Annotated in this window: 49 protein-coding genes (1 of these 49 running past the window's edge); 25 read left to right on the top strand and 24 right to left on the bottom strand. The window is 37.5% G+C overall.

Annotation, left to right across the window (positions count from 1 at the left end):
* The 4 genes from N0B48_RS15585 to N0B48_RS15570 form a co-directional block, all read left to right on the top strand.
* Positions 1-452, top strand: the 3' portion of a protein-coding gene (locus N0B48_RS15585) for a 50S ribosomal protein L25/general stress protein Ctc (protein ID WP_259839712.1). It extends 202 nt beyond the left edge of the window; the window shows 452 of its 654 coding nt (coding positions 203-654); its start codon lies off the left edge, out of view; its stop codon occupies positions 450-452.
* A 233-nt stretch (positions 453-685) separates the two neighbouring features.
* Positions 686-1,906, top strand: a complete 1,221-nt coding sequence (locus N0B48_RS15580) for a cysteine desulfurase (RefSeq protein ID WP_259839710.1) — start codon at positions 686-688, stop codon at positions 1,904-1,906.
* A gap of 132 nt (positions 1,907-2,038) precedes the next feature.
* Entirely contained in the window at positions 2,039-2,857 is an 819-nt protein-coding gene (locus N0B48_RS15575; RefSeq protein WP_259839709.1) for a T9SS-dependent choice-of-anchor J family protein, read from the top strand.
* Between the two features lie 162 nt (positions 2,858-3,019).
* The gene (locus N0B48_RS15570; RefSeq protein WP_259839708.1) at positions 3,020-3,652 is read left to right on the top strand and encodes an NAD(P)H-dependent oxidoreductase; all 633 of its coding nucleotides are present in this window, start codon (positions 3,020-3,022) and stop codon (positions 3,650-3,652) included.
* 137 nt (positions 3,653-3,789) lie between these two features.
* Here N0B48_RS15570 and hemE read toward each other — a convergent pair whose 3' ends face one another.
* The 6 genes from hemE to hemA form a co-directional block, all read right to left on the bottom strand.
* Complete coding sequence (hemE, locus tag N0B48_RS15565; protein WP_034724166.1) at positions 3,790-4,821, bottom strand: uroporphyrinogen decarboxylase; 1,032 nt, start codon at positions 4,819-4,821, stop codon at positions 3,790-3,792.
* A gap of 67 nt (positions 4,822-4,888) precedes the next feature.
* Positions 4,889-5,560, bottom strand: coding sequence for a uroporphyrinogen-III synthase (locus N0B48_RS15560; RefSeq protein WP_259839705.1), 672 nt, complete (start codon positions 5,558-5,560; stop codon positions 4,889-4,891).
* The gene (locus N0B48_RS15555) at positions 5,560-6,216 is read right to left on the bottom strand and encodes a peptidoglycan recognition protein family protein (protein ID WP_259839704.1); all 657 of its coding nucleotides are present in this window, start codon (positions 6,214-6,216) and stop codon (positions 5,560-5,562) included. The genes N0B48_RS15560 and N0B48_RS15555 overlap by 1 nt, the downstream gene beginning before the upstream one ends.
* A gap of 10 nt (positions 6,217-6,226) precedes the next feature.
* Positions 6,227-6,808, bottom strand: a complete 582-nt coding sequence (locus N0B48_RS15550; RefSeq protein ID WP_259839703.1) for a DUF1287 domain-containing protein — start codon at positions 6,806-6,808, stop codon at positions 6,227-6,229.
* Between the two features lie 145 nt (positions 6,809-6,953).
* Positions 6,954-7,862, bottom strand: coding sequence for a hydroxymethylbilane synthase (hemC, locus tag N0B48_RS15545; RefSeq protein WP_259839701.1), 909 nt, complete (start codon positions 7,860-7,862; stop codon positions 6,954-6,956).
* Positions 7,849-9,123 (bottom strand): glutamyl-tRNA reductase, encoded by a 1,275-nt coding sequence (gene hemA, locus N0B48_RS15540; RefSeq protein ID WP_259839700.1) that lies wholly within the window; start codon positions 9,121-9,123, stop codon positions 7,849-7,851. The genes hemC and hemA overlap by 14 nt, the downstream gene beginning before the upstream one ends.
* Positions 9,124-9,522: 399 nt before the next feature.
* Here hemA and N0B48_RS15535 point away from each other — a divergent pair, with 399 nt between their 5' ends.
* From N0B48_RS15535 to N0B48_RS15495, 9 genes are all read left to right on the top strand, one after another.
* Entirely contained in the window at positions 9,523-10,548 is a 1,026-nt protein-coding gene (locus tag N0B48_RS15535; RefSeq protein ID WP_034700899.1) for a rod shape-determining protein, read from the top strand.
* A 28-nt stretch (positions 10,549-10,576) separates the two neighbouring features.
* Positions 10,577-11,431, top strand: a complete 855-nt coding sequence (gene mreC / locus N0B48_RS15530) for a rod shape-determining protein MreC (RefSeq protein WP_034724154.1) — start codon at positions 10,577-10,579, stop codon at positions 11,429-11,431.
* Entirely contained in the window at positions 11,424-11,930 is a 507-nt protein-coding gene (locus N0B48_RS15525; RefSeq protein WP_259839699.1) for a rod shape-determining protein MreD, read from the top strand. The genes mreC and N0B48_RS15525 overlap by 8 nt, the downstream gene beginning before the upstream one ends.
* Positions 11,927-13,933, top strand: a complete 2,007-nt coding sequence (locus tag N0B48_RS15520; RefSeq protein ID WP_259839698.1) for a penicillin-binding transpeptidase domain-containing protein — start codon at positions 11,927-11,929, stop codon at positions 13,931-13,933. Before N0B48_RS15525 ends, N0B48_RS15520 begins: the two co-directional genes overlap by 4 nt.
* Positions 13,930-15,159, top strand: coding sequence for a rod shape-determining protein RodA (rodA, locus tag N0B48_RS15515; protein WP_259839697.1), 1,230 nt, complete (start codon positions 13,930-13,932; stop codon positions 15,157-15,159). Before N0B48_RS15520 ends, rodA begins: the two co-directional genes overlap by 4 nt.
* Before the next feature lie 53 nt (positions 15,160-15,212).
* Positions 15,213-16,832 (top strand): DUF8694 domain-containing protein, encoded by a 1,620-nt coding sequence (locus N0B48_RS15510; protein ID WP_259839695.1) that lies wholly within the window; start codon positions 15,213-15,215, stop codon positions 16,830-16,832.
* 139 nt (positions 16,833-16,971) lie between these two features.
* Positions 16,972-18,543: a DUF8694 domain-containing protein gene (locus N0B48_RS15505; RefSeq protein WP_259839694.1), complete on the top strand. Its 1,572-nt coding sequence runs from the start codon at positions 16,972-16,974 to the stop codon at positions 18,541-18,543.
* A 48-nt stretch (positions 18,544-18,591) separates the two neighbouring features.
* Positions 18,592-20,160 carry a DUF8694 domain-containing protein gene (locus N0B48_RS15500; protein WP_259839692.1) on the top strand — a complete coding sequence of 523 codons (1,569 nt, stop codon included), beginning with the start codon at positions 18,592-18,594 and terminating at the stop codon, positions 20,158-20,160.
* 92 nt (positions 20,161-20,252) lie between these two features.
* Positions 20,253-20,831: a pentapeptide repeat-containing protein gene (locus N0B48_RS15495; protein ID WP_259839691.1), complete on the top strand. Its 579-nt coding sequence runs from the start codon at positions 20,253-20,255 to the stop codon at positions 20,829-20,831.
* Between the two features lie 351 nt (positions 20,832-21,182).
* On the opposite strand, the gene N0B48_RS15490 is transcribed toward N0B48_RS15495, so the two are convergent.
* On the bottom strand, positions 21,183-21,893 hold the full coding sequence (locus N0B48_RS15490; protein ID WP_259839689.1) for a C40 family peptidase: 711 nt from the start codon (positions 21,891-21,893) through the stop codon (positions 21,183-21,185).
* Between the two features lie 339 nt (positions 21,894-22,232).
* The gene (locus N0B48_RS15485) at positions 22,233-24,428 is read right to left on the bottom strand and encodes a glutamine synthetase III family protein (protein WP_034700888.1); all 2,196 of its coding nucleotides are present in this window, start codon (positions 24,426-24,428) and stop codon (positions 22,233-22,235) included.
* 291 nt (positions 24,429-24,719) lie between these two features.
* On the opposite strand from N0B48_RS15485, the gene N0B48_RS15480 reads away from it, so the two are divergent.
* The 5 genes from N0B48_RS15480 (at position 24,720) to N0B48_RS15460 (ending at position 30,693) form a co-directional block, all read left to right on the top strand.
* Entirely contained in the window at positions 24,720-26,411 is a 1,692-nt protein-coding gene (locus N0B48_RS15480; RefSeq protein WP_259839688.1) for a DUF6909 family protein, read from the top strand.
* Between the two features lie 292 nt (positions 26,412-26,703).
* A complete protein-coding gene (locus N0B48_RS15475) occupies positions 26,704-27,171 on the top strand; it encodes a DinB family protein (protein ID WP_259839687.1) in 468 nt (155 codons plus the stop codon).
* Positions 27,172-27,323: 152 nt separating this feature from the next.
* The gene (locus N0B48_RS15470) at positions 27,324-28,070 is read left to right on the top strand and encodes a DUF3800 domain-containing protein (protein WP_259839686.1); all 747 of its coding nucleotides are present in this window, start codon (positions 27,324-27,326) and stop codon (positions 28,068-28,070) included.
* Positions 28,067-28,564 carry a hypothetical protein gene (locus tag N0B48_RS15465; RefSeq protein WP_259839684.1) on the top strand — a complete coding sequence of 166 codons (498 nt, stop codon included), beginning with the start codon at positions 28,067-28,069 and terminating at the stop codon, positions 28,562-28,564. The genes N0B48_RS15470 and N0B48_RS15465 overlap by 4 nt, the downstream gene beginning before the upstream one ends.
* A gap of 287 nt (positions 28,565-28,851) precedes the next feature.
* Entirely contained in the window at positions 28,852-30,693 is a 1,842-nt protein-coding gene (locus N0B48_RS15460; RefSeq protein ID WP_259839683.1) for a M1 family metallopeptidase, read from the top strand.
* Between the two features lie 448 nt (positions 30,694-31,141).
* Here N0B48_RS15460 and N0B48_RS15455 read toward each other — a convergent pair whose 3' ends face one another.
* Together N0B48_RS15455 and N0B48_RS15450 are read right to left on the bottom strand one after the other, a co-directional pair.
* Entirely contained in the window at positions 31,142-31,744 is a 603-nt protein-coding gene (locus N0B48_RS15455) for a hypothetical protein (RefSeq protein WP_259839682.1), read from the bottom strand.
* 116 nt (positions 31,745-31,860) lie between these two features.
* The gene (locus N0B48_RS15450) at positions 31,861-32,481 is read right to left on the bottom strand and encodes a hypothetical protein (RefSeq protein WP_259839680.1); all 621 of its coding nucleotides are present in this window, start codon (positions 32,479-32,481) and stop codon (positions 31,861-31,863) included.
* A gap of 279 nt (positions 32,482-32,760) precedes the next feature.
* On the opposite strand from N0B48_RS15450, the gene N0B48_RS15445 reads away from it, so the two are divergent.
* Genes N0B48_RS15445 through N0B48_RS15425 form a run of 5 tightly spaced genes read left to right on the top strand, consistent with a single transcriptional unit; the run spans position 32,761 to position 36,477 of the window.
* Positions 32,761-33,519 carry a type III pantothenate kinase gene (locus N0B48_RS15445; RefSeq protein WP_259839678.1) on the top strand — a complete coding sequence of 253 codons (759 nt, stop codon included), beginning with the start codon at positions 32,761-32,763 and terminating at the stop codon, positions 33,517-33,519.
* A gap of 47 nt (positions 33,520-33,566) precedes the next feature.
* A complete protein-coding gene (locus tag N0B48_RS15440) occupies positions 33,567-34,106 on the top strand; it encodes a GNAT family N-acetyltransferase (RefSeq protein ID WP_259839677.1) in 540 nt (179 codons plus the stop codon).
* A gap of 47 nt (positions 34,107-34,153) precedes the next feature.
* Positions 34,154-34,723: a hypothetical protein gene (locus N0B48_RS15435; protein ID WP_259839676.1), complete on the top strand. Its 570-nt coding sequence runs from the start codon at positions 34,154-34,156 to the stop codon at positions 34,721-34,723.
* Between the two features lie 43 nt (positions 34,724-34,766).
* A complete protein-coding gene (locus N0B48_RS15430; protein ID WP_259839675.1) occupies positions 34,767-35,336 on the top strand; it encodes a hypothetical protein in 570 nt (189 codons plus the stop codon).
* Positions 35,326-36,477 carry a hypothetical protein gene (locus tag N0B48_RS15425; protein ID WP_259839673.1) on the top strand — a complete coding sequence of 384 codons (1,152 nt, stop codon included), beginning with the start codon at positions 35,326-35,328 and terminating at the stop codon, positions 36,475-36,477. Before N0B48_RS15430 ends, N0B48_RS15425 begins: the two co-directional genes overlap by 11 nt.
* A 167-nt stretch (positions 36,478-36,644) precedes the next feature.
* Here the strand turns inward: N0B48_RS15425 and N0B48_RS15420 are convergent, their stop codons facing one another.
* From N0B48_RS15420 to N0B48_RS15375, 10 genes are all read right to left on the bottom strand, one after another.
* Positions 36,645-37,076: a nucleoside deaminase gene (locus tag N0B48_RS15420; RefSeq protein WP_259839671.1), complete on the bottom strand. Its 432-nt coding sequence runs from the start codon at positions 37,074-37,076 to the stop codon at positions 36,645-36,647.
* Complete coding sequence (locus N0B48_RS15415) at positions 37,077-37,703, bottom strand: energy transducer TonB (protein WP_259839670.1); 627 nt, start codon at positions 37,701-37,703, stop codon at positions 37,077-37,079.
* Between the two features lie 55 nt (positions 37,704-37,758).
* Complete coding sequence (locus tag N0B48_RS15410; RefSeq protein ID WP_259839669.1) at positions 37,759-38,679, bottom strand: helix-turn-helix transcriptional regulator; 921 nt, start codon at positions 38,677-38,679, stop codon at positions 37,759-37,761.
* A gap of 161 nt (positions 38,680-38,840) precedes the next feature.
* The gene (locus N0B48_RS15405) at positions 38,841-40,751 is read right to left on the bottom strand and encodes a hypothetical protein (RefSeq protein ID WP_259839667.1); all 1,911 of its coding nucleotides are present in this window, start codon (positions 40,749-40,751) and stop codon (positions 38,841-38,843) included.
* A 62-nt stretch (positions 40,752-40,813) separates the two neighbouring features.
* Entirely contained in the window at positions 40,814-44,551 is a 3,738-nt protein-coding gene (locus N0B48_RS15400) for a FliH/SctL family protein (protein ID WP_259839665.1), read from the bottom strand.
* A 27-nt stretch (positions 44,552-44,578) separates the two neighbouring features.
* On the bottom strand, positions 44,579-45,844 hold the full coding sequence (locus N0B48_RS15395; protein ID WP_259839664.1) for a hypothetical protein: 1,266 nt from the start codon (positions 45,842-45,844) through the stop codon (positions 44,579-44,581).
* Between the two features lie 16 nt (positions 45,845-45,860).
* Positions 45,861-46,502, bottom strand: a complete 642-nt coding sequence (locus N0B48_RS15390; RefSeq protein WP_259839662.1) for a leucine-rich repeat domain-containing protein — start codon at positions 46,500-46,502, stop codon at positions 45,861-45,863.
* A 260-nt stretch (positions 46,503-46,762) separates the two neighbouring features.
* The gene (locus tag N0B48_RS15385; protein WP_156122717.1) at positions 46,763-46,933 is read right to left on the bottom strand and encodes a hypothetical protein; all 171 of its coding nucleotides are present in this window, start codon (positions 46,931-46,933) and stop codon (positions 46,763-46,765) included.
* Positions 46,934-47,165: 232 nt separating this feature from the next.
* Positions 47,166-48,203 carry a patatin-like phospholipase family protein gene (locus tag N0B48_RS15380; protein WP_259839661.1) on the bottom strand — a complete coding sequence of 346 codons (1,038 nt, stop codon included), beginning with the start codon at positions 48,201-48,203 and terminating at the stop codon, positions 47,166-47,168.
* A 192-nt stretch (positions 48,204-48,395) separates the two neighbouring features.
* Positions 48,396-48,896: a M15 family metallopeptidase gene (locus tag N0B48_RS15375; RefSeq protein ID WP_259839660.1), complete on the bottom strand. Its 501-nt coding sequence runs from the start codon at positions 48,894-48,896 to the stop codon at positions 48,396-48,398.
* Positions 48,897-49,164: 268 nt separating this feature from the next.
* Between N0B48_RS15375 and N0B48_RS15370 the strand changes: the two genes are divergently transcribed.
* Positions 49,165-50,748 (top strand): Na+/H+ antiporter, encoded by a 1,584-nt coding sequence (locus N0B48_RS15370; protein ID WP_259839659.1) that lies wholly within the window; start codon positions 49,165-49,167, stop codon positions 50,746-50,748.
* 125 nt (positions 50,749-50,873) lie between these two features.
* Here N0B48_RS15370 and N0B48_RS15365 read toward each other — a convergent pair whose 3' ends face one another.
* Together N0B48_RS15365 and N0B48_RS15360 are read right to left on the bottom strand one after the other, a co-directional pair.
* Positions 50,874-51,485 carry a YdeI/OmpD-associated family protein gene (locus tag N0B48_RS15365; RefSeq protein ID WP_259839658.1) on the bottom strand — a complete coding sequence of 204 codons (612 nt, stop codon included), beginning with the start codon at positions 51,483-51,485 and terminating at the stop codon, positions 50,874-50,876.
* A 5-nt stretch (positions 51,486-51,490) separates the two neighbouring features.
* Positions 51,491-52,624, bottom strand: coding sequence for a serine hydrolase domain-containing protein (locus N0B48_RS15360; protein ID WP_259839657.1), 1,134 nt, complete (start codon positions 52,622-52,624; stop codon positions 51,491-51,493).
* 101 nt (positions 52,625-52,725) lie between these two features.
* On the opposite strand from N0B48_RS15360, the gene N0B48_RS15355 reads away from it, so the two are divergent.
* The gene (locus tag N0B48_RS15355) at positions 52,726-54,051 is read left to right on the top strand and encodes a M48 family metalloprotease (protein WP_259839656.1); all 1,326 of its coding nucleotides are present in this window, start codon (positions 52,726-52,728) and stop codon (positions 54,049-54,051) included.
* A gap of 25 nt (positions 54,052-54,076) precedes the next feature.
* Here the strand turns inward: N0B48_RS15355 and N0B48_RS15350 are convergent, their stop codons facing one another.
* Positions 54,077-55,609: a hypothetical protein gene (locus tag N0B48_RS15350; RefSeq protein ID WP_259839654.1), complete on the bottom strand. Its 1,533-nt coding sequence runs from the start codon at positions 55,607-55,609 to the stop codon at positions 54,077-54,079.
* A gap of 325 nt (positions 55,610-55,934) precedes the next feature.
* Complete coding sequence (locus N0B48_RS15345; protein ID WP_259839652.1) at positions 55,935-57,476, bottom strand: glycine--tRNA ligase; 1,542 nt, start codon at positions 57,474-57,476, stop codon at positions 55,935-55,937.
* Positions 57,477-57,671 lie beyond the last annotated feature (195 nt).

Below are 57,671 nucleotides of genomic sequence, written 5' to 3'. Positions count from 1 at the left end.
CAATTCCAGCAGTTCTTCAGGATATTCAGTTCCACCCAATTACGGACAAAATTTTACACGCAGACTTCTACCAATTATCTGAGGATAAGCCAGTAGTAATGGAAGTTCCTGTAAGAATTACCGGACGTTCTAAAGGTGTTGTGGCTGGTGGTGTTTTACGTCAGTCTTTCAGAAAATTAAAAGTGAAAGCTATTCCTGCAAACTTACCAGACGAGGTAGTTGTAGACGTTACTTCATTGAAAATTGGTAACAAACTTTATGTAGGAGGAATCAAGACTGAAGGATTCTCTTTCGTGCACCCTGACAATGCAGTTGTAGTAGCTGTTAAGATGTCTAGAAATGCAATGAAAGGTGGTGCAGTAGCTGAAGAAGATGAGGATGAAGCAGCAGCAGAAGAAGTGGCAACACAATCTCCTGACGTTCCAACAACAGAAGAAAAATCTGCTGAATAATATTTAATTATTCAACAAACCATATAAAACCTGTCAATTGTATTGGCAGGTTTTTTATGTATAGGCTAAAAGGTAAAACAAATTAGCCTAACCAACCTTCTTTCCCATCTTGTCTATCGAATCTTTCTATCACCTGACAAGTATCACCTGCTCATCCGATACCTCCTTTCAGAAAAAAAGCCGTAAATTTGAAGTGTTCTAAATAAGAACCCTCTAATTTAAAATTTTAATAAATGTTTGACATTCAGGAAATAAGAAGTCAGTTTACGATATTAAACCGCGAAGTGAATGGTAAGCCATTGGTTTACTTAGATAATGCAGCCACATCTCAGAAACCGGATTCCGTTTTGAAGATTTGGAATGAATATTATACGCAGCTTAATGCTAATGTTCACAGAGGAATTCATACATTAAGTCAGCTGGCTACCGAAGAAATGGAGCTTTCAAGAAGAAAAATCCAGAAATTCATCAATGCTAAGCATGATTTTGAAGTTATTTTTACAAAAGGAACTACAGAAGGTCTGAACCTCATCGCCTATATTTTAACACAGAAGCTTAAAAAAGACGACGAGATCATCATTTCCTATCTGGAGCACCACTCAAACATAGTTCCATGGCAGCTGCTTTGTGAAAGAACCGGAGCAAAACTGAGAGTCATTCCAATCGATGAGAATGGTATTCTTCAATTGAATTATCTGGACGAATTTTTAAGCGAAAAAACCAAAGTAGTTTCTGTCAATCAGGTTTCCAATGCCTTGGGAATTGTCAATCCTATTGAAGAGATTATCGCTAAAACAAGAAAAAATTCAGATGCTTATATTGTGATCGACGGAGCGCAGTCTGCTCCTCACTTCGAAATCGATGTACAAAAGATGGACTGTGATTTCTTTGTTTTTTCAGGACATAAAATGTATGCGCCGATGGGAACTGGTATCCTTTACGGGAAACAGGAGCTTCTGGAAGAACTTCCGCCTTTCCATGGAGGAGGAGAGATGATCGCAACCTGCTCTTTCGATGGGACTACTTACGCAGGGCTTCCTTTTAAATACGAAGCTGGAACCCCGAATGTAGGAGGAAATATTGCACTGGGTGCTGCTGTAGATTTTATTGAGAAAATCGGAAGACAGAATATTCAGAATCATGAAAATGCTTTGCTTGAATACGCTCAGAGACAACTTCTAGAACTGGAAAACATAAAGATCTACGGTGAAAAAGCCAAAAGAGTAGGTGTAGTTTCCTTTAATTTAGTGGGAACGGGAATTTCTTCCGATGTAGGAATGATCCTCGATAAAATGGGCATCGCCGTAAGAACGGGACATCACTGTACACAGCCGATCATGGATTTCTTTAATATAGCCGGAACCGTAAGAGCAAGTTTTGCCGTTTACAATACTTTTGATGAAGTTGATAAGCTTGTAGAAGGCGTTAAAAAAGCCCAGAAAATGCTGGGATAAAAAACATAAAAAGCAGTTAATCAACTGCTTTTTTTAATTTAATATGATATTTGGAAGTAAATATTATGTTAAATAGTGATTTTGTGATGAATATTAATTAGTAATTTTATCCAAACTAATAATTAATACATCATGAAAAAACAAATACTCTTTTTTCTGATCGCCTGTGGATTTTATCATGCACAGGTGTTTTCTGAGAATTTTAACGGAGCTGGAATGCCTCCGGGATGGACCACAAACAATCCAAATACGGTATACAATTGGGCAGTAGGTACAACGAGTGGCTTTGCTTCATTTCCCAATGGGGCAGCTTTTTTTGATGATGATAATGCAGGTCCTGGCGGGATCAATAGCAATGCAAGATTAGTATCTCCCGTTATCAATCTTTCTGGTGTTTCAAACCCCAGACTTTCATTTAAATATGCCAATATGATTTATACCCTTAATACGACGTTAAAGGTTGAAGTTTTTAATGGCACTTCATGGGTACAGGTATTTACAGCTTCGGGAGAATCCGGAACCTGGACGATTGATGTTAATACACTCACTTACATTGTTACAGGGTATAGTGTAGCAACCAGTATCAATCTGGCTCCATATGCCAATGCCAATTTTCAAATGAGATTTGTATATGATGATGTAGGAGATTACTCGTTTGGAGTGGGAGTGGATGATATTGCCATTACAGCAGGAGTATTGGGAACTTCTGAAGTTTCTCTGGCGGATACAATGCAGGTCTACCCAAATCCGGTAAAAGATGATGTGTACATTCATTCTAATAATTTAAAATCTGATTCTGAGGTCACCGTACTTGATATGTCCGGCAGAAAAGTCAAAAGTTTCACTGGACATTATGAAAAATATGATCTTTCTGATTTACCGAAAGGAAACTATCTCATTCAGATCAATAACAAAAAGGAAATCATAAATAAAAAGATCAGAAAAGAATAAACCTTGCTGTAAATTTTAAGTAGTATTCACTAGTAACTTCCAGCCTCCTTCTTCGATCTTCCATTCTTAATTCTATAGATTCTGACAATAGCGCAAATAGCAATTTTTGTGTATGCGCGTCTTGCTTCTTGAAGTAATTTTGTCTGGTCTAAATTTAACGTAATGGAATTAATAGAAAAATTGAACTGGAGATTTGCTACCAAAGCAATGAACGGTCAGAAAGTGCCACAGGAAAAAGTGGATAAAATATTAGAAGCTGCAAGACTGGCGCCCACATCAAGCGGACTTCAGCCTTTTGAGATCATTGTGATCACGAATCAGGAGGTGAAGGAGCAAATTAAGCCTCATGCATGGAATCAGCCGCAGATCACAGACTGTTCGCATCTTTTGGTGTTTGCAGCATGGGATAATTACACGGAAGAAAGAATCAATGGTATGTTTGATCTGACCAACAAAATCAGAGGTTTTGAAAACGAAGGCTGGGAAAACTACAGACAGATGCTGCTGGGAACTTACCCTCAGAGATCTGCTGAAGAAAACTTTACACACGCAGCAAAACAGGCTTACATTTCATTTGGTGCAGCCATTATCGCGGCAGCTTTTGAAGAAGTAGATTCTACGCCAATGGAAGGGTTTTCTCCTGACGCTGTGGATGAAGTTTTAAATTTAAAAGAAAAAGGTCTGAAGAGTGTCCTTCTTCTGCCTATCGGTTACAGAAACTCTAAATCAGACTGGTTGGTGAATCTTGCCAAAGTGAGAAAATCTAAAGAAGATTTTATTACCGAAGTCAATTAATGACTCATTGTTTTCTTATAAAAAATCCCTTTCAAGACAATTGAAAGGGATTTTGTTTTTTGATTAGTATTCTTAATCATATTTCTATCTAAACCTCATAGGTTTCAAAAACCTATGAGGTTTAATGTCATTAATTATTAGTTATTCGGTTTCCAGTCCACAACCGCTCTAATGAACGCCTCCGCATTTTCCACAGGAATATTAGGTAAGATTCCGTGGCCAAGATTCGCGATATATCTGTCTTTTCCGAAACGGTTGATCATTTCAGTCACCATCTTCTTGATGGTTTCCGGTGTAGAATGTAGTCTTGCAGGATCAAAATTCCCCTGAAGCGTCATCGTGTGATTCGTTAATGTTCTTGCGAATTCAGGAGTGATGGTCCAGTCCACGCCCAAAGCAGATGCTTTAGACATCGTCATATCTTCCAGAGCAAACCAACATCCTTTCCCGAATACCACCACATGGGTAAGAGGACTTAACGCTTCAACGATCTGATTGATATACTGCCATGAGAATTCCTGATAATCCGTAGGAGAAAGCATTCCACCCCATGAATCAAAAACCTGAACCGCAGAAACTCCTTTTTCCACTTTTCTTTTCAAGTAGGCAATCGTAGTATCTGTGATTTTCTGAAGCAGTAAATGAGCCGCTTCAGGCTGCTGGAAACAGAATGATTTTGCGATATCAAAAGCTTTACTTCCTTTTCCTTCAATGCAGTAACATAGGATCGTCCAGGGAGAACCCGCGAAACCGATCAACGGTATTTCGTTATCTAATTTAATTAATGTAAGCTCGATAGCATCAAAAACGTATCCTAAAGTATCATCCACGTCAGGAACAATCACATTCTGAACCTGTTCCATCGTTCTGATTGGATTATCCAGCCACGGACCTACATTTTCTTTCATTTTAAAATCGATTCCCATGGCTTGAGGAACTACTAAAATGTCAGAAAACAAGATGGCTGCATCCAAAGGAAACCTACGGATAGGCTGTACAGTAATCTCAGAAGCCAGTTCAGGCGTCTGACATCTTGTAAAGAAGTCATATTTATCCCGAAGAGCAATGAATTCCGGCAGATATCTTCCGGCCTGTCTCATCATCCATACCGGCGGTCTTTCTACCGTTTCTCCGCGGAGTGCTTTTAAATATAAGTCGTTTTTAATCATAATTTATTTAAACTAATATGGCCATTCCCGGCACTTATTATTTTTACCAGCCAAACTTACGGCTGCTTCAAAGTTCTTTTTTTATCAGCTCAAAGATAGAAACCAGATTATTTTCTTCCGAGGTAAATATCTCCGCTGTGGTGTGCTTTCGCAGTTCATTAGAGGTTGTTTCACCGATGGAAAAAATCTTCATTTCTTCTAAAGAGTTGAGTTTTGCAAAACTACGAACTCCGCTTGGACTAAAAAAAACTGTAGCATGATATTTTTCAGGTAGCAAAGGATTGATTTCTTCGGTGTTGTAAACCGTGATCTTTTTGTAACGGATATTCTGCAGCGGAAGATCTTTGTCCAGAACATCAATGGCCAGATTGCCACAGAAGTGAAGGAACTGTTCGTGCTGGCAGTTTCCGATAATAAACCTTGAAAGGGTTTCTGCATTTTTCAGAACCTTGAAGGTCCCGAAACCATATTTTCTCAGTTCGCGTTTCGTTTTTTCACCGACACAATATATTTTGTTATAATTTTTAGCGGTAAAATCTTCGTTGGGTTTAAACCGATTGGTAAAGAAAGATTTCACTCCATTCACACTTGTGAAAATCAGGGAGTGATTCTTTAAATCGAATGCGGCAATTCTTATAGGTTCCGTTCTGATCACCTCAATACATTCAGCCGAAATATCCGATCCTAATTCTTTGGATAGCAATGCGGCATCTATGGTTTTGGTGAATAGAATTTTCATTAGGGTTTATCTTTTAAGTGTAAATCATCAACCAGCAATCGTACTTTCTTCATGAAATCCTTACCCGGATCTTCTTTTGCTGTGAAATAATTCGGGTCGGTTTCTTTCCAGAGTTTTGATCCTCTAAAGATACCATATTCTGAATGACCTATCAGATATTCTATATTGTATTTTTTAGTTAAGGACTTAATTAATTGTACATTAGCTAAAACCTGCTTTTCTGTCAGCGGCTGTTTTTTGCTTCCTATGTTTTCAATACCAATGGCGCAATAGTTAAGACCGATGGTATGTCTTGCAAACATATTAGGCTCCATAAGCTGATAAATGGTACCGTCTCTGTCTACTATAAATTGGGAGGAAACATTCAGTGTGCTTTGTTTCTTTAAAACATTTCGGGCAGATTCCAGATGGGTCTTGTTGAAATATTTGTAATTCGTTTCCACAGTTCCACCTGCGGTATAATGGAGTACAATTATTTTAGGTGAAATGATCGGTGAATTCTGAGTCATATTATAATGACTTTTAAGATACTCAAGGCTCAGTTTTACTCTTTCCGGAGAATAATCAATAGGTTTATTAACGATTTTAAATTCGCCGGTCTGAGCTTTCGTACAACATGCGATCAATACAAAGAAAGCATAAATAAGGTTTTTCATACAATGGTACTTATTTCTGGTATTGATAATGTCCTGTAATGGTGTATTTAAAAAGGACGTCTTCCACAACCTGTCCGCCTCCTATATTATGTACGATCAGAAACCTCTTTCCGTCAGCAGATTTTTTATTGACAACAATTCCGATATGTGTTAAATTTCCAGGCAGAAGCCATGTGACAATATCTCCCGGAATATACAAAGCAGGATTGGTTTCAATAGATTTTGCTTTCCCATACTTAGAAAAGAACACGGCCAGATTCGGAACCCTGCGGTGATCAATATTCGTGTCAGGTTTCTTCAAACCCCAGATTTTAGGATATTTTGAGAAATTTTTCGCCATATCCTCATGCACTTCCTTTTGAAGGTCAATCCCCATTTTTCTATAGGCTCTTATCACAACATCTGTGCAAACGCCTTTATCTGCCGGAACATCTCCATTCGGATATTTAAGAACAAAGTAAGTGGGGTCATAGGTAACCGTTTTATCCACCAATCCCAAAGCGGAATCGGACAGCTGAAGTGCAAATTTATTCTGTGCACTTGCTATACCCATGAAACATGTGAATGCTAATAAAAACAGATACTTTTTCATTGTTCCGCAATTGAGAATTTTATCATCATTATGACAGTGTTATGAGTTCTGTCATGCTTAAATATCAAAGATATTCTTAACCCATCTTTAAACTGAATAGTCTAAATGCCTTAATGTTTAAAAAAGAAAATAAATGTAAATAGTTTTAATAAGAATTCTTGATTTCAGTCATCAGTTCTTTTCCACCGTTTTCAAGAACGATCTTAGCGAACTTTTCTCCAAAATTCTCGGTTTCGTTGTACTCGAAGTTTTCGTCGGTGGCGATGCAGTTTTTGCCATCCAGAGAACATAATGCCGCTTTGAAACGGATCTGGTTTTCGAAGATTTCTGCATAAGCACCAATTGGAGCGGTACATCCGCCTTCCAGTGTGCTCAGGAAGTTTCTTTCGATTTCTACACAGATCTGGGTTTTCTTATGATTGATCTGGCGCAGGATCTCATTGATCTCTGTTTTGTCAGAATGTCCGGCCACGGCAATTACTCCCTGGGAAGCTGCCGGGATCATTAACGGAAGCATCTCATAATCGATGTCCATTTTCATTCTTTTAATTCCTGCCAGAGATAAAATCGTAGCGTCAAAATCTCCCTCCTCCAGTTTCTGAAGACGAGTCTGGATATTTCCACGGATATCTGAAAATTCAGCATGAGGATAATTCTTTAGCCAGAATGCTCTTCTTCTCAGGCTGCTGGTTGCCAGTTTCAGTTCGTGGAATTCTTTATTCCTTGAAGATTCTTTTCTGATCAGTACGTCCTGCGGGAAATCTCTTTCCAGATAAGCAATGATCTCAATATTTTCAGGAAGCTGTGTAGGCACATCTTTTAAAGAGTGTACAGCGATGTCAATCTCATCATTCAGTAAAGCCACATCAAGGTCTCTTGTGAAAACCCCGGTGATTCCTAAAGAATAAAGCGGTTGATTTAAGTTCTTATCGCCCGAAGATATGATAGGAACGATTTCCGTTAAATAATTACGGTTTTGAAGGTGCCTCGCAACCTCTCTTGCCTGCCAAAGTGCAAGTGCGGAATTTCTTGTTCCGATTCTAATGCTTTTCATTGAATTCGTTGTTTGGTTGTTCAACTAATATTTCGTGCATTAATTTACTAATTTCTTCGGCTTTTAAAGGATTATCGATGATAAATTTTGCAAAACGGTTGGTGATTTTCTGGATCATTTTGTCAGAAAGCTCCATGTCCGTGATGTTTATGTATTTATTTTTTCTGTAAAATTGATGCATTTCATTGCGTTCCATATTCTTCAGAACCGCTTTGAAATGGTGAATATTGGGTGCCAGCTTTCTCTTTTTTTCCCATTCCAGAAACTCTTTCATCAGTTCTTTGATGATTTTTTCAGCTTTTGGGATCTCTTTTTCCCGCTGCTGAATGGTTTCCTGAATTTGTTTTGAAAGTTCATCTACATCAATCAGCGTTACATTTTCATTGTCCGTAACGTTCTTTTCAACGTTATGGGGAATGGAAAGGTCAATCACTAATGTTTCTTTTCCGTTTGGAAAGTGAGACTTGTTGATGATAGGATGTTTAGCTCCGGTAGCGACAATCAGGATGTCTGTATTTTTTATTTCCTTGTCAAAATCAGCATAGTCAACATGAGGAATATTATATTTCTCGGAAATTTTTTCAGCTTTCTCCTGAGTTCTGTTAGCGATTTTAATTTTAGGCTGGTAAACGTGCTTCACCAGATTTTCAACCGTATTCTGCCCGATTTCACCTACACCCAAAAGAAGAATGTTCTTCTCCGTTATCTTTTTCTGGCTGTTTAAGATGTAATGTACGGCAGCATAAGACACAGAAGCGGCGCCGTTGGAAATTCCGGTTTCGTTTTTAATTCTTTTCGAAATCTGGATCGCGGCGTTGATTGCTCTTTCCAGATAAGGATTTGAATTCTGTCTTTCTTTTTTAAACCGGCTGTATGCTTTTTTGATCTGTCCGATGATCTCAAAATCCCCGATAATCTGACTTTCCAGTCCTGCTGCTACTCTGAACAGGTGGATCAGCGCCTCTTCTTTGGTCAGGATATTCGCAAACTGAAGGAAATCGGTAAGATGAACCCCGATGGTTTTGCAATATTCCTCTGCGACCAGAAGATAATTGGGTGAAGTGGTATAGATCTCGGTTCTGTTACACGTGGAAACCACAAATGCATCCCCTAAATCTACATTATGGATTCGGGTGACAAAGTTCTTGATGTTGTCATCAAAGAATGCAAATTTTCCTCTCGTTTCTACATCAGCCTTCTCGTAGCTGATGGAAAGTACAGCAAAATTCGATGTTTGATGGATGTTGGAATACTGTAACATAAGCACGGCAAATTTACGGTTTTTTTAATTAATCATCTTCTGATAATGTATATGATAATTATCGTGAAAAACTATGGTGGGGAAGGAGTGAAACAGACGCTGAAAGAAGGCAGATTGAAGTTATATGATGGTACAGTCGATGGGAAAATAATTTATAATCAGCATTTTATCATTTTTTAAGAGAGAGATTTCTTTGTATTTGACTCAAAGATTCGTACCTTACGTGTTCAGGCGTCATTGCCATTAATTTTAGTTTAAATCAGACTCCGTAAATGATTAAAGCAAAAGTTAATATAAGATTATAAATTTTAATAAAATTTTAACCAAATTATATGCAGGTTAAATTTCTTTAGTAGTGTTAAATTTATATCTTTGTAAACTTAAAATCAGAAGAAAAATATGAGTTTATTCGATATGTTTACGCAAGAAATTGCGATAGACCTTGGTACTGCCAATACCCTTATCATCCATAATAATAAAATTGTTATAGATCAGCCGTCAATTGTTGCAATTGAACGTTCTACGGGTAGGCCCATTGCGGTCGGCGAGCAGGCCAAGCATATGCAGGGTAAAACTCATGAGGATATCAAAACCATTCGTCCGCTAAAAGACGGGGTAATTGCAGATTTCCACGCTTCTGAACACATGATCAAAGAATTTATCAAAAAAATTCCTGGAATTAAAGGTAGATTCATACAGCCGGCACTGAGAATCGTGATCTGTATCCCTTCTGGTATTACTGAAGTTGAAAAAAGAGCGGTAAGAGATTCTGCTCAGAAAGTAAACGCTAAAGAAGTAAGACTGATTTACGAACCAATGGCCGCCGCAATAGGAGTTGGGATTGATGTACAAAAACCTGAAGGAAATATGATCATCGATATAGGTGGTGGTACTACGGAAATTGCAGTGGTAGCTTTAGGAGGTATCGTGTGTGACAAATCTGTGAAAATTGCAGGTGACGTATTTACCAATGATATCGCTTATTACCTAAGAACTCACCATAACCTTTACATCGGAGAGAGAACTGCTGAAAGAATCAAAATTGAAGTAGGTTCTGCAGTGGAAGATCTAGATGTAGACATTGAAGATATCCCGGTACAGGGTAGAGACCTTATTACAGGGAAGCCGAAAGAAATCATGGTAGGCTACAAAGAAATTGCGCGTGCATTAGACAAGTCCATCATCAGAATTGAAGATGCGGTAATGGAAACGCTTTCTCTTACGCCACCGGAACTGGCTGCCGATATTTATAAAACAGGTATCTATCTTGCTGGAGGAGGTGCTTTATTAAGAGGTCTTGCAGACAGATTGCACAAAAAGACCGGTCTTCCTGTATTTGTAGCAGAAGATCCGTTGAGAGCTGTTGTTCGCGGAACCGGTATTGCCCTTAAGAATATGGATAAATTCAATTTCTTAATTAAATAATTTTAACTTTTTACGACAATACATCTGAATGGGATTTTTGCTGAGACTATTTTCGAAGAACGCTCTTTTTGTCTTCTTTATATTCCTGCAGATTGTTGCTCTGGTTCTTATATTCTCTAAAAACGCCATGCAGAAATCATGGGTAGCTGGCCAGTCGGCTGCGCTGAATTCATGGATTTCGGGGTATATAGATGAAGGGGTTTCATATCTGAAACTGAAACAGATCAATGAAGATCTTGTGGCTCAGAATAAATCTCTGATGCTCCAGCTTTATGGAAAAGAGGGAGCCAAGAATCCTGTATTCAAAAAAGTACATGATACTTTAGGCGGTGGACAGATCTATACTTTTGTAGACGGGGAAATCGTGTTTAACAGTATCAACAGAAGAAATAACTATTTTACCATCAACCGTGGCCGCAGAGACGGTGTTTTTCCTCAGATGGGCGTGATGGCTCCCAAAGGAATCGCGGGGATCGTCATCAATTCTACAGACAGCTATGCTTTGGTTCAGTCTGTTCTTAGTGTTAATAAAATCAGAATCAACGCATCGTTGAAAAATTCCGGATATTTTGGAACTTTAACGTGGAATGGTGATAATTCCAGAGTAATGCACCTTGCCGATATTCCTAAATATGTCGCCTTAAAAGTAGGAGATACAGTTGTTACAGACGGTAAATCTGCTATTTTTCCTAAGGGTGTCATGATAGGAACCATTGCGGGATATTCTGTAGACAATAAAACCGGTTTCTGGGATATCTCAGTGGAACTGAGTGAAAAAATGGGTGCTTTGAGTAAAGTATTCGTTGTGAAAAATCTTAAGAAAGCCGAAGTACAGAGAATTCAGGATACATTGCAGACCGTAATAAAAAAAGAAAATGATTAGCAGGACTTTATTTACCGATATATTGATCATGATCTTCCTGGTTGCATTACAGATTTTTGTACTCAACAGGATTACGCTTTTCGGAAAATATACACCGGTTCTTTATCCGGTTTTCGTCATGTTTTATCCTTTCTTCAGAAATAAATATCAGTTTTTAGCTTTAAGCTTTTTAATAGGACTTTCTGTAGATGCATTCCTTTATTCATGGGGAATCAATGCATTTGCAACCACGTTGATCGCGTATTTCAGAACGTTGATCTTCAGGACTTCCACAGATACTTCCACAGACTTTTTCTCTTTTCAGTCCCTCCAGTGGGCACAGTTTTTACTGTTTCTGTTTTCAAGTATCTTTCTGCACCAACTTTTAGTGCAGTACATCGAATTTTTTAAATTTAGCCGATTTTTCGAAATATTATTTAATGTAGTGATCACAAGTGTAATTTCCTTTATATTTATCGTTGTTTACGCATTAATATTTAAAATCAAACAAAAAGTTTGAACACACGTTATTTAAAAATCTTTTCTGCCTTAGTTGTCATCGCCCTTATTTTTGTGGCGAGGCTTGCTTATTTGCAGATGTTTACAGACCGTTATGCCTTAAATGCGGCCAACACCTCCATTAAAACTGAATACGTCATTCCACAGAGGGGTGTCGTTTTCGACAGAAACGGAAAGATCCTGGTGGGAAACCAGCCAGCCTACGAAGTGTCTTTTACGCAGGCGCTCATGAAACCGGATTTTGACACATTGGGATTCTGTAATCTGATGCAGATCAGCAAACCCGATTTTATCAAAAGAATCGATATCATCAAGAAAGAAAAATACTATTCCAAGCTGACCCCAATGACTTTTCTGAAGGACCTCAGCAGAGAAGATATTGCGAGAGTACAGGAGATTATTTTCAAATATCCTGCATTTAGTATTGTATCCAGACCTCAGCGTCAGTATGAAGTGGGAACTTCCGGAAACCTTTTGGGGTATACCAGTGAAGTAAATGAAAGAGAAATAAAGAAAGATTCAGCCTATTATCTTCCGGGAGATTTTATCGGAAAAACCGGGGTTGAGAAATCTTATGAAAAAGAACTTCGCGGCGTAAAGGGTATGAAGTATATCCAGAAAGATATTAAACTTCGAAATATTGGTTCCTATAAAAACGGAACCTTAGATAAAGACGTTATTACCGGAAAAGATATCACCCTCACCATTGATTACGACCTTCAGAGAATGGCAGAAGAAATGCTGGTGGGAAAACACGGAGCTATCGTAGCCATTGATCCTAATAACGGAGAGATTCTGACCATGGCAACCGGTCCGGATATTGATCCGAATTTATTTACAGGACCTTATAAATCAAAAAATCTTTACGCATTATCGCAAGATACCTTATACGAAAATAAACCTACGTTTGACCGATCAGTTCAGGCGGCTTATCCTCCGGGATCTACCTTCAAATTGCTGACTGCTTTGGCAGGAATGCAGATGGGTGTAATGGATGAGAATACCATTTTCCCTTGTGGTGGCGGATTTTATTACAGAGGTTTAAGGATTAAAGGTCACGGAGGAGCAGATCCTCTGATTCCGTCCATTCAGGTTTCCAGTAACTGTTATTTCTCGCATGCTTTTATTGCCATTATGAACAAATATCCTGGCGATCCTTCCAAAGGGGTTGATGAATGGAAAAAGATTATGAGTAGCTTTGGAGTCGGAGAATATCTGAATAATGATATTGCCGTTGGTTCACCGGGAAGAATTCCTACCGGGAAATTTTACGAAAAGAGAAGTGGTAAAAAAGACTGGACCTCAGCATACACCATGAACGGTTCCATCTACAACGGAATGGGACAGGGAGATGTTTTGGTAACCCCTCTTCAATTAGCAAACTACGTAGCTGCCATTGCCAATAAAGGCTGGTTCTACACCCCTCATATCGTTAAATCTATCGATGGAAAACCTAATCCTGATAAAAGATTTAAAACAAAACATCAAACACTTGTAGACCCAAAACACTTCGAACCTGTACTGAAAGGGATGGAGGCTGTAGTATTGAGAGGTACGGCAAGAAGTTTGAAATCCAATGATTTCACCCAGCTGGCCAAAACAGGTACGGCACAGGTGCCTCAGGGAAAGGATAACTCGATCTTCGTTTTAATTGCACCCGCAGACAAACCAAGAATTGTGGTGGCAGCAGTAATGGAACATGCAGGATTTGGTGCCACATGGGCAGGTCCTGCCTGTACAGTGATCGCTGAAAAATATATTACCGGAGATCTGAAAAGAGAAAACCTTTACAAGAAGATGACCGGTGCGACCTTTATGCCGGAGTACAAAAGACAATGGGTAGCAGATCTGAAACGTAAAGGCTTATACAAAGATCCTAAAGAAGATTCTGTTAAGCTGAAAAGAAAACTGGACAGTCTGAATTTTATCAAAGAGCAGAAAATAAAGCTGCAGAAAAAAATAAACGAAGAAACAAAGAACAACGCTAAAAAAGTAAAGCAATGAAGTGGGCAGAAGGAATAGATAAACTAGGACTGGGGCTGTATTTCCTGCTTTGTATTTTTGCGATTGCAAATATTTACAGTGTTGACCAGAAATTAGGGGAGAAACAGTTGGTATTCTTCTGTATCTCTTTATTTGTCGGGTTGGTTATATTCGTGGGAAGAAGCAAGTTCTTTGAGAACATGTCAGGTATTATCTATATTGGAGGGGTCTTACTTTTGATAGGGCTTTTCCCGTTCGGGAAGGAAATCCTGGGCCAGAAAAACTGGTACAAATTCGGAAGCTTTACCATGCAGCCTGTTGAATTTGCAAAAATAGGAACAGCACTCATGCTGGCGAACTACGTTTCCGGACCGGATTTTAATCTTAAGGTTAAAAAATCACTCTGGACTGTTTTAGCCATTATCGGAATTCCCGCAGCAGTGGTTCTGATGATTCCGGATGTGGGCTCCATGCTTGTATTTATTGCATTCTTTATCGCTTTATACCGAGAAGGGCTGAGTGGTCTTTTGTTTGGGATAGGATTTGTTTTTGCAGGAGTCTTTTTAGTCTCTCTTGCGATACCTCCAGTGTATGTAGCATTGACAGTTGTTGTGATTGCCGGAGTACTGATCGCCATGAATTACCATAGAATGTCCTGGGATGTGATCTCTATTTCAGGGATTGCGGGATCAATTATATTACTGTGCGGACTGGCTTTCGGATCACCCTATATCTTAGAAAAACTTCCAAAGCACCAGAGAGAAAGAATCGAGGTTCTTTATAAAGGAGAAAAAGCATTCAGAGATACCTCCGGGTATAACTTATTATATTCAAAAACAGCCATTGGATCCGGTGGACTTCTGGGAAAAGGATACCGTGAGGGATCTGTAACCCAAGGGAAATTCGTACCGGAACAGGAAACCGATTATATTTTCTGTACGGTAGGCGAAGAATGGGGCTTTGTTGGAAGTGCCGTTCTGGTCTTATGTTACATGGTATACATCGGACGGATCTACTATCTTGCGGAACAGCAGAAGTCAGCCTTTAACCGGGTATTTGGGTATTGTTTTGCTTCCATCCTGATGATGCACTTTACCATCAATTTAGGGATGGTTATGGGGCTTTTCCCGACCGTGGGTATTCCACTTCCTTATTTCAGTTATGGAGGAAGCTCCCTGCTTGCCTTTTCTATAATGACTTTTATTTTCTTTAAACTTAATTATTCGGATAAGAACAGCTTGGTGTAATTTTCATATGTATTTGAAAATGATGTATATTTGAAGATATATATTGTTTTGATATGAAAAATAAATTACCCTTTTTTAGTTTAGTTCTATCATTAGGAGTATTAGGGCAGTCTGTGGAAATAGTTCCTACCACTGAAAATTATGGTTCGAATGGAATAGTCTATAATAATTCTTTATTTTTTTCTAAAAGTGGCATACTGTTGAAATTTGATGGTACATCTATTACAGGTCTTCCGGTGCCTATGTATAATAACCAACCTATTGAAGGTAAATTAGATGGTAGTATGTTTGTTTATAATAATAAACTGTGTTATAGCTATGACTATATTCATAACCCTAACCATCTTTTCGAATACTTAAATCAGGATTATTTCATTACATATGACGGGACTACCCAAAATGTATTTTTAAATCCTGATTTTGTTTTTTCATACAGAGGAATACAGATTGGGGATAACGGAAGTGAGTATGAGCCTGTCCTGTATCAAGGAAAATTGATTTTGAAAGGAGCTAATAGTTCACCCCGTGTTGGTCAATCCTATAGTCTTCCTTCTGTTCCTCATATCTATTCTTTTGATGGTCAATCGCTTACTAAAATTAATAATCTAAATATTAATAATTCTACCCCCACATGGCATGATCAAAAATTAGGTGATTGGGCTTTGGTTTTTAATAATGAACTCTATTTTTGTTATGCCACCGGAACGACTCCAATTTCATCTGATCGTATTGCGAAATTTGATGGAACAAATATAACCGTACTTGATGGAAATTCACCTTATAAAGGAGGCATTTTTAATCTTAATAATGCTTTATATTTTAAACTGATGTATACTACTCAAAGTACTCCGGGAGGTCCATGGTTATATTATCATCTTGCAAATTATACTCCCGCAACTAATACTTTATCATATTTTTTTATGCAGCCTTATAATGCGGAATGGTCTCAATTTAAACCAGTTATTGATAATTCAAAGGCTTATACAATTATTGATAATAAACTTTCAATTTTCGATGGTACAGGGGGAACTCAGATAAATAAAGTTGCTGTAACTGATAAAGGAATTGTTGGAAGACCTGTATTATTTGGAAACAATATCTACTTTCAATATCAAGATAGTAATAATAAGTATTTGTTAGGTAAATATTCAGCAGGAAATATTTCTCTGGTACAAAATCTTTCCACGTCTGATACTGGTATAGGAAAGAGTTTTATAGAATTCAATGGAAATCTGTTTTTTATGTATACATCCGGAAGTATTAATTATCTGGCAAAATATGATGGACAAAATATGACAGTAATGCCAAACCCTGATAATGGGCAAGGTGTTCAAGATTCTGAATTTGTAGTCTATGGAAATGATCTTTATTTCCCTTATAAGAATGCTGCAGGAATTATTAATTTGGCTAAATATGGAACTACAGTTTTGAATACGAACGAAGCACTTAAAGAGACTGGTGTTTCTGTATTTAAAGAGGGTAGTGGGTTTTCAATAGTTTCAAAAACTGAAAAAATTGCAAAGATAGAGGTCCTTGATGCTTCAGGAAGAAAGATCTTGAACGCTAAAACCAATACTCAGAAATATTCTTTTGAAATTGGAACTCATGGAGTTTTTATTGTTAATGTTACTCTCAATAGTGGTAAGGTTTCCACATTGAAGGTCAGAAATTAGATGATTGAGGAAGGGAAAGCTCTTTTTCTATGATGACTTTTATTTTCTTTAAATTTAATTATTCGGATAAGAACAGCTTGGTGTAATTTTAATGCATATTTGAAAATGATGTATATTTGAGGGTATATATCCTTTTAATATGAAAAATAAATTACCCTTTTTAAGCTTGATGCTATCATTAGGATTATTGGGACAATCTGTTGTAGTTGTACCAGGTACTGGAAATTATGATTTAAATGGAATTGTTTACAATAACTCCCTATTTTTTTCTAAGAGTTTTAAACTGTCAAAATTTGATGGAGTTTCTGTAACGGCAATTCCTGTACCCGAATATAATAGCCAACCCATTGTTGGAAATTTAACTGGAAATATGATTATTTATAACAACAAACTGTGTTATAATTATGATTATAAAGCAGGAGGTGGCCCTACTAATGAATCCCAGAACAAAGATTTTTTGGTTACTTATGATGGTTTGTCCCAAACTACTTTCTTAAATCCTGAAGCAGTTTATTCTTCGGGAGGAATATTCATTGGTGACAATGGCAGCGAAAATGCACCTATTATAAGTAATGGTAAATTGTTTTTAAAAGGAGCTTATTATTCGGGAGTAAATTCCAACCTGTTTTTATTTGACGGACAGGTTATTAAAAAAATTAATAATGTTAGCAATCAAAGCGATCAAGCAACCGGGCAGGTGAAATTGGGAGACTGGGCACTGGATTACAATAATGAGCTTTACTTTGGTTATCAGGACTCTAATATGACATGGCCTGGTATAGCAAAATTTAACGGGACGAGTATTGTAAGACTCAATACTGATAATAATAAAGAATATTGGGGAAGTATTTTTAGTCTTAATAATCAATTGTATTTTAAAATTAATTTTATGAGTGCGCCATCAGGCTATGGTATTGGAAGCTATGATGCTTCTGCTAATACAATATCAAAGATTCCTACACCTGTTTTGCTTTATAGTGGTGCCCAAAAACCTTTGGTGTATAATTCCCAAGCTTTTATAACCGTAGGTGATGTTAAGCTTTCTGTTTTTGATGGGGTAACGGTTAATCAGGTCGCAAATATTACAACAAATGATAGAGGAATTGTAGGAAGAAGGGTCTTATTTGCAAATGATATTTACTTTCCATATTTGGACAGTAATAATAAATACCTTTTGGGTAAGTATTCCGGGACTGGTATTTCTTTAATTCCTAATCCTTCAACAGCTGATCAGGGTATAGGAAGGAGTCTTATAGAATTCAATGGAAATATGTTTTTTACATACACCTCCGGAGGTATTAATTACTTGGCAAAATATAATGGACAAAACATTACAGTAATGCCAAACCCTGATAATGGGCAAGGTGTTCAGGATTCTGAATTTGTAGTCTATGGAAATGATATTTATTTCCCTTATAAGAATGCTGCAGGAATCATTAACATGGCTAAGTATGGAACCACAGTTTTGAGTACAAAAGAGACGGTTAAAGACGTTGGTGTTTCTATATTTAAAGACAACAATGGTTTTTCGGTAGTATCAAAAATTGAAAAAATTACGAAGATAGAAGTTCTTGACGCCTCAGGAAGAGAGATTCTAAACGGGAAAGCCAATACCCAGAAATATTCTTTTGAAATTGGAACTCATGGAGTTTTTATCGTGAATGTCACTCTTGAAAATGGTAAGGTTTCTACATTGAAAGTTAGAAATTAAATATTATTAGATGAATACTTGTAAATATGTACATTTAAAACTTTTAATATGAAAAATAAATTAATCTTCTTTAGTTTGGCAATGTCTTTAGGATTATTAGGCCAAACTGTGAAAGTGGTTTCTTCAACCGAAAATTATGATTCAAACGGAATTGTCTATAACAACTCTTTGTTTTTTTCTAAGAATAATAAATTGGCTCAATTTAATGGAGTTAGTGTAGTAAATCTGCCTAATCCTAATGATAATGGTCAGCCTATCGACGGAAAACTAACTGGCAGTATGATTATTTATAATAATAAGCTCTGCTACAATTATGATTATACATATCTTTTCAGTACAGCTCCTACTCAGTATCGAACGAAAGACTATATCATTACTTACGATGGAAGTACACAGACCGCTTTTTGGAATTCAGACGCAGGTTCCGATGGAGGAATATTTATACATGATAATGGAGGCGAGGCAGGACCTGTATTGTATAATGGGAAACTTATTTTTAAAGGGTCTTATTATGGGGGTAGCAATTTGTTTACCTTTGATGGACAGGTGGTTAAGAAAATTCCAAATCAATATAATATCAGCTCATCAAGTAATAGAATAAAATTGGGAGATTGGGCTTTGGTATATAATAATATTTTATATTTTAGCTATGTAGGTGATGGGAATTGGGATGGGATAGGAAAGTTTGATGGTACCAGCATTACTAAAATTACAAATAATAACCAAGAGTATTGGGGAGGTATTTTTGCTCTTAATAATACATTATATTTTAAAATGTACTTTATGAGTAATCCGGCTGCCTATAGCATGGGAACTTATGATCCGGCTGTAAATGATGTGTCAATGATTTCGAGTCCCAATATGTTTCTTAGTGGGGGAGGCAAACCTTTAATGTATAATTCGAAGGCTTATATGACGAGTGGAGGTGGCAAATTTGCAATTTTTGATGGGCTGACAACAACTGAAATACCAAACTTGAATATGAACGATAAAGGCGTTGCAGGAAGCCGTGTTTTATTTGGGAACAATATTTATTTTCCATATCAGGACAGTAATATGAAGTACTTTTTAGGACAGTATTCTGGAACAAGTATTTCTTTAATACCAAACGCCTCTACGTCTGATCAAGGAATAGGAAAATCTCTTATTGAGTTTAATGGGGAGTTGTATTTTACTTATACTACAACAATATCTCCTACACCAAAAACCTTTTTGGCGAAATATGACGGACAGAATATAACAGTACTACCAAATCCGGATAGTGGACAGGGCGTTCAGGATTCTAAATTCGTAGTCTACGGCAATGATCTTTATTTCCCTTATAAGAATGCTGCAGGAATCATTAACATGGCTAAATATGGAACCACAGTTTTGAGTACGAAAGAGACGGTTAAAGATGTTGGTGTTTCTATATTTAAAGATAACAATGGCTTTTCGGTAGTATCAAAAACTGAAAAAATTACGAAGATAGAAGTTCTTGACGCCTCAGGAAGAGCGATTCTAAACACGAAAGCCAATGCCCAGAAATATTCTTTTGATATTGGAGTTCATGGAGTTTTTATCGTGAATGTCACTCTTGATAACGGTAAGGTTTCTACATTGAAAGTTAGAAATTAAGAGCATGTTTCTATTATCAAATAAAATAATAATTTAAAAACATCAGAAAGTCAAAATTTAAATTTTGACTTTCTTGCCCTTGACTCGTTATTATGAAAAACGGATATATCTCCGATCAGGATTTCCAAAACATCAATTTTGCAGATCAGCCCTTACAAACAGGCGAATACGAAAACTGTACCTTCAGAAACTGCAGCTTTGAATACGCAGATCTCTCGGATTTCAGTTTCACAGACTGTGAGTTCATAGGTTGTAATCTGAGTATGGCCAAATTGATCAAAACAGCGTTCCGCACCGTTCTTTTCAAAGAATGTAAAATGTTCGGGCTCCAGTTCAGTGACTGCAACGGCTTTGGCCTTTCATTTACTTTTGACGGATGCGCTCTCAATAATGCGGTGTTTTATAATACCTCAGTTAAAAAGACCGTATTCAGGAATTCTAAATTAATAAAAACCGATTTTGCCGAATGTGACCTGTCCAGTTCAATATTTAAAAACTGTGACCTGTCCGGGGCTATTTTCGACCGTACAAACCTTGAAAAAGCAGATTTCAGGACTTCCTTCAACTATTCCATAGATCCAGCCTTAAACAAGCTTAAAAAGGCTAAATTTTCCCTTTCTGAAGTGCATGGACTGCTTTACAAGCTCGATATTGAAATTGACAGGGAGTAGAGGTTAGAAGCTAGATATTAGAAGTTAGATGGTAGAGGCCCGAAAACCTCTTCTGTTTATATGATTAAATATTCAATAAAGGCGGGCTTTAGCCCGTCTTTGTATTTTTATTCGATAGGTTAGAATAAAAACAACATTTTATTTATTCTACTATTCTAAAACCTATCAACCAATAATTCAATAGAGGTGGGCTTTAGCCCGCCATTTTATAAGGCTTTAGCCAAAACTTATTCTTTTCAACTTTTCTTCCATCTCACAAGCTGAACTATTATTCTTTTATGGGAAACCACACCAAAATAAAAAAACCATCAGATATCTGATGGCTTCATTATTTAAATCAATTATTTAAAATTAAAAACTTGTCGCTGTGGATGGAGTAGAAGCTGCTAAGTTATTATAAGCATCTCCGTTCTCGTTGATTACTCTTTTTGCAAACCTGAATTTTGGTCCCCAGTAAGAATCATTCAGCGATGAGATCATTACCCCTTTAGAAGTGGCTGCGTGGATGAATTTGATTTCACCTTCTTCAGTTACACTTTCTACGATACCTACGTGAGAGATTCTTCTTCCGTGTGAAAAGAAGATTAAGTCTCCTTTCTGAAGGTCTCCTTTTTCAATACTTTCACCTTCCTGAGCCTGAGAAGCTGCTACTCTTGGTAAGCTAAGCCCCGCTGCTGCTCCGAATACAGAAAGAACGAAAGCTGAACAATCAATACCTCTTCTGGTCATTCCTCCGTATCTGTATGGAGTTCCAAGGTATGTTTCAGCTTCTGTTAGGATATTATCAATCGTTTTATTGTATTTGACTGCTTTTGCAATCTCAGAATTCTTGATCGCTTTTTTCGCGTTGGCGATAGATGCGGCCTTTTCAGCCAGAAAAGAATCGATAAGTCTTTGCTTATCCTGCTCCATTTTCTTGTTATCTATAGAAGCTAGTTTGGCATCTGTTTTGTATTCTTTAGCGTAAGTTGCTGGCTGTGAAACTACATAGTTTGTAGCGCAAGATTGAACTGAAACTGTAGACACTAAAGCAACTAAATAAAACAAGACTCTTTTCTTCATATATATTTGATTATCCGTGTTAAAAGGAATATTTATTTTCACAAAGCATTACAAAAGTAGAGATTCCGAGCAAAAGAGCCCCGATATGATTATTGTCAGGTTCTTTATTTAACACATTTTAACATATTATTTAAGTATGTTAAAGAAAAACAAACCGCAACCGCCTGTTTTTGGTGAGTCTGCGGTTTTTTTTATTATGATTCTTTAACAAAATAAATGACCTTTCCTCTGTTTATCGGATTCTGAGATTCAAAACTCTAATTTTCAACGGTGTTAATAAAACAAAAAAAACTCCCCGGAAAAACCGGGGAGCTTAACTAATATGGAACTTTACAGATGTTATTTTGTAAATAACATTTCTCTATATTTAGTCATTGGCCAAAGCTCGTCATCCACCATCATTTCAAGATCATCAGAAGCTTCTCTGATCACATCAAATAAAGGAATTACTTTGCTGCAGTACGTTTCTGCCTGCTTCTGACTATTTGATACAGCTTTCGCTGCTTCTCTTGCTTTAATAAGATCTTCAACGCCCAGTTTGATCTTGGAAACGTTTTCGGAGATATTGGTGATTAAGCTCATTTGCTCTTTCGCCAATGTTTTGAATTCTTTGTCCGGGAATATTTCTTTAAGACCTTTTACGTTCTCGATCAGTCTGTTCTGATAATTTAAAGCTGAAGGAATGATGTGGTTTCTTGCGATATCACTTAAAACTCTTGCTTCAATATCAATAACAGTAGAATATTTTTCTAATTTGATTTCGTTTCTTGCCTCAACCTCTCTGTGGGTAAATACTCCGATTTCTTCATAAAGAGCAACGAATTTTTTATCCATTTCCTGCTTAAGCGCTTCCGGAGTGGTTTTTAAGTTATTCAAACCTCTCTTTTTAGCTTCTTTCGCCCAGTCATCAGAATATCCGTCACCTTCAAACATAATGCTCTTGCACTGCTTGATGTATTCTCTCAATACATTGAAGATCGCTTCGTCTTTCTTAAGACCTGTTTCAATAAGGGCATCAACTTCTTTTTTGAAATCGATTAATTGTTTTGCAGCGATGGTGTTCATTACCGTCATAGATTCCGCACAGTTTGCAGAAGATCCTACCGCTCTGATCTCGAATTTATTTCCTGTAAATGCAAATGGAGAAGTTCTGTTTCTATCTGTGTTATCCAGAAGAATTTCAGGAATTTTTCCAACTACGTTTAATTTAAGATCTGTTTTTTCGTCCGGAGAAAGTTTTCCTTCCGTTACTTTTTCAAGCTCTTCCAGTACTCTGAAAAGCTGGCTTCCGATAAATACGGAAATAATTGCTGGTGGAGCTTCGTTGGCACCTAATCTGTGGTCGTTACTTGCAGAAGCGATACTTGCTCTTAAAAGGTCAGCGTATTCGTAGACTGCCTTGATAGTATTAACGAAGAACGTTAAGAACTGTAAGTTTTTCTTAGGATTTTTTCCAGGGCTTAAAAGGTTTTCACCTGTATCCGTTGCTAAAGACCAGTTGTTGTGCTTACCGCTTCCGTTTACTCCTGCAAATGGTTTTTCATGGAATAAAATATGGAAATGGTGCTTGTGAGCAATTCTTGCCATAATGTCCATCAACAGAGAGTTGTGGTCTACAGCAACGTTTACTTCTTCAAACATTGGAGCAAGCTCAAACTGATTTGGAGCTACCTCGTTATGTCTTGTCGTTACAGGAATTCCCAGCTTCATACATTCAATCTCCAGCTCTTTCATGAAGTTCATTACCCTTGTCGGGATAGAACCGAAATAGTGGTCATCCAGCTGCTGTCCTTTAGCAGGAGAGTGACCTAATAAAGTCTTACCTGTTAAAACAAGATCCGGACGCGATTGGTATAATGCGGAGTCAACTAAGAAATATTCCTGCTCCCAACCTAAAGTAGGAGTTACTTTTGTTACATTTTTGTCAAAATACTGCATCACGTTTGTTGCAGCTTCATCTACAGCATTCAAAGCTCTTAAAAGAGGTGCTTTATAATCTAAAGTTTCTCCTGTATAAGAGATAAAGATAGAAGGAATACATAAAGTAGTTCCCATGATGAATGCGGGAGAAGTAGGGTCCCATGCTGTATAACCTCTTGCTTCGAAAGTATTTCTGATTCCTCCGTTCGGGAAAGAAGATGCATCAGGCTCCTGCTGAATCAGTAGGTTTCCGCTGAATCTTTCGATAGCTCTTCCTCCTTCAATAGGAGTAAAGAATGAGTCATGCTTTTCTGCAGTAGTTCCTGTCAATGGCTGAAACCAGTGCGTGTAGTGAGTCGCTCCTTTGCTCATTGCCCAGTCTTTCATAGCTACGGCTACCTGGTCTGCAATGTGTCTCTGAATCTTTGTTCCTTTTTTAATGGCATCCATAATAGACTGGAATGCTTCCTTTGTCAGGTATTCTCTCATCGTCTCTTCTGAGAAAACATTCTGGCAGAATAATTCTGACAATTTTCCGGGAACCTCAACAGAATTATCTCTTCTGAAGTCCTTAAATGGTAAAGTTTCTAACGCTTTGAATCTTAAAGTTGACATATTAAGGTTGTATTTTGTGGGGCAAATTTACAAAAAAAATGAATTCAAAACGATTTACCCCTGTTTTTTTTAGGGGTGTCTGTGAAATTTATTTAAATCAAACGATGGTTTAATCTTTTTTGAAGGGGGTACATATCGTATGAAAGGTAATACTTAGCCCTGTTATGGCTGCAAGGATACGTTTAGCGCAGTACATTTTAGAATGATAAAGATACAAATTTAAACTGCTTGTTAAAAGATACTTAAAATAAGTTGAGCCGAGATTTTGTATATTTGTGTGAAATTTATTTTATGACAAATTCTAGAGCTAGAGAAACAACGGAAGCAATTGAAAGATTGTATATTTCTATGAGACACCTCTTCTACAGAGGTTTTTTTAAACCTGCCGGTGTTTCTGGAGAAAGTATCAGAAGTTTGTTAAAGACTATCAATCCAGAGATTTATGGCACCATGAATATTCCTAATAAATTGGAATTAAATGGTTTGATGTACGTTTTAGACAGACTTCCGGAAGGAATTGAAGAATGTGCTTTTATTCATCTTACATCAGATGAGGGTTTTGATAAAGGAAGTTTCGAACCTATTGTACCTAAAAAGAGAAGAAGAAACTGTTACAGAATAGACGAGCACCAGATGAATATTGAAGTTCTTTTGGGGCGCTCCGAAATTTATGATATTCTTACCCACCTTACCTTCTTATTTATAGAAGCAGACAAAGTGAGAAATCTGGCTTTCATTCAGGATGAAAACTGGAAACCTACGCGTGCTTTTAAAATCATCGAAGAAGTAGTAAAAGGCGAGAAGAAATTCAGCAGAAAAGAAAAAGAAGTGGCTTTGATTCATTTATCTTCTTTAATAGGAAGAACGTTTGAAGAAACGTTGAATGCGTATAATTCTTTCGGGGATGATCAGAATCCTGACCGTCTATTCAAAATCATCTACAACTTAGGAAAAGTAAGTCTTGAAGATGCGAAACAGACCAGAGAAAGAGAAATTCATTTCAGTGCGATATTAAAGGAAAGAGTGGGACACCATTATTTCGGTGAGAAATGGGCCAACAAAGTGAAAGAAGTGTTATTTGAAAACGATCTTCACATGCGTCCGCTTCACATTATTTCAGCCAACATGCATTCCGTGAAAAATATGCTGTATGGAAATGATGCCTTAAAGAAAAAAGACAACAAAGAAGTAGATTATAAACTGTACGGAGATATTTCGGATAAGAAAGAACTTCGCGACAAGGTTTCAAAGTATGCCTTGGAAGAAGGTTTGATCTATATTAATGATAAGAGCGGAAGTAATATTGACGTTCAGATCATTGATTTAAGCAAAACAGATCTTAAAAACACCCCATTCAGCGGTATAAAATATGGAGGAGACGATGTGATCATGGTGTTCGACTATGCTTTCGGAGAGCAGGCTTTTGAGGTAATGGATGAGCTGTTAAGACCTTTCGAACACAAAGGAGAGGTGTATATGATGAAAGTAAAATCTGTTTCCATCATGGGTAAAGCCGGAATTCTGGATGGAGGAAAAGGAGATATCATGATTCCTACTTCTCATATCTTTGAAGGAACAGCAGATAACTATCCATTTGAAAATGCCTTGAAACTTGATGATTTTAAAGATGAGGAACTGAAAGCTTTTGAAGGCCCGATGATCACGGTATTAGGAACATCGCTTCAGAACAGAGATATTCTTTCTTATTTTATGAACACTTCATGGAAAGCTATCGGTCTTGAAATGGAAGGAGCGCATTACCAGAAAGCTATTCAGGTCGCTTCGAAGATCAGGCATCATATTGCACCGGATCTGTTTGTGTGTTACGCCTATTATGCTTCGGATAATCCATTGGAAACAGGAAGTACACTGTCTTCAGGAGGTCTTGGTCTTACAGGAGTAAAACCTACCTATCTCATCACTTTAAGAATCCTTGAAAAGATCTTACAAAGCGGAAAAAAAGAAATTCCTGCTAAAAAATAATTTGATTTTAAATCATATTGAAACCTCAGGTGTATTTTACATTTGAGGTTTTTTGTTTTTTTTAAACACAAATGGCACAAGGTTTTTCACGAATGCCACGAAGCAGCCGTGTCAAGGTTTTAAACCTTGACACGGCTTTTAGAAACAAATGTTTTTCACGAATATCACAAATTGATTAATGTTTAAAATTGTGGTTTTATTAGTGTTATTTGTGGTTAAAAATCTGATCATCTGCACAATCCGCGAAAGCTTAAAAAAATAATTATCTTTAAAAATCATAAAATTTCAAACAATGAGTTCAGCTTCACAATTAGCAAAAAGGTTCAGAGAAGTCTTGTTGGACGGCTTGTGGATCGCCAATACGAATTTTAAAGACCAGCTTTCAGAGGTAACCTGGGAACAGGCTGTCACAAAGGTAGATTCTTTAAATACCATTGCCATGCTCACCTATCATATTCATTATTATATAGCGGGAGTTGTCAATGTACTGGAAGGAGGTGATCTTGAAATAAAGGATCAGTTCAGCTTTGATCTTCCACCTATTAAATCTGAAGAACAGTGGAAATATTTGCTAAACAGGCTTTGGACAGATTCAGAAAAGTTTGCCTCATTAGTTGAGCAAATCCCGGATGATAAACTGGATGAAGTTTTCGTGGATGAAAAATACGGAACCTACAGAAGAAATATAGAGGGTATGATTGAGCATAGCTACTATCATTTGGGACAGATCACTTTAATAAAGAAAATGTTATCCAATTAATAATTTTAATTTTATCTAAGTACTATTTAATGTTTTAATTAAAAACCATTTATTATAGAAATTAGTTGTACCTAATTATTAGTTTACAAAGAGTTATTCCCTAATAAAAAGTAGATTTAAATAGATATATTTGTTACATTATTTATTCGACTATGAGACCCACTATTAATATATATTGTGATGAAAGTTGCCATTTAGAAAATGACAATGAGCGGACTATGACTATTGGAGCGGTTTATTGCCCAATTGAAAAAAAACAAGAAATATTTGAAAGACTTTATTCATTAAAAGAAAAGCATAATTTAATTCCGAAAAATAAGAAAAATGATAAAGAGAATAGGGAATATTATGAGTTAAAATGGAATAAAGTGTCAAAAACAAAACTTGAATATTATAAGGATGTTTTAAACTATTTTTTTGATGATACAGATCTTCAATTTAGAGTTTTAGTAATTCCAGACAAATCGGCAATTGATTATAAGAAATTTAATCATACTCATGATACTTTTTATTATAAAATGTATTTCGGAATGCTTAAAGCTATCCTTACACCACAGTGTTCGCACCACATATATATAGACATTAAAGATACTAGAAGTAGAGAAAAAGTACATAAGCTCGAAGAGGTTCTTCGAAATGATAAATATGATTATTCAAAAGAAATAATTAAAAAAGTACAACAAGTACGGTCACATGAAGTTGAAATATTACAGCTAACTGATTTGCTTGTTGGTGCGACAGGTTATGTAAATAGAGGTCTTAATACAAGTAAGCCTAAAAATGAGCTAGTTGAATTAATAAAAAAAAGATCAAAATATTCTCTAACTAAATCAACCTTATTAAAAGAAAGGAAGTTTAATATTTTTGTTTGGGAAGCACAAAAGCCATATTTTATATGAGTAATTTAGAGCCATTAAATTTCCCTGAATCTATTTATCTTGCGGATTATTCGGGGAATTTCAGTTTATATTTTAAAGAAGTTTACTCCATTTTTAAAGACCACTTTATTACTAACAAGCCTTTTTATAAAGGTGCAAAAGTTGGGACTAAGAGATTTCCAGAGGTAGATGGTGTACATAGAACATTTTATCATATTACGCATGAAGGAGAAAATGAACACGATAGAATCCCAGATTTGAATAGAATGGAACGAATTCGATTTCCAAAATTTATAATTGATAATTGTCCTCACGATGAGCTTTTAATTTGGGTTAAACAAATTCGAAAAGAAAATAGGATACATATTCTCAATGAAGATGAAAGATATTTGCTTGTTTTAAACGAAAGAGACGGATATTATTTGCTTTGGACTGCTTTTTATATTGAACATTCACACACGTTACGTAAAAAGAAAAAAGAATATATAGATTATATAAACGCCGAAACCGCTTAGTGAAACTAAACGGCTTCTAAACTCCTTTAACACTGACTTCCAATTAAGGAATGGTTACTGAGCTGTTGCAAAGATAAGCATAAATTTTCAAATACTATCTTTAATAGTAAAATATTTTCCTAAAGCAAATATAATAAGGTAATGCGTCAAAACTTGTCGTATTTAAAATACTTGTATAAATAGTTATAAATTCCCCATGCGAAAAATTAATGGGAAATGCCTCTCAAATATGGAGGTATTTGAGGGTTTTACATAAATTACCTACCTTTAAAAAAAATAAATTTTAAATGAGAAAATCGGCTGCAATCATTTTTGCGTTTATCATTTCACAATTTCAGGCTCAGCAGGGGGCTTATTATCAGCAGGCTGCAAAGTACAAGATGGAGATTGATGTTAATGCTGAAAAATTTACCTACCAGGGAAATCAAACCTTAGAATATACCAATAACTCACCGGATGAGTTGAACGTTGTGTATTTTCATCTGTACTGGAATGCTTTTAAGCCTAATTCAATGATGGACCAGAGAATTGCCGGTCAGGGGAAAAATGGAGATTCCAGGTTACAGAAAGAGGGTATTTCAAGATTGGCAGCTATTCCGAAAGATCAGGAGGGCGCTCAAAATATCCACTGGATTAAGCAAAACGGAAAAGATCTGAAATTTGAAGTTCAGGAAACCATTATGAAAGTTTATCTGGCAGAGCCAATCCAACCCAATTCTACCACGACTTTTACCATGGATTGGGATGCTGTAATCCCTCAGCAGATCAGAAGAAGTGGAAGAAACAACAGAGAAGGAGTGGATATGACCATGACTCAATGGTACCCTAAAGTTGCAGAATACGATTATGACGGTTGGGCAACTTTTGATTATATCGGAAGGGAATTTCATGCACCGTTCTCGGATTTTGATGTTACCATTAAAATCAACAAAGACTATGTGATCGGAGCGGGAGGCGTTCTTGAAAATCCTGCGGACGTAAAAGGATATGATGGCGCTGCAAAAATTAAAGCAGATAAAAGCAAAAAAGCAGTCTGGAAATGGAAAGCCAATAATATTCTGGACTTTGCATGGAGCGCAGACAGAGATTATATCATTAAAAGTTTTGATGTCCCTGAAGGACCGAAAGTATTCCTTGTTTATCAGCAGAACGACAAAACAAAAGTTTGGGAAGAAGCTCAGCCTTATGTGACCAAATATTTCCAGCTGATGAATGCTCACTTCGGAAAATATGTATACCCGACCTACGCCTTTATTCAAGGTGGTGACGGCGGTATGGAATACGGAATGTGTACGATGATCCTGGGAGAAGCTAAAGATATGAAAGGACTGATGGGACTGATGGCTCACGAAGGTGCGCACTCATGGTATCAACAGATGCTGGCCACCAATGAATCCGTACGTCCGTGGATGGATGAAGGGTTTACAAGCTATGCAGAAGGCTATGTGATGCATCAGTTATTCCCGGAAGAACTTCCGAATCCTTTTGTACATACTGTAGAAGCTTACAGGAATTTTATTAAAAAAGGAATTGAAGAGCCTGCCGTATGGTTGGGCGATCACCACGATAACGGGACGGCTTACACGTATGCTTCTTACGTAAAAGGGGAGCTGTATCTTGTAGAATTGGGCTATATTATGGGTGAGCAGAAACTTGCCGAAACCTTAAAGCAGTACTACGACCAATGGCATATGAAACATCCTTCTGACAGGGATTTCCTTCATATTGCTCAGAAAGTATCAGGAATGGATCTGAAATGGTTCCATAACTATTGGATCAACACGACAAAAACCATTGATTACGGGATTAAAGATGTGAAGTACGATGCAAAATCTACCACAATTACCCTTGTCAATAATGGTCAGGTTCCAATGCCTGTGGATTTCAGTGTACTGACGATAGATAAAAAAGTGGTTACCTATCAGATTCCTCTAAACATGACCCATACATGGAAGGATAAAGATATCTACGGTGACTTTAAGACGATGCCGTACTGGCCATGGACACAAAAAGAATATACATTGACAATTCCTTACACAAAATCTCAACTGTCTGTTTTAGGAATAGATTTCAGCCAGAGATTGGCAGATGTCAATATGGAGGATAATATTGTCGAAGTAAAACAATAGATGAATTTTGGTGCGGGTTTCGAGATGCGGGTTTGAGAGTTATCGGAAGTTATGAGTTATAAATTATGAGTGATGAGTTATGTAACGCGGGTCTTGGAGTATGAGGACTTCACATTTCACTTGCGAAGCAAAATTCACCATTCACTTTCCTTAATCTTAGCCTCAACCTAAAAATCTGATATCTCATGTCTGAAATCTGATGTCTTCGAAAACCTTCATCATTCACTTGCGAAGCAAAATTGACTATTGACATTTTTTAATCCTAGTCTAATAAAAAATAATCCCGCAGAACATTTTCCGCGGGATTTTTATTTGTCTTGAATAAAGTCTGAAATCTTAGATCTTAAAAACCTTCACCATTCACTTGCGAAGCAAAATTCACCATTGACAATCCTGCCATTTCTTTAAAAATCTGATGTCTGATGTCTGGCATCTGAAATCTTTCTCCTTATTTTATCTCAAACTGCTGCACCATCCAGTGATTAGTATGATTTTTTACAAGATCATTTTTTAGGGCCGCATCTTTTGTATTCAAGTAGCTGTAAACTTTTAAAGGAACTGAATCCGGATATTCTTTTAATCCCTGATCAACAGCTGTTTTGGCTTCGTTTTTCTTTCCGCTTCCGTCCAGTGCTTCAGCTTTATAGATGTAAATGATTGCGGGTACTTTGCCATAAACATCCCTTGTTTCCTTTTCCAGCAAAGTCATCGCTTCGATCTGAAAGTCCGTATCAGATGGTTTTCCAACCATCGCTGTACGGCTGATGTGTTGCTGATACATCAAAAAAAGCATAAGGATATGAAGGTTTTTTGTATCTGGGTTTGAGGCCATTTTTTCAATTCTCTCAACCGTTTCTGGTGTCATTTCATCTTTTTCGGACTGAAGGTTTTTGTTGTAAAATTCATCCAGAAGATCATAGACAGCCCGGTCATTCTTATCAATCTTTGCCCCTTCTTTTATTTTCTGAAATACACTGTTAACCTGAGACGCATTTTGCGCAAAAGTATTCAGACTGATACAAAAGAAAAATAGGAAAATCAGGTTTTTCATGGAAGATGAGATTTAAAATATTTTGAGTTTTAAAGGTAATTAATTGTTTTCAATTTTCTAAATCTGGCACTTAAATTTTCTATAGACTGGAAACATGAGGATATTAATTTAAAATATCATCTAGAGTCTGTTCTTTTTAATTCTTTAACCAATTTCCAGACCGTGTCTTTTCCAAATTCACTGAAATAAGATATATAGTTTCCCTTTTTATCAATGACAACAAAACTAAAGAAAGGATAATGGTTTTTAAAAAATAAATTTTCGATCACCCCGTCTTTGTCGGGCTGCCAATTAACCCGATCCGGAAAGTAGTATTGCAGACCATCATAATCTTTGTATATCCAAAAGCCTTCGTAATCGTCTTTTCTATTTAATTTTTTTAGGTTACTTTTATTAAACACATTCCAGGATGTATTTTTATCTATAGTGTTGTAGCTGTCTTTTCCTGGGTAATATATAATAATAAGGTTCTTGTCAAGTTTCTTGCCTGACAGGGATATTTGTAGCTCTTTGAGCTCAATTTCACTCAGTTTTCCATGATTTTTTCGGCGAACTAATATATTGTTAAATTGTTCTTGATCTTCGATATACAAGTCTATATTTTTACTGTAATCTCTTTGGTTGAAAAACTCAGTTTTACTTATCTCTTTCATGTCTTCGTTGTAATAAGCCTTTTTTTTCTGTGCATTAAAAGAAGTAACAATGGATAGTAATATGAGAAATAGTATTTTTTTCATCTATGATTTTTGTGTATTCTGATTATTCTGAATGATATGATCTATCATATTTAAAAGGTAAATGTTTCAATTATAAATATAATTAAATGTTTTTAAAAAGTTAATACGGGGGTTTTAATGCTCCTTGTGCTTTAAATGAGAACGTTTAATCAACAAATTATTAAAAGTTATAAATCTGGATTCATGAATTACTCTAAATAACACCGATATTGCTTATTTTTGAGGATAAAGCCTTATTTTTACACCTGTTTTTTAACCCAGACTAGCTTAAAAAATCAAATGAATTCAATCGTAATCAACGTAGGGAACAGCAATATCAGATTCGGACTTTTCAATGGAGACAACTGTGATATTTCATGGGTGATCAATACCAAGCCGTACAGAACGGTAGACGAACTGTATGTACAGATGCTGATGCTGTATCAGACCTACAAAATAGAACCGGAAGAGATCAGCAAAGTCATTATAGGATCTGTGGTTCCACAGCTTACCAAAGTGATCAGTTCGGCCATTAAAAAGATCCATAAGATTTCACCGGTGATCGTCGACAGATCTACACCTTCCGGGGTTCAGGCGAAATCTAAGCAGATGGGAACGGATATTTATGCCAACCTTGTAGCTGCCCACAATCTGTATCCCAACCGTAAGAAAATCGTTATTGATTTTGGAACAGCTCTTACCGCAAGTTGTGTTACGGAAACAGGAGAAACATTAGGTGTAATTATCGCGCCGGGAATTGTAACTTCTTTGAATTCACTGATCAGCCAGACGGCACAGCTTCCTGACATCGAGCTTAAAAAGCCTAAAACAGTCCTTGGATTAGATACCGTAACCTGTATGCAGAGTGGTATGGTTTACGGATTTTTGGGGATGGTAGAAGGTTTTGTAGACCGTATCAACGATGAGGTGAATGATGACTGTTTTGTTGTCGCGACAGGTGGAGTTTCCCACGTGTATAAACCGTTGACAGAAAAGATTCATGTGATGGACAGATTGCATACACTGAAAGGACTTTATTTCCTGGGAAAAGATTTATAACCTTCGTAAGATTAAGGCTTAAAATTTCAAGATATTAAAAACGGGATATGAGAAAATTAGAAGAATTTCCGACCATAGAAACAGAAAGGCTGATCCTTTCACAGTTGAAAGAGGAGGATATTCCTTCTGTAAAAATTTATCTTCAGGAGAAAATTTTCTCAGATCTTACTTCCAATATTCCTTATCCGTATATGCTGGAACATGCAGAATTCTGGTTGAAAATCTCCAGAGAAGCCTTTGAAAACAATACAGGATACACGTTTGCAGTTCGCAACAAAGAAGGACAAATTATTGGCGCTATCGGTCTTCACGACAGAGATGATGATAAAGCCGAACTGGGCTATTGGATGGGAAAACCATTCTGGAACCAAGGATACATCACTGAAGCTGCCATTGCCCTCATCGATTTTGGATTCCGTGAACTGGAAGTTAATAAAATCTACGCTACCTATTTTCTCCACAACCCCGCTTCCGGAAGAATCATGGAAAAAGCCGGTATGGAAGAAGAAGCGTTGCTGAAACAACATCTCAAAAAAGACGGCGAATACTTTGATGTGATGATGTATTCTGTCTTAAAAAATAAATAATGATTTAACCTTTCGTGGAATAAGCTATCAAATCTGCAAATACTTCCATGAAAACAATCTACGCTCTCCTTGCTATAACCATTAGCACATTCCTTTTTTCACAAACCAAACTGATCGCTTTCAAAAGCCATAGCGGTCATTCGGCAGATTTCAATACAGCAGTTTCTGAAGATCTTTTCGATGCTAATTCGTCAAATCTTGGTATAGTCCCGAAAAGATATGTAAGAGATGCGAGACTGGATTCCGTGATCATTCTTAATGATGAAGAAAGTGTTTTAGTGACCAGTTCTGCAAAAAAAATAGTTCCCGATGGGACTAAAAGAGTTTGGGAACCGGGAAGGGAAGTGGTACGGAATCATGCCCTTTTCTCAAAGAAAAATATTGACAGTGTAAAAAATGTACTGAAGAGAGATTATTACTTTGTCAATGATATGGACAGTGTTGTTTTTGTAGAATATGATCAACAAAATAAGTCCTATAAAGAAGTAAAACCTGTAAAAAAAGTAAATCCGAAGAAAGAAAAGTCAGAAAAAATCCCGAGGGGTCTTCTTTTGGGTATCCTGATGTTTTCCGGAGCTTCAGGATTCTACAGCTGGAAAAAAAATAAAAAGAAATAATCGGCATCTTCTCAAAATGATTTTTTAACTTTAAATGACTCCCATGAAAATATCGTATTCATTTCTAGCTTTTCTGATAAGTATTTCCATCTTTTCACAAACCAAACTGATTGCTTTTAAAAGCCACAGTGGACATTCGGCAGATTTCAATACAGCCGTTTCTAAAAATCTTTTTGATGCCAACTTTTCTAATTTAGGTGATTCCAGACCGTTTTACGAAAAAATGAAACTAGATTCTGTGATTATTCTTGAGGATGGAGAAAGTGTTCTGGTAACCAGATCTGCCGGTATTTTATTTAATGATAAAAAAGAGGAATGGCAGCCAGGAAGAAAGGTGGTACATAATCGTGCTCTTTTTGCAAAAAAGAATATAGACAGCGTAAAAACAGTTCTGAAAAATAATTATCAGTTCGTTAATGATATGGACAGCGTTGTTGTTGTGAAGTATAACAAACAGGACAAATCCTATAAAGTCATTAAACCTGCCGCTACTAAACCTGAAAAAGAAAAGTCAGAAAAGATACCGAGAGGTCTTCTTTTGGGTATCCTGATGTTTTCCGGAGCTTCAGGATTATACAGCTGGAAAAAGAACAAAAAAAATAATGAGAAATAGACTTCTGCCTGGAATCGGAATCTTTTTTCTGCTGTTCCTGCTCTTCTTTCCATTAACTTTTCTGGGTGATTTTCAGCAAAGCTGGTCATTGTTTTTATGGGAAGATCTCGCAGACTGGATTGTGAAAAATATTTTTAAGATCAATCAATCAAGAATAGATTTTTCTTCGGACAGCAGTTCTATGTTTGCATTGGTCATGATTCTTATGATTGTATCGGCTTTAGCAGCTATATTGATCAAAAAGAAATACCAGCAGAGAATTCTTGATTTGTCTAAAGAAATCATCGTTTTATACTTGGTTGTGATTCTGATGAAATATGGTTTTGATAAAGTTTTTAAAGCCCAATTCTATCTTCCCGAACCTAATATTTTGTACTCCCGCTTTGGAAATCTGGATAAAGACATTTTGTTTTGGAGTACAATGGGAACTTCCCGGTTGTATTCCGTATCTGCGGGAATTTTGGAGATTTTGACAACACTCCTGATTCTTTTCCGTAAAACGCGTGTGCTGGGACTGTTGGTGTCCATCGGCATCCTGATTAATATTTTCCTCATTAATATAGGATTTGATATCTCGGTTAAATTCTTTTCTCTGATCCTGCTTTCTATGGCTGTTTTTGCATTAAAAAATGACTGGATACCGCTATATCGTTTCTTGATTTTAAAACAGGAAGTGAATCGGGAAGAAAAAAGAGAAATCAATCCAAAGTTTCAGCCTGTCTGGATCTTTTTCAAGACGGCTTTTGTAGGACTTTCACTGGCTGCGATACTTTTTCCGTTTATTAATTCAGGGAATTTTAATGATGACACCTCAGATAGACCTTTGCTTCATGGTGCTTTTAAAAATTTAGATGCCGATTCAGATATTCAATATGTTTTCTTTCACCGGAACAGCTATCTTATTCTCATGGACAAAAATGAAAAGATGGTGGATTTTCATTATGTACAGAGATCAAAGAATCAGCTTATTCTCGAAGATTATACAAACAAAAAGACAAAGGTTGATTATGTGTACCAGAAAAAAGATAGTCTTCTCACACTCAGCTTTAGAAAATACATGATAAAGACCAAAGAATTGAACTGGAGAAAGATGAATGCTTTAAAACCTCTTTTCCATGCGGTTATAGAAGATACGGAATAGACTGCAAAAAGATTTCAGACATCAGATTTAAGATTGTCAATGGTGAATTTTGCTTCGCAAGTGAAAAGTGAATTTTTTAGGGAACTATGAGTTTTCAGGTATTAGAAAACCCGAACCCCGCATCTCGAAACTCTCAAATCCTAAAACGCTCCGACTCTCAAACTCAATTATCTTTTGCTTTTAAAGAATTCCTTGACGATAGTTGAACATTCATGTTCCATCACTCCGGTTACGATTTCTGTTTTTGGATGCAGAGAAAGGTGTTTGTTGATAAATCCTCTCTGTTCATCTCTTGCACCAATCACCACTTTGGAAATCTGTGACCAGGAAAGTGCACCCGAGCACATCACACATGGTTCTAGTGTCACATAAAGTGTACAGTTGATCAGATATTTGCCACCAAGAAAATTCGCAGCGGAGGTGATTGCCTGCATTTCTGCGTGGGCTGTCACGTCGTTCAGGGTTTCGGTAAGGTTGTGGGCTCTTGCAATGATGCGGTTATTGGAAACCACGATACATCCGATGGGAACCTCATCTTTTTCTAATGCAGCTTCTGCTTCCTGCAGGGCCATCTTCATGTAATATTCGTCGGTAAACATTTAATCTTCAATCGTTAATGTTAAAGGAAGTCTGAGGCTGTGTCTTACCGGATCTCCATTGATAATCGCCGGAGAAAATTTTTCCGAAACAGAGTACAGCGCGATCTCAGCCTGTCGGTTGAATGTGAAATTATCCCCTTTTGCATGGACATTGCTGATGCTTCCGTCTTTTTCCACAATAAAAGCCACGTCTGTTTTTACGGTTTTGGCTTCGGTGTAAACAGCGGGTGTGTAAAAAAGATGGGCCACTTCCTGTCTCAACGTATTAAAACCACCCGGATAATCAGCGGGCTTCTCAAAAACGGCCGGTTTCCCGGTGTTGTTTTCTGATATGCCTTTTGGGTTTTTCAATGATTGCAGATCTTCAAGGTTTCTAACTTTAAGCAGAGCGCCAATCATCGCAACATTTTCAATGCTGTCCATCTTTTTCATGAAAAGAACAAAATCAAGTTTTATATTGGCTTTCCTGAAAGAGTCGGGTTCCAGGTCAAATTTCTTTTTAAACTCTGTATTTAGCATACTCCGGTGTTGGTTGTAATAGTTTTTTACATTCCGGAATTCTTCTTTCTGCTGGGAAAAGCAAAAGGAAGAAATAAGGCAGAACAGGTAAAGAAATAAAGCTTTCAAAAGAGTATATTTATGTAAATATAATTAAAATAAATGAGCTTTTTGTTCTTGTTAATTAGCTTTCAAAATAACGGTTTAGGGACTCCTGAAGATGGGTGCGGATGTCATCAACTAAACCTTTAGGTTCCAGGACCGTGACTTCTTTTCCATACGAAAGAATTTCCTGCATAAAATCATAAGTAGGGTGGAGGAAGAACTCAAAATAGATTTCTTCCGGTGTTTCTTTGGTTTCTTTCTGAGACTGGTGAAGCGGAAAACTTCTGATGTATTCTCCCTGATGTCTGCTGCATTTCATGACGATTTTCTCCGGATTCTGCTCTGCCAGATTCATAACGCCGAAAGCATTTTTGAAATGTTCTCTGAAATTGTAATTGTACTTTTCACGGAATTTATTGTCGCTCACATCCAGATAGTTGACCCTGTCCAGACCAAATGACTTCAGAACTTTGTCTTTGGTGTCAATAGCGATGAGGTACCATCTGTCTTTGGATTCCTTTAAAGCCAAAGGATGTACTTTCCGGGAAGTCATTATTTTATTTTTGTAGTTGTAATGTTCAAAGCTTACCACTCTTTTATTACGGATGGCGAAGAAAAGATCATAGAAATGCTCAATTCCGGTAGGTTTTCTGCTTTCGAAAAAGATAAAATCTGAAAAATTCGGATGAAGGTTCAATGCATTACTTACCTGAAAAGATTCCAATAGCTTCTGGTTGTATTCATCCACTTCCATGATGGGACGGCTTTCGATGTAATACCGGTTATCTCCCTTCTTTTTATTGTGAATGGAAAGATTAAAAAGATCGGAAATCTCACGAATATCCCTCTGCAATGTGCGAATCGAGTAGCTCTTGATCCCTGCATCCTGAAATTCGAAAGAGTTGAGAAGATAGTCCTCCAGCTGGGAATAAGTAGCAGGAGAACTTTCTAATCTTTTTATAATTAAGGCATATCTTGTCAGATAAAAATCTTTTTTCATTCGTCTATAATTTATGCTGCAGCAAGCTGCGTTTCATGGTAAAATTTTATAAGACAAATATATAGGCTTAATGCGACAAAACGTGTCGTGTTTTAATTTTATGTGGCTTTTTTTAAGCCAGTAGCATGAAATAATTTCACGCTACTGGTTTATTGGATTTTCTATTTTTTCTTTTTTAGAGGCGCTTTTGGTGAGGAAATTCCTTTTTTGAGATCCGTAAAATTCCCGTAATCATCTCTCATAATTTTTATCTGGTTATGGAGATACCTTATTCCAGGATCATTGTAATCCATAATGTTCTGTGTGGTTCTTATTTTAAACATTAAATAGTTGTCATGATCCTGCTTGATCACTATTTTAAGACATTCATAGTATTCCTTTGCTAAAGAAATGGCATCTTTTCTTAAGAAGTAGGCCAATTCTGTTAAAGTGTGGTAACCATAATCATTGTTTTTATTAAGGACTTTTATTGCTTTTTTGTTAGCATTATTATAGTCCTGTGCCGTATTCATACTTTCATTGCAGGCGGCAATATATTCTCCTTTTGTTTGTGTGCTGTTTATTTTATAAGAATTCGGGAAGTTTTTATATTTCAAAATTACATTATCTCGGTTCTTTTTGGTGTCATCATATCTTTTTTGCATGGTCTTGATGAGATTGTTGAGTCCGGCTAGAATGTTCTCTTTTTTACCGACTGTGATACCATTAAAAAAGATAGCGCCGGTAGAACCCTCCATAAAGCTGATGGTCTTTAAAACGCCAGATTTATATTCTGGTGAATTTTCGGGCAGGTCATTCCCTAAAATTTTTTCACGATCAACTTTATAACTCTGTTGCTCTGCGGTATTAAAAAATAAATGTTGAAGCCCAAGCATATGTCCTATTTCATGACAATAAGTGAATTTTTGATCAATATTTCGTACAAACACCATAAGTTTATAGTAATTGAGAGGATCTGGCTTACTATAGGCTCCGGAATCAGGGTTTGAAGATAAATAATCATTGAGGATAATAATTCCGCCTGTATAATTCTTTTTCCGGGAAGCTAAATAAGTTTGATATTCCTCAAAAATAACAGTGTCCAGATTGTTGTTTTTATCCGGTTCGCCAATGTCTTTTTGGTTTTCTACAATCACTTCGTCTGTACCCTTTTTACCAAAATATTTTTTGGCTGTCCATTCTGTTTTATCAAATGCGTAATAATAATCATCAAGATTAGCCGTTGCAAGGTTATCAAACATATCCTGGTTTTCAATATCCACTTCATATCCTGCCTGGTTTAAAGAATTGTTATTAAGGTATTTCAGAATATCAGCCTTTACAAATTTTTGGAAAAGATTCTTCGCTTTTGTCGCTTGGGTACCGTCAGAAGATACCAGTGCAATAATTCTGAACTTTATTTTTTGAATTTTATTTTCCATCATCGTAAATCCTCCCACTTTAATAGGTTTGTCTCCGGAGCTCTGCTGAAGAATAAAATAATTGTTTTCGGGACTTTCTTTGAGGCATTTTATTTTTAAGATGAAGATTTCTTTGTCTGCTGTTAAGCTTTTTTCCGTCTTATTACCTGTTTTAGTACCTCCTACAATTTCGAAATCATAGAATTCGTCTCCGGTAATACTTATCGCCTCTGATGTGATGGCAGTGGCAGTGGTAAGATTTACTTCAAGAGAAAGTTGGATAGATTGAGTGGGTTTTATTAAAACCCAGGGGATATCAACTTTTTTCCCTGATTCTATTATAGGATAGTTTTCTTTTATGGTGTCGTTGACTCCTGTTTTGTCCGTAGCGGGTACTATATTTCCCAAATCCCTGGGATCATTAGCATTAAAAGGTTTTTTGTAATAATATTCCAGTTCCGAGATATTTACATCTTGTATTTTCTGTACGTCGCCGCTGGAAGGATCTATATCAATCCAATCAAAGCCGAATTCGCCGTTGTAAGGAGGTGTAGTTCTTACTTTGATGTAGTAATTGGCCGTGTTTATAAAAGTTTTCTTTCTACGGGCTTTATAAACATCAATATCAGCAATACCAATATTGGCCGGGTATCGTATATCTATATTTTTCATTTTAAAAATTTTTGATTTGGGTAAAAAAGCGGCGGAAAAAATTCCGCCGCCATTTATGAAAATTATTTGTTGATAATATTGGTTGGTAAGGTGGTTGGCTTTGTGCCTGCCTCAAGAGTCGCTTTATCCAGCAGTTTGAATGGACTCGTGGTTTCCAGCTCCTTCGGATTCTCACAGTTTTTAGGATCATCTTCAGGGAACATTGGAAGAGCCTGTTCTACTTCCAGACCTACAGACTTGGCCTGAAGGATCGTAAGTGTAGTAGGGATTCTTGTGATCCAGAATTTACCCTGAGCTTCGCCGGTTGGCTTTCTCAATTCGTCTACGATAGACATGTACAACGGATCTCCGATAACAGGAACTTCTCCTCCGCTCCAGATTTTTCCGGTACTCATGAAGAACTGTACGGCGTCTTCAAAACCAGGTTTCACGGTTACGATTACCCTTGCCATACCTGCCTGAAGGAAGTTTCTGAATAATGGATCTACACTTTGCGTAAGATACATTTCCTGCCATCTCTTTCTGTCTGCCCAGTAGTATGGGTAGAAGGTATAATCCATAATACTCCACTCGAATGCCTGTTCCATAAACTTGGCTAAAGCGGTGTACTGTTCAAGATTTTCGCTCAGAATGACTTTGAAATCACTCATTTGACTTCCTGAAGTGAACGACTGTCCTAAAGTAGTCAGATAATCCTGAAGAAGATAAGCGATACAGTTGTGTTTCAGAATCACAGATTCCATTTCACGGTAGAAATTCCCAAGCTTTTCTTTGTTTTCAGCCTCTTCTTCTTTTGCTTTATCCTGCAGTTCCTTCTGTTTTTCAAGGAAAATAGCATACGCTTCGTCATACGCCTTGATGATGGCTGTAAAGTTTTCCTGAATCCATGATTTCATAAACGCCTGGGAAAGCTTACATGTAATTTCGAAGGCAATATTCACCGAGTCAATATTGATACATCTGTAGGCAAAATCGTAAGAACCTACTACGTTCTGTGGCGTGAAATACGCGGTAGAATCAATAGAAGTACCTCCATTTGAGAAAGGAACCATTCCTCCCGCAAAGTTGTTGGTATAAAGTGTACTGGTTCCTTTTCTGTTTCTTTCAAAACCATAGAACATTTTTACACTGCTTGCTTCGTAGTTCACAGGAATGTCGATAGATCTGTGTCTGTATTCCTCGTTTCCGTTTACTTTTTCCCATTGTTTTCCCAGAATAAGATTGATAGGAGACTTTGGAAGTTCGGTAAGTTTCACGTTGTAAATATTAGCCCAATATTCAATCTGATCTTTGGTGGCAACCTGAGCACTCGCCATGCCCCATGGTTTTTCAGCTTTTCTTGGATCTGCCGGAGCGGTAAGTGTGTCCGCTTTCGATACTGCAGTCGCCAAAGTATGAAGTCTTGCCGGTTCCGGGATCATGAATTCAAACATCGTACGTTTACCGTAGTTGTAGATCTGGTTTTTCATTTTCTTATCTACCCATCGGTATACTCCCGTAATATGCTGAGGATTTTCCTGAGAGGCCTGACCTCTGTTGTCAAATTCGTGAACGTTGGTTTCCGTGTATTCTTTAATGATCTTCTGTACACGCTCTTTGTTGATTTTCGTAAGAACACGTTCCATAGCACGTTCTGTAATCTCCTGAGATTTTTTCACGGCCTGTTTGGTACTGTCCTGCTGCGAAGTATTGTTTGCATAGCTTCCACCAATCTCGTACTTCATTACTTTTGTATCGTACGTAAATTTGGTGGTGGCAGTAATTTCCTGCTCTTTTTTAAGTTCCTGAGCAATTTCAGTCTGCATTTCATTTCTGTCTGCTTTTGTAGTGTCAGAAATCTTCTCACTTTCAATAGATTCCGAAGTCGTATCAGTGATTTCTGAATAATCTCTCGCTACAGAAGACTTATGACGAAGCTCGCTGGCCATCACATTTTCAATATTAGAGACTTCTCCCGGAACGTATGCATGAACGCTTTGCTCCACTTTAAGATAATCTGCAATACCCAATCTCTTTACACCAAAATGTTTAGGAATGAAAGTTCCCGGTTTAGGATTTTCAATTCCACCGCCCGGATTTCCGGTTTCATCTTTAATATCTTCAACATATAAGACGTCAGTATAGGCCTTGTTAGGTTCTAATCCGGAAAGGTCCAGTGAAGCCTCTTTACCGTTGTTAAAGTAGATTTTAATCTGAATGTTTCGGATGTATTTGCTGAACTTACCCACCATAATTGACGCAAGGGTCACTTTATTGTCGACTACTTCGATATTGTTATAGCTTTCGTCAAAATTACCTACATCTGAGATCATTGATAATTTGGCGGATGCTATTCCCCAGGCTGTGCTTTCTGCCTGATAATAGAACGTAAGATAGGCCGGGCTGCCTGCAAAAACACTTCCCTGAGGGGTAGCTTTTAAATAATAAGATCTTGGCGTTACCTTAGCTGCATATTGTGTAAAAGAATCAGCTACAGGGACAAGGATTCCTCCAAGGCTGGCAAATGTCTGCTCCTGAGCCGGTGTTTTATTATACAGGGTTTGAGATTTTGCAGCATGTTCCTCGTCGATTTTTTCAAAAACTTCAGGATACGTGTCAAACTCATCGGTGATGGAAACTACCACTCCTCCAAGCTGAAGCTTTCTGTCGGATACCACACTTATTTTGGTGAAATCAAAACCGTCCTCAGGTTTTTGTCCGCTGGTTAATGCGGTAAACTTATCAACGAAGATTTTTAGAGAATTCAATGAAAGTATTTCTGTAAAATCCCCGAAGTTGATCTCATTCTTATACGTGAAAACGAATGGAGGAATAGAAGGCTCTTCAAGCTTTGCATACAAAGCATTGATTTCTTGCTCTGTCATTTCCTTTGTGATCTGGGCCTGAATTTCTTTCAGTTGAGCTCTGTATCTGTCAAGTGCCGGCTGATTGGCGGCAAGATATTCTTTGTAAGCCTCATCATATGCTTTGTTTCTTGCTTTCTGATAAATTTTCTGTACTTTTTCCAGCTCAGATTTCAGCACATTTAGACTGTCTTTTTCTAAGTTAAGATTGGTAAGTTCCTGAATCTTTTCCCCTTCGGCTTTTAGTTGTTCTTTAGCAGGAACAGAAAGAACGGCTTTGGTTTCGTTAATAGGATCGTCTCCAATCGCAGATTTTCCTACAGTGAAAGGCTGACGTGAAGCAGGATTTCCTGTTCCGGAACCTTCGCCTTCGTAGCCGTCTCCAAAAAATTTCATTGGAAGAACAATTCTTGCTTCAAGTGCTTTTGCTTTAAGATCAGAACCGTTTATTTTCACCAATTCGTCTGTTGATTGCAGAGTACATACATATCCGAAATGAAGAGCTTTTAAGATGTGGGCTACAGCTTCTTTTACATAAAAATTATTCTGAGAGGCCGTTTGATACATCAGGTTGTCCCATAAAGCGCTTAGCTGATCTTTAGTTGTGGTTTCATAAGCGTTGACTGCTGCACTTTCTTCCTGCGGAGTCAGGGTTTCCAGTTTTGAGATTTTTCTTCCTATTTTCAAAGCTTCCGCGAAGCTTCCTTCCTCTACTTTAAGTTCTGTTTCATAGCCGGCAGGATTGAAAGACTTTGAAGCGCGTTCCATAGCCTGGAATTTTGCCAGTGCCGAATCAGCAGGATTGATATAAGAATCGAAATAGCTGGTTAAACCTGTTTGAGGTCTGTGGATGAAACCTAAGTTTTTACCTTTAGTTTCCGTTAATTGTGGATTTCTAAGGCTTACAAATCTGAAAAGAGTCTGTGAAGCGTTGTTGGTGGTGTCGTTTGTTGCCATTTTAATATTGTGTTGTTGTGTTTGTTATTAATCAGTTCTTTTTGTGTATTCCAGAGTGATGCTGAAGGAGTTAATGACAGAGTAATCGTAATCAGGTTCTTTCAGAAATTCAATTTTGATGAGTTTTGTTTCTACAGAAATGAAAATCTGGCTTCTCCATTGGTTGCCGGCGAATGCCATATCAAAGGCCCACCATTCGGTAAACATTTCGTTGGAAACGATGGTTTCAATGTCCGGAATATACTTTCCGAGATCAATCTCTCCGGTTCTTGGAATCTGATCGAAAAACAGAGTCTGTCTGTACACCGGTTTGCCATTGATCCAGGTTCCTTCCGTTCTTACTTCCTGGCGGGTATAGGACATTTTTTTGTCTACATACTGCTTTTGGATATAGTCGTTTGCTTCTGCATAATCACCGTAATATTGTGCTCCTGAAAGCCCCCTGGGTTTGCCCAAAGATGATATATGGGTAATCATAATAGGTTCTTCAATATTAGAGTCTATTACAATTCCTTTCATATCCCGGCCATTATAATAAGCCAGAGTAGCTCTTGCTTGATCCATAGACAGTTGCGAAGAAGGACCGGATACATAAATAGCCTCATTGGAAAGATCTATCCGGGACATGATGATATTTTGTTGAGTGTTCACAGAGGCGAGGGTCATTCCTGAAGGATAAAACCCGATTTCATTTTTTACCCCTGTATCTCTGTTATTTCTATAGATAAGATTGTTTTCTTCAGGCTGCTCCGTCATCAGCTCCAGATTTCCAGAAATAGGCTTGTTGGCTTCTGTTCCTGATAATGGAATGTAGGTTCCTGAAGAGGTAGATTTTCCTTCCCATCCGATGGTTCCGTCATCTTTTGCCACAAGATTCCTGGTGAAATTGATATTCGCTGCCGGAAGATTAGAAACAATCAATCCTGAAGTTTTGATATTCCCCGCTACCTCAAGCGCTTCCGAAGGGTTCTGCGTTCCAATACCCGTTTTATCATTACTGTGATAAATACTGCTGCTTGTAAAACTGGATCCGTTCCAGTAAGGGATATTGTAAGACTGCAGATTGAGCTTTGAGTAATTGGTGGTTTCACCGTTATGGGCAATAATATAAAAGCCGGTTCCTGTCTGTGGCCTGTTAAGTTTGGCATTTAGAGCATCTTTCAGCCCGCTGATGCTATCCTGGGCAATGCTTTCTTCCTTATGCCAGTAAGCATCCTGCCATTCCCAGAACTGTTCCTGAGTGGGAACATCTCCATTTTCGAAGTATTGTTTTATTTCCTGTTTTGTTTTCATTGTGTGGTCTTTGGGTTTACATGTCACTGATCAGAGTTCCTCCGATAACCCTTGTTTTAGGATCAAATGAATCCGGATAATACTGGGTGTATCTGTCCAGTTTTACAGTATTGACATCGGGGTTATAGTTAAATGCGTTTGGGCCGATCTTTGCGACACTTGCAGGGATATATATTCCGCTGAGTCTGTTAGAAGCAAAGGCAGAATCTTTAATTTCTTTAACGCTTTCAGGGATTACTATTGAGATTAGCTGGTTAGATGCAAAAGCACGTTGACCAATAATGGACACATTTTCAGGAATGGTTAAAGCTTTTAATGCATTGCTGCTGAAAGCATCTGCTCCGATGGTGAGTAAACTGCTGGCAAGGGTTAATTCGGATATGCCCATTCCAGTTGCAAACAGATCAGGAATATGCAGTGTTCCGGGTTTTATAAAGATCCTTCTGACCTGTAAATAAGCCAGCGAAGCGTTTCCTGCTTCATCTGTTTCTGCATAAAAGTCGTTTAAACGGGGAAATCCGTTTTCCAGACCTGCAATTTTGGTCATTTCTATTTTCTCATCCTTATGCCAGTAAGAGTCCTGCCATTCCCAGAAATGGTCTTGTGTAGGCTTGTCTCCGTTCTCGAACTTGAGCCTTAATTCTTGTTTTGTTTTCATAATAAAAACGATGTGATTTTGTTTTGGGTTAATAAATTGGTTATAATTTGAAAGTCTTTTATTGATTCTCTTTTGGTGTTTACATGTCCTTAATTTTTCGGGTTTTATCTATTTTCAGACATAGTTCTGGCTGTCCGGCATTTTGTGAATGATGGATTCAAAGGTGTTTTTGAATGATTATGGGATGATGTCGGGTGTCTTGATTTGGTGTTTCAAAGATAATTCCGGACAGCGTCAGAACTTGTCGTGTTAGAATGGATTTAGTAAATATCTTCTTCAGGAATACCATCTGTGAAATCTTCCCTGAAAAAGTTTTCAATGTCGTTGAGATAGTTCTCATAGTCCATCTCTGCATGTTCAATGTCACTCCATTCAATAGTATAGAGATCTTCATCGAAAAGTATATCTGGATTGTGATCTGGTGTTTCCATGTTGGGTGTCTTAAAGTTGAGGTTATGTTTTAAACATATTTCTGGCTGTCCAGCATTGATAAATGTTGAATTCAAAGGCTTTTTAAAATTTTAATGATTGTTTTTTTTTGTCTTTGTTTATACTTCAAAAGTAGTGAGAGAAGACGACAAAACTTGACGTGTTTTAAAAACTTTTTATTAATTTCAAATATTATCTTTTAAGCTTATATTGAGTCATTATAAGGTAAAAAGCTTATATTTTATTTCTGATCAGTTTTTGTACAATCTGGTTCAGAGTTTCCCGGTTATCATCAATATAGCTCAATCCCGCCTGGATCAGATTTTCAATATTGGATCTTCTTACATTGTCCATACCCGGAGAGGCATTTTTTAAAGAAGGATTCAGGCGATAATAATTTTTCTGATTCCGTTGTCCCAAAGTCTGAAACATCTGGCACAACTGATAATCTACAGTTTCAGCATTAGCAGACATCAGAATATCAATGATTGGATTTACCCAACCGATTTTTCCGGACTTCTGAAGCTTTTTAAAAGAATAAGGTCTTGCCTCAATCCCCGTTCCGATAGAAACCATGATCATGTCATTCACGCCGGGATGATTGGCTTTCTGATGATTTTTCAATACTTCCGCAAAAGGAATTTTTCTTGCTTCCGCATAAGCACAGAGAGAAGGATTGTTGGCAAACATACCGCCGTCTATCAGACTGAAAATCTGTCCATACATAGATTTAATCTGTACAGGACTGAAATAGGTAGGCGCCGCCGAAGTCGCTCTGCAGATATCTTTTACATAAAAATTATCTGTGCTCAGATTAGCCTCCCAGGAATTGAAAAGCTTGGCTCTTCTGTTTTCTATGTCATAACTGGTTATTAAACATGGTTTTATAAATTCTTTAAGTTCTAAGTGTCCAAAAAAGTCATTCAAGTTTTTTTCAAGTGATTCCTGGGAAATTTTTTCATTCAGCAGGCCAAACGGATTGACCAGCTTTTCCCAGAAAGAAACCTGAAAGATGTCGCCGCCCCTTTCAGCGTATAATTCCAATCCTTTCTGGATAGAATATTTCGCTTTTCGGTGTTCATCGGGACATAGAATGATAGAAGCGATCAGTCCACCTGTGCTGCTTCCGGCTACCAGATCAAAATAATCACCGAGTTTGGCGCCCGGATTATCATGATACTGAAGCTGCTCTTCTATGTAGCGGAGAATAATACAGGTAATAATTCCCCTTATTCCGCCCCCGTCCAAAGAAAGAATGGTTGTCTTTTTCATGTGATGTTTTGTTGGTTTTTAAAAGATAATACCAGAGTCCTGAGACAACTAAAACCAACGTTCTGCCCTTGAAAACAGATGCTGGTTTTAGTATTGAAATCTCAGTTTACTAACATTTTTCTTATAAAACAAAGGTAGGCCGGGGAAGCGACAGAACTTGTCGTATTATAATTATTTTCAAATAAAAGGGAATTAAAATAGAATATAATTTTGCTTATCCCTCGGCATCTTTGATAGTGTTCGCCAGCTTGTTTTGATAAGCCCTTTTTTAGTCTGGATGTTCTTTTTTTCGAAGTGGGGAAGGTCTTTGAAAGTCTTCCAGTTTCCGCCCCAATCCCAGCCGTGTCTGGCGAAAATCTTGACACATTCGTACCAGTCGGCTACCTGATCATTGTCCCAGTCTTTTGCCGTGTCCCAGCTCGCTGTTTTTCCATCGATCATGAGGCAGATATCAACAGCAAGACCATAATTGTGAATGCTTTGGCCGGCTTTGGCATTCGTTACTTTTTTTCCGGCCGTTATCCTTCCTATAGCATACAGTTTTTCCTGTTCCTCAAAAGATCTCAGGCCCTGTGTGATTCTGACTTTTGCTCTTCCGGTAAGGGCTTCATCGCATTCTTTGATGATTTGTTTTACTTCATCCCTTACGAAAGGATGCAGTTTGTTGATTCTCTCTGTGGTTACTTTGTCCATAATGCTTATTGTTATGATGCAAAAGTATACATCAGGGGCGACGAAACTTGACGTGTTTAATTAAATTTTTAAATACAAAATGTATTATTTGTTAATAAATTACAGTTATAGCAGCAGTGAAATAGAATTTTATAAGTTTTTCAAATTAAGTTTAAATAGGATCAGAAAAATGAATACAAGAAAAGATAATTGACTGTATATTTGTAAAAAACCCGCTCATTAAGATGTAAAAAATGAAATGAGCAAATGATAAAAACACAACACTTCAATGCATACTATTTTACCTTTTTTCCTGGCCATGATAGCCGCTATCGTATTGCTGAATATGTGGGCCACCAAGCTGAAAATCGCTTACCCGATCCTTTTGGTCGTCTTTGGTCTGCTGGTAAGTTTTGTCCCCGGACTTCCCGTTGTCAAGGTAGATCCGGACCTTATTTTCTTCATATTTTTACCACCCCTTCTTTTTGAAGCTTCCTGGGCTATTTCCTTTAAGGAGATGAAAAGATGGTGGCGTATTATCGGCAGTTTTGCTTTTCTTGTGGTATTTTTTACTGCGCTGTCAGTAGCGGTAGCTGCTAATTATTTTATTCCCGGATTTACAATCGCTTTAGGGTTTTTGCTTGGAGGAATTGTTTCTCCACCGGATGCTGTAAGTACCGGCGCCATTATGAAATTTGTAAAGATCCCGAAAACCACTTCCGCTGTTCTGGAGGGAGAAAGTTTATTAAATGACGCCTCCTCCCTGATTATTTTCCGTTTTGCACTGATAGCTGTAGGAACAGGGCAATTCGTATGGCAGGAAGCCTCCCTGAGTTTTTTATGGATGGTCATCGGAGGTGCCGGAATCGGGCTGCTGCTGGGTTGGATCTTCGTACAGGCTCATAAAAGGCTGCCTACAGATGCATCTTCTGATATAGCAATGACCCTCATAGAACCTTACATTATGTACTGGGTGGCAGAACAGTTTCACAGTTCAGGAGTGCTTGCCGTGGTGTGTGGAGGGTTGTTTATGTCGGCAAGACGTCTTATATTTTTGAACAGTGCGAGCAGAATAAAAGGGCACAGCGTATGGGAAAGCTTTGTATTTATCCTGAATGGTGTCGTTTTCTTACTCATTGGTCTCGAGCTTCCTGAAATTGTGGGAGGGCTGCGTTCCGAAGGAATTCCTTTAGGTATCGCCATTAAATATGGAATACTGGTAACCGTTGTGCTTATTCTGGCAAGAATTATCAGTGCGTATGCTGCGATGTTGGCTACATATATATTCCGGCCGAGCGTGGCTCCAAGAGCATCTACGAGAATGCGAAGTCTGCTGATGCCTCTTTTTCTGGGCTGGACGGGTATGAGGGGTGTAGTTTCACTGGCGGCCGCATTAGCTATTCCTATTACCCTTAGCAATGGTGAACCTTTTCCTAACAGAAACTTGATCTTGTTCATCACATTTGTGGTTATTCTGCTTACTTTATTGGTGCAGGGGCTTACGTTACCATATATTATCAGTAAAGTACGGGCATTGAAGGATTTTATGAACGAAGAGGAAGAAGAACTCACAAGATTGAAAATAAAAAAGGAACTGAAGGAACACGTTTATCAATTTCTTAAAACAAAACATGAAAACGAACTTCAGGGTAACGCAGGAATAGAAAGAATGCTAAAACATTGGGAAGAAAAAACAAAAGCCAACGATGATGGCTGGATGAGTGAAAAAAATAAAATCATCTTTGTGGAAATGCTGGAAAGCCAGCGACAGTACCTTTCAGAGCTGAATAAAGATGTTACCATTAATGAAGAAGTGATCCGTCAGCATTTATACCAGATTGATCTGGAAGAAGAAAGGTTGAAGATGATTTAATGAGGTCGTAAAGACAGAAGCTTTCCAGGACATTGAAATGATTTTTTTAAGACAAAATCAGGAAGCAAGTGCATGGGTTAAAGACGATATGAGATACCCGAGAATAGTATTTTTTTATATTATTTTTATTTCCTCTCATACTTCCAGTGTCTGGCTTTTCCTTCGGTTATCCATTCCAAAGACTGTTCCATTCTTTTGTTTCTGGTCGCTTCGGTTTTGGCCTCGGTGATCCAGTTGATATACTCTTTTCTGAAAGACGGTGATCCTTTTTCAAAAACTTCTGCAGCTTTTTTATTGTCATTCAAAGCATCTTGAAAATAATCAGGAATTTCAGTTTCCGTTTTGGATGGCGGTGCTTTTTTTAGGGTCACGCCCAGATCAGTAAGCTCCATTGCTTCCCTGATAGCCTTTTTAAGCTGAGGTTTTGATGGAAGATCTTCAATTTTAGTGATCTTTCCCAGACTGAACATCGAGTTCTTTTCAATATCTCGGGTAATCTCTTTCATTGTTTTCATCTCCTTTTCCAGCCAGAATCCAAAAGTACAGTGCTGCTTGAAAGAAGCCATTGCACAGAGGTTCTTTCCCTGATAAAGAAAATGCGGAAAACTCCACTTCATGGTTTCCTCTGCATCAGGACAGAATTCATGAACCGTTTCCCGGATATACTCTAAAACAGGTTTTGCAAAATCCTTGGATTTTTCAATATAAGCGTCTATTTTCGGGCTGTGTTTTTCCATGTGTTTTACTGAAATAATTGAACGGATTCATTGACAAGGAATTTCACCTGATCTGGTCTTCCTCTGTCATTCTTAGGATTATTGCTGTAACTTCCGGTTCTTACGATCACCATATTGTGTTCCGGAACCATGATGATATATTGGCCCTGTAATCCAAGGAAATAATAATGTTTGATGGGATTGTCATAATTGATCCAAAGCCCCATTCCGTAGATCTCCTGTGATTTTTCAGTCGGTGTTCTCATTTGTTCAATAAAATCTACATCGAGGATTTGTTGTTCCCCAACTTTTCCATCATCTAAAAACAGCTGTCCCAGTTTTGCATAATCTCTCGCATTCGAGTGAATGCAGCAATATGTTTTTTCCATCCCGTGATTATCAGTGCTCCAAGAGGCGTTTTGTTCCATTCCCAGCGGGATCCAGAATTTTTCAGATAAATAGCTGGATAATGTTTGATTCAAAGCCTTTTTTAAAGCAAATCCGAGAAGTTGAGTGGCCCCGCTTTGGTATTGAAAACGGCTGCCGGGTTGTTCCTGAAATTTTCTTGAGAATACGGCTTTGATGAGATTCCTGCCGTAATAAGCTTTGGCATTCGGGAGAAAAGGATTATTGTAATCTTCATCCCAGTCGAGTCCGGCTTCCATCCGGGCTAAATTCTTAAGCGTAACCTCACTTCCGAATTCTTTTTCTTTAAATTCAGGATAAAAATCAGAAAGCTTATCATCGATATCTTTGATGATACCTTCTTCCAGTGCTTTTCCCAGAAGCATTACGGTAACGGCTTTAGCCATTGAAAAAGAATTGGTCTGTGAAAGCTGGTTGTAACCGTCCCAATACTGCTCATGAAGAATTTTTCCGTTTTTTATAACCACAAAAGCCGCCGTTTTGGAATGTTTCAGATTTTCAATTACATTTTCAGGCAGTTCTTTTTTATTGTATTCAGGATCTTCCGTCCAGAGTTCCGGCTCTTCGGTAGCGATGAGATTTCCCGGGAAAAACTTTCCATCATCGATGAAGGCGCTGGACCTTCCTTTAAGATACGTTTTCGAAATCCCACTGAATAAATAGTCATATCCCAAAAGATAAACTGCGGCTACCCCTATGGCTGCTCCGCCTATTACATATTTTAATGCCTTCATATGATCATGAGTATCAGTCTCAAACAAATTTAAAATAATTTTGATAAGAAAAGGAGAAAGAAACGGTAAATAAACTATTTTTGCGATTATTGATGAAAAATATGACCAGAAAACTCATTGTATTCGTGTTTTTCATTTTTTCAGTGATGGGAGCCGCCCAGACCTATAAAATGATAGACACCGCAGACTATTTGCAGAGAAAAGAATTTTTAAAAAGTTTTGCCGGAAATAACGAAATTTTTATAAAAAAATTGAGATCGCAGTATTCCGGGAAGACAGGTTCTGAACTGTCTAAAATCTATAAGGAATTCGGAACAGATTTTGAAAAGCAGGTGAAAAACAAAGATTTTATTTTTAAATCTGAATTTGAAACGGAAATCAAAACGCTGATACAGCGCCTGAAAAAAAATAATCCCAAAATCCCTCAGGACCTTAAAATTTTGGTAGCAAGAGATAATACACCCAATGCCTACTGCCTTGCGGACGGAACTTTTGTAATCAATATGGGACTGTACAACTGGCTTAACGGTGAAGACCAGATCGCTGCCGTGATTACGCATGAATTAGGCCATAAGATCGATGAACATTCGCTCAAAACATTTTTAAACATCATCGAACAGGATCAACTGGATAAAATGACTGTGCAAAACCTGAAAGAAACAACGGTAAGCCGCAGCCAGACTCAGAATAAAAAAGCTTTTGACATCCTTAAAAACCGAGCGTATAAAAAAGGGATAGAAAGAAGAAAGCAGGAAATGCAGGCAGATTCGCTTGGCTACGTGATTTTTAAGAATAGTGATTTTAAAAAGAATGAATATATAAACGCGCTTCAGCGGTTGCAGGATTTTGACACCATTTCTCCGCGTGAACTGAAGATAGAAACCTACAAAAAACTTTTTGATCTTCCCAAACAGACTTTTAACGAAAAGTGGATGAAGAAGGAAGATTTTTCGCTGTACAATTATAATTTTTACAAAGAAAAGCTGGATAAAGATTCCCTGGCCTCCCATCCCGAAATGTCCAGAAGGATTGAAAAGCTGAAGAAAATATTCCCTGAACTTAAACCTTCGGTGGAATCGGAAAAGCCTTCTGAAACTTTTACAACCCTGAAAAAAATGGCCAGAATGGAGATTCTTCCCAATTATTTTCACTCCGAAGATTACGGACTGGGAATTTATGCCTCGATGCAGTTTCTGCAGGATGGTGAAGAGGAAAAGTATTACAAAGGCTGGCTGGGCAAATGTTTCTCCAAAATATATGAAGCCCGGAAAAATTACAACCTGAATCGTTATCTGGATCGGATAGAACCCAAAAATCAAAGTGAAAGTTATCAGCAGTTTCTGAACTTTATGTGGAATCTGAGCCTTGATGACATCAAAAATATAGCAGACTTTTACCAGAGCAGCTACCAAATGAAAGAATCCTGATGCATAATCAGGATTCTTGTTTATTCTAATAGTTCAGTTTTTCTAAACGAAGCTTATTGAACTTTTCTTTTTCGTTGTATTCACGGAGAAGAATGTATCCTTCTTTTCCGACGTATGGCGTAACGGCATAATTGTCTTTTTCAGAAATAGGAATGATTTCCTGCTTGAATTTGCCATCGATCACCGTATTAATGAAAAGGTTCCATTTTTTCTGTCTGGTGACTTCATCTTTCTGATAGTCGCGATAAAAGAATACCACATCTTTTCCACCGTTGAGGTATTGGGAGAAAAGGTAATCACTGTTTACCCATTTTGACTTTTCCTTCTCAAAAACCTGGATATTTTTAATCTTGAAATCCTTATCCGTATAAACGTACACCAGGTCCGTGGTTTTAGGAGCATTGTACTGTCCCGCCGGTTTGTATTTTTCTGTAAGAATTCCTACACTTCCGTCATTCATAAAGTACATATCTTTCGTTTGAAGCATATAGCCGCTTTCTACCATACCATGGGCATTGATCTTCGGAAGATAGGAGGCGAAATCCGGCTTGAAATTGATCTCTTTCGTATCTACAGTAAAATCTGATTTATTGATCATCATTCTGGCGTACCCAATATAATCATTCTTTGTAAAATTTCTTCCCAGAAGAACAATTTTGTCGTCAAACGTTTTATCATTATCAAGGCTGCTATCATAATCCAAAGCGAAACTGTCGATGAGGTCTATTGTGGTGTCGGAAAGTCCCGTGATTGGTTTATTGGAGGCTTCTTTTCCGGTTTTCATATCGATTGCAACCATGCTGAAAGACTTTTTATCATCGTCCGCCTTTTTCATGATGCAATACATGTATTTCTCGTCTCTGTCCAAAACGGATAAGGTGGAGAAAACTTTTTTAGAACCGTCGGTATTGTATTTATAGCGCCACAATTCCTTTTTATTATCATCAAACTTAATGATGCTGTTGTTGTTCACATATTTTCCGTAGTCTTTGTATTCTACCGCAAAATATCCTCCTTCCTTTACTTCACCAACCGCGGAAACATAGTTGTAGCCCTTTTCTTTTTTCTCTTCGCGGTTTTCCTTGCGCTGTGCTTTCCAGTTTTTAGGCTCGTTGATTTCCTTGAATGTTCCATCTTCAAGATAATCGTAGTATACTTTTCTTTTGATGGTATTGGTTTTCGGATCGATGACCATAGAAACCGGAGTGAAGATCTCTCTTGTTTTTACCAGAGAATAATCCATCATGGAAGGTCTTAAGATGATCTGTCCCTTAAAATCGACATAGCCACGATAGGAAGCTGCTGTAATATCGCCTTCAAATTCTTTATTGGCAACAGGATTAAGGTTTTTATCCAGAATTACATATTCGAATTTCTTGGTTCTGTCGCCTGTCTTTCCGTAAGAATAAAGGGATACATAACCGTAAAGATTGTCTTTATCATCGAAGAGAGCATTCATTCCCACATGATCACCAGCAGCCAGTGCAGTAAGGTCCTGAGTCTGGGAATAAGCCAGCATCTGAACAAGCCCTAATACCAGTAAACTTATTTTTTTCATAGTTATTATTTTGCCAAAAATAATAAATTAACGAATACGCCGGAGAAGTTTCATTTTCTTTATTCATTTTCTAAATAAAACAGTTGAGCAGGAAAGATTTTATCTGACGAGTAGAGCCAAATATGATATGTTTTTCTAAATATGAAAAACCTTATAGGTCTCGAAGACCTATAAGGTTTGTATGATGAATATTAATCGAAAGAATCTGCATTATCTGCAAAATCAGCGCGAATTAAAAAATATCCCACTGATTTCGCAGATGACACAGTTTTTTTATACTTTATCATTTAGGCAATAAAAAAGCCCCAAATAATGGGGCTTTAGTCTATAGTTTAGAAAGTAAATTTCTGAAGTTTGTTTTCTCGTCAATGATTCTTCTTAATTCAGAAACAGGAACTCTTTCCTGCTGCATCGTATCTCTGTCTCTTATCGTCACTGTATGATCTGTCAGAGAGTCGTGGTCGATGGTGATACAGTAAGGCGTACCGATGGCATCCTGTCTTCTGTAACGTTTTCCGATGGCATCTTTTTCTTCATAGAATAAGTTGAAATCATATTTCAGGTCATTGAAAATCTTTTCAGCATATTCAGCAAGACCATCTTTTTTCATTAACGGAAGAATTGCTGCTTTGATTGGTGCCAATGCCGGTGGTAAAGATAAAACTGTTCTCTCTGAACCATCTTCCAATACTTCGTCTTTAAGACAGTGTGAGAAGATCGAAAGGAATAATCTGTCCAGACCTACAGAAGTTTCCACTACGTACGGTACATAGTTCTCGTTTCTTTCCGGATCGAAGAACTGAAGTTTTCTTCCTGAGAATTCTTCATGCGCTTTTAAGTCGAAATCTGTTCTTGAGTGAATTCCTTCCAGTTCTTTGAAACCAAATGGGAAGTTAAATTCAATATCAGCCGCTGCATTCGCATAGTGCGCCAATTTCTCATGATCGTGGAATCTGTAGTTGTCACCACCTAGACCTAAAGCAAGGTGCCAGTTCAGACGTTTTGTTTTCCACTGTTCGTAGAATTCAAGTTCAGTTCCCGGAGCTACAAAAAACTGCATTTCCATTTGCTCAAATTCACGCATTCTGAAGATAAACTGTCTTGCAACAATCTCATTTCTGAACGCTTTACCGATTTGTGCAATACCGAAAGGAAGTCTGTGACGTGACGTTTTCTGTACATTCAGGAAGTTAACGAAGATACCCTGAGCCGTTTCCGGTCTCAGATAAAGATCCATCGCGCTGTCTGCAGAAGCTCCAAGTTTAGTTCCAAACATCAGGTTGAACTGTCTTACTTCCGTCCAGTTTTTAGAACCCGTGTCAGGATCAGCGATTTCAAGCTCTTCAATTAAAGCCTTTACATCAGCAAGGTCCTCATTTTCCAGAGATTTTGCCAGTCTTGAAAGAATAGCCTCTCTTTTGGCGCGGTATTCCAGAATTTTTGGATTTGTCGCTACAAACTGAGCCTTATCAAAAGAGTCACCGAATCTTTTCGCTGCCTTTTCAATTTCTTTATTCTCTTTATCTTCAATTTTCGCGCAGTAGTCTTCTACCAGAACATCTGCTCTGAAACGTTTTTTAGAATCTTTATTGTCAATCAATGGATCGTTGAAAGCGTCTACGTGGCCTGATGCCTTCCATGTGGTAGGGTGCATAAGGATCGCGGAATCAATACCCACAATATTTTCGTTAAGCTGTACCATAGCTTTCCACCAATACTGTTTGATATTGTTTTTTAATTCGGCACCGTTCTGTCCATAATCATAAACAGCGGATAAACCGTCATAGATCTCACTGGAAGGGAAAATAAAACCATATTCTTTAGCGTGAGAAATCACTTTCTTGAAAACATCTTCTTGCTTTGCCATAATTTTTTTTACGTCTGATGTGCAAAAATAGTGAAAATGTAGGAAGATGGAAGCGGGAAGATGGAAGTTTTTATGTGTATGATAATTAGGAGCCGGGAACCTGCTTTCGCTACTCGCTCTTTTAGAGTTTTGGGGGGGGGGGGGGGGGGGGGGGGGGGGGGGGGGGGGGGCGGGGGGGGGGGGGGGGGGGGGGGA

The organism is Chryseobacterium herbae (genome assembly GCF_025154075.1).
GTDB classification, from domain to species: Bacteria; Bacteroidota; Bacteroidia; order Flavobacteriales; family Weeksellaceae; genus Chryseobacterium; species Chryseobacterium herbae.
The sequence above is the reverse complement of the archived record's forward strand: the minus strand, read 5'-3'. Positions and strand labels throughout refer to the sequence as shown.

What these genes read in the sequence shown, in the direction of transcription:
- N0B48_RS15460 (WP_259839683.1), top strand. Translation starts at nt 28,852, where the DNA reads ATGAGAAAATCGGCTGCAATCATTTTTGCGTTTATCATTTCACAATTT.
- N0B48_RS15495 (WP_259839691.1), top strand. Translation starts at nt 20,253, where the DNA reads ATGAAAAACGGATATATCTCCGATCAGGATTTCCAAAACATCAATTTT.
- N0B48_RS15395 (WP_259839664.1), bottom strand. Translation starts at nt 45,844, where the DNA reads ATGAAAACAAAACAGGAAATAAAACAATACTTCGAAAATGGAGATGTT.
- N0B48_RS15560 (WP_259839705.1), bottom strand. Translation starts at nt 5,560, where the DNA reads ATGAAAATTCTATTCACCAAAACCATAGATGCCGCATTGCTATCCAAA.
- N0B48_RS15365 (WP_259839658.1), bottom strand. Translation starts at nt 51,485, where the DNA reads ATGGAAAAACACAGCCCGAAAATAGACGCTTATATTGAAAAATCCAAG.
- N0B48_RS15580 (WP_259839710.1), top strand. Translation starts at nt 686, where the DNA reads ATGTTTGACATTCAGGAAATAAGAAGTCAGTTTACGATATTAAACCGC.
- N0B48_RS15360 (WP_259839657.1), bottom strand. Translation starts at nt 52,624, where the DNA reads ATGAAGGCATTAAAATATGTAATAGGCGGAGCAGCCATAGGGGTAGCC.
- N0B48_RS15485 (WP_034700888.1), bottom strand. Translation starts at nt 24,428, where the DNA reads ATGTCAACTTTAAGATTCAAAGCGTTAGAAACTTTACCATTTAAGGAC.
- N0B48_RS15430 (WP_259839675.1), top strand. Translation starts at nt 34,767, where the DNA reads ATGAAAATATCGTATTCATTTCTAGCTTTTCTGATAAGTATTTCCATC.
- N0B48_RS15380 (WP_259839661.1), bottom strand. Translation starts at nt 48,203, where the DNA reads ATGAAAAAGACAACCATTCTTTCTTTGGACGGGGGCGGAATAAGGGGA.
- N0B48_RS15435 (WP_259839676.1), top strand. Translation starts at nt 34,154, where the DNA reads ATGAAAACAATCTACGCTCTCCTTGCTATAACCATTAGCACATTCCTT.
- N0B48_RS15525 (WP_259839699.1), top strand. Translation starts at nt 11,424, where the DNA reads ATGATTAGCAGGACTTTATTTACCGATATATTGATCATGATCTTCCTG.
- N0B48_RS15500 (WP_259839692.1), top strand. Translation starts at nt 18,592, where the DNA reads ATGAAAAATAAATTAATCTTCTTTAGTTTGGCAATGTCTTTAGGATTA.
- N0B48_RS15375 (WP_259839660.1), bottom strand. Translation starts at nt 48,896, where the DNA reads ATGGACAAAGTAACCACAGAGAGAATCAACAAACTGCATCCTTTCGTA.
- mreC (WP_034724154.1), top strand. Translation starts at nt 10,577, where the DNA reads ATGGGATTTTTGCTGAGACTATTTTCGAAGAACGCTCTTTTTGTCTTC.
- N0B48_RS15450 (WP_259839680.1), bottom strand. Translation starts at nt 32,481, where the DNA reads ATGAAAAAAATACTATTTCTCATATTACTATCCATTGTTACTTCTTTT.
- N0B48_RS15390 (WP_259839662.1), bottom strand. Translation starts at nt 46,502, where the DNA reads ATGAAAACAAAACAAGAATTAAGGCTCAAGTTCGAGAACGGAGACAAG.
- N0B48_RS15400 (WP_259839665.1), bottom strand. Translation starts at nt 44,551, where the DNA reads ATGGCAACAAACGACACCACCAACAACGCTTCACAGACTCTTTTCAGA.
- hemC (WP_259839701.1), bottom strand. Translation starts at nt 7,862, where the DNA reads ATGAAAAGCATTAGAATCGGAACAAGAAATTCCGCACTTGCACTTTGG.
- N0B48_RS15445 (WP_259839678.1), top strand. Translation starts at nt 32,761, where the DNA reads ATGAATTCAATCGTAATCAACGTAGGGAACAGCAATATCAGATTCGGA.
- N0B48_RS15575 (WP_259839709.1), top strand. Translation starts at nt 2,039, where the DNA reads ATGAAAAAACAAATACTCTTTTTTCTGATCGCCTGTGGATTTTATCAT.
- N0B48_RS15510 (WP_259839695.1), top strand. Translation starts at nt 15,213, where the DNA reads ATGAAAAATAAATTACCCTTTTTTAGTTTAGTTCTATCATTAGGAGTA.
- N0B48_RS15420 (WP_259839671.1), bottom strand. Translation starts at nt 37,076, where the DNA reads ATGTTTACCGACGAATATTACATGAAGATGGCCCTGCAGGAAGCAGAA.
- N0B48_RS15345 (WP_259839652.1), bottom strand. Translation starts at nt 57,476, where the DNA reads ATGGCAAAGCAAGAAGATGTTTTCAAGAAAGTGATTTCTCACGCTAAA.
- N0B48_RS15410 (WP_259839669.1), bottom strand. Translation starts at nt 38,679, where the DNA reads ATGAAAAAAGATTTTTATCTGACAAGATATGCCTTAATTATAAAAAGA.
- N0B48_RS15470 (WP_259839686.1), top strand. Translation starts at nt 27,324, where the DNA reads ATGAGACCCACTATTAATATATATTGTGATGAAAGTTGCCATTTAGAA.
- N0B48_RS15550 (WP_259839703.1), bottom strand. Translation starts at nt 6,808, where the DNA reads ATGAAAAAGTATCTGTTTTTATTAGCATTCACATGTTTCATGGGTATA.
- N0B48_RS15350 (WP_259839654.1), bottom strand. Translation starts at nt 55,609, where the DNA reads ATGAAAAAAATAAGTTTACTGGTATTAGGGCTTGTTCAGATGCTGGCT.
- N0B48_RS15505 (WP_259839694.1), top strand. Translation starts at nt 16,972, where the DNA reads ATGAAAAATAAATTACCCTTTTTAAGCTTGATGCTATCATTAGGATTA.
- N0B48_RS15385 (WP_156122717.1), bottom strand. Translation starts at nt 46,933, where the DNA reads ATGGAAACACCAGATCACAATCCAGATATACTTTTCGATGAAGATCTC.
- rodA (WP_259839697.1), top strand. Translation starts at nt 13,930, where the DNA reads ATGAAGTGGGCAGAAGGAATAGATAAACTAGGACTGGGGCTGTATTTC.
- N0B48_RS15490 (WP_259839689.1), bottom strand. Translation starts at nt 21,893, where the DNA reads ATGAAGAAAAGAGTCTTGTTTTATTTAGTTGCTTTAGTGTCTACAGTT.
- N0B48_RS15475 (WP_259839687.1), top strand. Translation starts at nt 26,704, where the DNA reads ATGAGTTCAGCTTCACAATTAGCAAAAAGGTTCAGAGAAGTCTTGTTG.
- N0B48_RS15425 (WP_259839673.1), top strand. Translation starts at nt 35,326, where the DNA reads ATGAGAAATAGACTTCTGCCTGGAATCGGAATCTTTTTTCTGCTGTTC.
- N0B48_RS15465 (WP_259839684.1), top strand. Translation starts at nt 28,067, where the DNA reads ATGAGTAATTTAGAGCCATTAAATTTCCCTGAATCTATTTATCTTGCG.
- N0B48_RS15480 (WP_259839688.1), top strand. Translation starts at nt 24,720, where the DNA reads ATGACAAATTCTAGAGCTAGAGAAACAACGGAAGCAATTGAAAGATTG.
- N0B48_RS15570 (WP_259839708.1), top strand. Translation starts at nt 3,020, where the DNA reads ATGGAATTAATAGAAAAATTGAACTGGAGATTTGCTACCAAAGCAATG.
- N0B48_RS15535 (WP_034700899.1), top strand. Translation starts at nt 9,523, where the DNA reads ATGAGTTTATTCGATATGTTTACGCAAGAAATTGCGATAGACCTTGGT.
- hemA (WP_259839700.1), bottom strand. Translation starts at nt 9,123, where the DNA reads ATGTTACAGTATTCCAACATCCATCAAACATCGAATTTTGCTGTACTT.
- N0B48_RS15370 (WP_259839659.1), top strand. Translation starts at nt 49,165, where the DNA reads ATGCATACTATTTTACCTTTTTTCCTGGCCATGATAGCCGCTATCGTA.
- N0B48_RS15555 (WP_259839704.1), bottom strand. Translation starts at nt 6,216, where the DNA reads ATGAAAAACCTTATTTATGCTTTCTTTGTATTGATCGCATGTTGTACG.
- N0B48_RS15405 (WP_259839667.1), bottom strand. Translation starts at nt 40,751, where the DNA reads ATGAAAAATATAGATATACGATACCCGGCCAATATTGGTATTGCTGAT.
- N0B48_RS15440 (WP_259839677.1), top strand. Translation starts at nt 33,567, where the DNA reads ATGAGAAAATTAGAAGAATTTCCGACCATAGAAACAGAAAGGCTGATC.
- N0B48_RS15355 (WP_259839656.1), top strand. Translation starts at nt 52,726, where the DNA reads ATGACCAGAAAACTCATTGTATTCGTGTTTTTCATTTTTTCAGTGATG.
- hemE (WP_034724166.1), bottom strand. Translation starts at nt 4,821, where the DNA reads ATGATTAAAAACGACTTATATTTAAAAGCACTCCGCGGAGAAACGGTA.
- N0B48_RS15455 (WP_259839682.1), bottom strand. Translation starts at nt 31,744, where the DNA reads ATGAAAAACCTGATTTTCCTATTTTTCTTTTGTATCAGTCTGAATACT.